Consider the following 45,365-nt stretch of genomic DNA (forward strand, 5'->3'; position numbering starts at 1 on the left):
AAGAAGTGCGGTGGGTTTTTTGTTTAGATTCGGAATAAACAAGGACAAGGGGCGTATGCAATACGCCCCTACAGCAAATATTTGTAACTCATTGAAATTTAATAGATATTTATTTTTCAGGTAGGGGCGTATTGCATACGCCCCAAAGCAATAATATCTTGTCTCGGAATTGGCTAAATCCAAAAGCGCTTTGGAAAGAAGTGCGGTGGGTTTTTGTTTAGATTCGGAATAAACAAGGATAAGGGGCGTATGCAATACGCCCCTACAGCAAATATTTTTAACTCATTGAAATTTAATAGATATTTATTTTTCAGGTAGGGGCGTATTGCATACGCCCCAAAGAAATAATATCTTGTCTCGGAATTGGCTAAATCCAAAACTGTTTTGGAAAATGAGTGGGTTTATTTTGATCATGGTGAACTAAATTAGTTGCGTTATGAATTTGAATTTATGTTTTAAACGTTGGCAATCTTTTGTTGGTGTTATTTATTGGCGGGAATTTTTGTTATGTAGCCCTGCTATTTTATTGGTCATTGTGGTCAGTTTAGATATTGATCCATTGGTGGCTGTGATTATGGTTGGTGCGGCGTTTACTGTGGGATTTGGGGCTTCTCGGACGTTGGGGCCCTATCGCTGGGGGGCGGTTGCTATTGCGACCGTCGGGATGTCTATTTCTGCGTTTTTGGGCTCATTAGTTGGTCATGAAGCGTGGCTGTTGTTGATATTGGTTGGGATTCTTGCAGCTTGTTGTGCGTATTTAACTAGCCGTAATAATGATTTGTGGTGGGTCAGCTTACAGGTTGTTGTGGCGTTTTTGGTGGCAAGTTATTATCCTCGAAGTATAGAGGATGCGTTGTTGCGAGGCGGTTTGATTTTGATGGCTGGGTTTCTTCAGTTATTGGGTATGGTATGTTTGGCTAGGCTGTTTCCGAGCGTTTCAGCGAGTTTGCCTCCGATACCGGTGACTGCGATTGATCGTGATTTGCAGTGGCGGTTTGTATGGGCGATGGTATTGAGTGTGATGGGTTCTTTTGTTGTTGCGCAACATTGGGGGCTGGCAAATGATTATTGGGCACCGATGACCGCTTTGATGATTATGCGACCTTCTGGGCAGTTAACGTGGTCTAGGAGTATTGCGCGCCTCGTCGGTACATTAGTTGGCTGTAGTGTGGCGACGTTAATTATTTATCTATTTCATGAACAGTTGTTGATACTGATTTTAGCTTTAGTGATCAGTAGCGGGCTGGCGTTTTCCTTGCAAAAAGCGAATTATGGTGTGTTAAGCTGTGTGATGTCAGCAACGGTCGTGTTTTTAATTGCTTTAGGATTTGGTGATCCTATTTCAACGACAGAACATCGTTTAGTGGCAACGTTATTGGGAGGAGGCGTGGCGTTGGGCATGACGAAAATTTTTCGTCTTTAAGGGCGTGGGAAAGGGCGTTATAATAAGGTTGGATATTGGTGAAATAAATAGGACAAAAGATGCATATTTTATTAAGTAATGATGATGGTATTCATGCAGAAGGGATTCGAGTATTGGCCCATGAGTTACGTAAAATAGCAGATGTGACAGTTGTTGCACCTGATCGTAACCGTAGTGCGGCCTCCAGTTCGCTGACGTTGATAGAGCCTTTGCGACCACATAAATTGGATAGTGGTGATTATTGTGTGAATGGCACACCGGCAGATTGTGTGCATTTGGCGTTAAATGGCTTTTTATCGGGGCGTGTAGATTTGGTTGTGTCAGGGATCAATGCAGGTGCGAATTTAGGTGATGATACGCTTTATTCTGGCACATTGGCGGCAGCATTAGAAGGACGCCATTTGGGTTTGCCTGCGGTGGCGGTATCATTAGATGGTCGTCAACATTATGAAACAGCGGCTCGTGTGGTATGTGATCTGATCCCGAAATTACATGAAAATTTGCTCAAGAGCCGTGAAATTATCAATATTAATGTGCCAGATATTCCTTATGCGCAGTTGAAAGGCATAAAAGTGTGTCACTTGGGATATCGTGAGTCAGCAGCAGAAATTATTAAGCAGAAAGATCCGCGTAATGAGGCAATTTATTGGGTCGGGCCAAGCGGATTACCTGAATATGCGAGTGAGGGGACAGATTTTCATGCGGTGGCTAATGGTTATGTATCAATTACGCCAATTCAAGCGGATATGACGGCACATCATTCTTTGCAAGCGTTGCAACATTGGCTAGATAAGATGTAAAAGAAATGTAATACCAAGTAGGATCTATTGCTTTATGTTGAGAGTTGGCGCAAAATGAACACTTTTTAGTGTGATACTGTGCGTAGAAAAGGAGCTATTTTGAATATTTTTGGTGCAATGTATGATAAGACGATGATGTGGTCTAAGCATCGTTTTGCGACATTTTGGCTATCTTTTGTCAGTTTTATTGAGGCCATCTTTTTTCCGATTCCACCAGATGTTATGTTGATTCCTATGTCAATGTCGGCACCGCAAAAAGCTATGCGACTTGCGCTATATACTGCTATCGCATCAGCGATTGGTGGGATAGTGGGCTATGGTTTAGGGTATTATGCCTTTGATTGGATTTATCAATATATCGTACAGTGGGGCTATGAGGTACGTTGGAACACTGCGGTATCTTGGTTTGAAAAATGGGGCGTACTGGTGGTGTTTGTCGCGGGTTTTTCGCCTATTCCTTATAAAGTATTTACTATCTGTGCGGGTGTTATGCAAATGGCATTTCTTCCATTTGCTATTACTGCTTTTATTTCGCGGGCGGCGCGTTTTATTTTAGTGGCAAAATTGGCTGCTTGGGGTGGACAGCGTTTTGCTGCCCAATTGCGCCGTTATATTGAGGTGATTGGTTGGGCAGTTGTTGTGCTAGCAGTCATCGCTTATTTTGTTTTGAGATAGAATGTAATGAGAAAAATAGTATATATCGGGTTATTTATGATGGGTCTTGTTGCTTGTCGTTCAGCGCCGGAAGTTGTTGATGAAAATACGTTGTCACCAGGTATTATGCAGCCTGTTGAAGGTACTGGTGCGGTAGAAGGAACAGGATTGATCCCTGATATTCAGCAAGGTGCGATGCCTGCGGATATGCGTTAATTAGTTATTTTTAGAAAGGATTATTCGATGAAAAAATCATTTTTTCTTGTGCCGTTGGCAGCAGTTGTTTTAGCGGCGTGTTCAAGTAGTCAGCCTGCTCCGGTCGAATCGGCTAGTGATGATACGACTCTTTCTCCAGGTATTATGCAGCCGGTCACATCTACAGGGGCAGCGAATGGGGCTTGGGAACCGGAAATTCAGCAGCAAAGTATGCCGAATACGATGAATGTGCCTTCTGCGCAAGTGCCAACGGTTCAACCGGCAGCGCCTCAGCCTATGCCTCAACCTGTGCAACAAGCACAGCAGACGGTAGCGAGTTCGACAGCAAAGGCAAAGCAAGTGTCGCAGGATTTTACGATCCCTCGTAATGCACAAACCAATGCGCCAGATTATAGCAAAATAGATAAAGGTTTTTATAAAGGTGACACTTATACTGTGCGCAAGGGCGATACTATGTTCTTGATTGCTTATATTTCAGGTATGGATGTCAAAGAACTTGCAGCCTTAAATAATATGAGTGAGCCATATAATTTAAGTATTGGGCAAACCTTGCGTGTGTCGAATAATACTGCACCGGCAGCAGCGACGACTGCAGCTGTTACACAAGCACCTGCGCCAGTGCCGGCAAAACCAGTTGAACCGTCAGTCACTTATACACCGGCTGCAAATGGGACACAATATGGTTCCGATGGGACTGTGACGGGGCCAATTAAAGCGGGTGTCGGCACAGCTGCGACTGTAGGTGCGGCAACGGTTCCAGCGGTACGTGCAACAGCTGGCACACCGCCTGCAACAACAAGTGCGCCAACTGTGACAGCCACTGCGCCAGCAGCAACACAAACTGTGACTCAAGCGCCAGCGGCCTCTAATATTGCTTGGCGTTGGCCGGCAAGTGGTAAGATTATTCAAGGCTTTTCGAATACAGATGGCGGTAATAAAGGGATTGATATTGGCGGTTCACGTGGACAAGCAGTAAATGCTGCGGCCGCAGGAACAGTGGTGTATGCCGGTAATGCGCTACGTGGCTATGGTAATTTAATTATTATTAAGCATAATGATGATTATCTCAGTGCTTATGCGCACAATGAAAGTATCTTAGTCAAAGAGCAGCAACAAGTGAAATCAGGGCAACAAATTGCGAAAATGGGTAGCTCTGGTACAAACGGGGTGAAACTGCATTTTGAAATTCGCTACAAAGGGAAATCTGTGGATCCTATTCGTTATTTGCCAAGACGTTAAGGGATATTGGATATAATAAAAAAGAAGAAAGTGCGGTGCATTTTCTTCTTTTTTTTGCTTAATAATGGTGATTATATGGCTTTGAGCATAGGGAAAGCATCATAAATACCGTTAATAAACATTTGTGTTCCGATGACGGCTAGGATTAATCCCATCATTCGGGTAAGTACTCGCATTGCACTTCTGCCTAATAACTGAATTAAGCGTTTACCGTATAAAAATAAAATATATGTGATTAAGCAAAGCAAGCCAAACGCAAGGACGGTTGCAATTACACCGGTCATATTGGCGTCCGCTGATAAGTTCATGGAGGTTGCAATCGTTCCGGGTCCAGCTAGCATGGGCATGGCCAATGGCGACACGGCAACCCCTAGAATATCTTCGCGATTACGCACGGCATTTTGGGGGTTAATCGGGTGGTTAACCGTAGAGTTTTGTCCCCCTTGTAACATTTGTAAACCAATCATAAACACAATAAATCCACCGGCTAAGCGCAGTGCAGGCATTGTCATACCAAAGGTTTCAAAAATAATTTTCCCTCCCAAAGAGAAAACCGCAATAATCAGAAAAGCCACAAACACGCCTTTTCGCGCGATGAGTTTTGCGGTGTCATTATCTTCTTGTTCCGTAATAGAAAGATAAACAGGGAGGCTTGATATGGGGTTGGTGATTGCAAAGAATGCCATAAATGCAATACCAAATTGATCAAACGCAAACATAAAGAACCTTAATAATAAATAAAAACCCAAAAGGGGAGGCTATTGTAGCAAATGTGGTCGCTAGGGACAAATGAGAGAAAAATAAGGAAGATATTTTCATTTCTTCCTTATTTTGCTTCGGTGAATAATTAATCAACCAATTTCGGCTTGATCGAGGCGTAAACAATGCCTGTGATAATAGAACCGATAGCTATGGCAGCTAAATACATTAATGGTTGAGAAACAAATGGGATAACGAATAATCCTCCGTGTGGCGCCTGTAATAAGATACCTAAGCTCATCGAAATCGCGCCAGCAGTAGCGCCACCCAGAATAGAACTTATAATCACTCGGATTGGGTCTGCCGCGACAAAGGGTAGCGCACCTTCAGAAATAAAACATAATCCCAATACAAATGAGGCTTTACCGGCATTGCGTTGGTTTTGGTTAAATTTATTACGGGCAATCCAAGTAGCGATTGCCATACCGATTGGTGGAACCATACCGGCAGCCATCGCAGCAGCAATAGGAGCATATACGCCTGAAGCTATCATACCGACTGAGAATGTGTAGGCTGCTTTATTAACTGGTCCACCCATATCGGTACACATCATTGCACCGAGTATAATGCCTAAAATAATGGCATTGACTTCACCCATCGATTTTAACCACTCGGTTAAGGCATTCATGATTCCTGCTACAGGTGGGTTAATGACATAAATCATTCCTAAGCCGATAATCAATGATCCCAGTAATGGTAAAATTAAAATCGGTTTTAGCGCCGCGAGGCTCGGTGAAAGCTGGATTTTTTCATTCAGCCATTTCACAACATAGCCGGCGAAGAAACCAGCAATAATTCCGCCTAAAATTCCAGCTCCGGCGTTAGTGGCAAGCATACCTCCGACAAGTCCCGGCGCTAAACCCGGTCTATCTGCAATCGAAAATGCTACATAGCCGGCAAAAATTGCAATCATTAAATGGAACGCAGCGCCACCGCCAATATCCATTAATGCTTTTGGTAAACCGAAAGCAATATCCCCATCTTTGAATGCCTCGATCCCAAACATGAAAGACATGGCAATGGCTAAACCACCGGCTACGACTAACGGTAGCATATGAGAAACGCCGGTCATCAAATGTTTATACACGCCTTTTTTCTCGTTTTCTTCTGGGCTAGCGCTGGTCGATTGGGCCGAATTACCGTTGTAGGTTTTGGCTTCCGCAAAGGCTTTTTCGAATTCCTGTGCCGTTTTTTTCAGCGCTAAACCTGTCGAAGTACGATACATTTTTACCCGTAAATTTGCTTAAATCCACATCAATATCTGCCGCCACAAAGACTAAATCTGCCGCCGCGACTTCTTCTGGTGAAATTGGATTACCGGCCCCCACTTGCCCACGGGTTTCTACTTTGATATTCCAACCTTGTTTTTTGGCATAAGTTTCAATCGCTTCCGCTGACATAAATGTATGTGCAACCCCTGTCGGACAGGCGGTAACGGCGACAATGTTTTTAATGGAATGTTGTGCAAGATTAGCCGAGCTTTGGGCAGGCTCAACATAATCCGTTGCGGCGGTTATTGCTTGTTGTAATAACTGCTCGGGTTGTGTTAATTCGCTATCTACCGAAACTAAGGCAACTTTTTTACCTTGAAGAGCGGTTAAATTTGGCAAAGTTTTTCCGATAACAATAGCGAGATCTGCTTCTGTAATATCACTGAGTTGATGGCCTTGTTGGGTGGCAACTTGGCTTAAAACTTGGTGTAATAAAAAGCTTTTTGCTTTTCCTATATCATGGTTTTGTACGAGAAAAATATTCATAATTTACCCTTCAATCACGTTAATTTTTACTTGTGCCAAAATTGGCGCTAATAAAGCTTTATCAGAAATGCCTACATTGCTTTGCGATACGGCAAAGGCTGAGATTGCTGAGGCAAAAGCGAGAGTATCTTGCTGAGAAAGGTCTTGGCTTAGACCGTAGATTAATCCTGCCACCATCGAGTCACCCGCTCCAACAGTGCTGACAACGTTTTCACATTTTGGCGGTTGTGCGGCAATGATACTTTCATCGCTGAGCCATAAGGAGCCGTTAGCACCCATTGAGATAATCACGTTTGCGATCCCTTGTGCTTTCAGCTTTTTCGCCGCTTGAATAATTTCTGCTTGGTTATTGAGCTTATGGCCAATCCAGCTTTCAAGTTCTCGATGATTCGGTTTAACAAGCCAAGGATTCGCTTGCAAGCCAGCAGTTAAAGCCGCGTTACTACTATCTAACACAACTTTAACACCGCTTTCTTTTAGCGCTTGCAGCCATCGCGTGAACATTTCCGGGCTCACGCCACGTGGTAAGCTGCCACATACTGCAATAATGTCAAAGGACTGTGCATAATCTAAAGAAGCTTGGACGAAGTCTTGCCAATCTTGTGCGGAAATTTCATAGCCTAAAAAATTCAAATCTGTCACATCCGCTTCGGTTTCGGTGATTTTGACATTAATCCGTGTTTTGCCTGCTACTCGTTGGAATTTGTCTTCTAAACCAAGATTTTGAAACATTTGCACAAAATCGCCTTGATTGTCGGTACCAAGAAACCCACCAACGGCAACAGATACCCCAAGATCATTAAGCACTTTTGCAACATTAATCCCTTTGCCAGCGGGAAAAAGGCCTAACGTTTCTACCGTGTTTACCTCGCCGAGTTCAATGCGTGTTAAGCGGCCAACTAAATCATAGGCCGTATTGAGTGTAATGGTTGCGATTTTAGCCATATTATTCCCCTAACCCAGCAGCAATAGCATTGCCTATACCATCAATGGCTTGTTGGGCTTGTTCACCTGTAGCCACAAAGCGTAAACGGTGTCCTTTGGTCGCACCGAGTGCCACAATTTTCATTAAACTTTTCGCGCTCACGGGTTGAGTGTCACGATCTAAGTTTTGCACGGTAACAGAGGCGGTATATTTTTTTACTTCGTTCACTAACACAGCACTTGGACGAGCGTGTAAGCCATGTTCATTTTGGATCACAAACTCCCCAATAATCGCGTCATTATTTTGTGAAAGGGAATTGGTATCGACTGCTGGTGGCGGATTTGCCGTTTTAGTGGTGACATGAGCTTGTTCTTCTATGCTGTCCGCGATAGCTGGAGGCAAGGAGGAAACCCCTTCTCCTAATCCGTCTTGAATGGCTTTTTCAATGGCTTGAATAGCCTGGAGTGCATCATCACCCTCAGCCACAAAACGTAGACGATGTCCGTTCACAACCCCTAAGGCTACGACTTTCATCAAGCTTTTTGCACTGACTGGCGCGCTTTCGCGGTTAAGATTTTCTATGGTAATTTTGGATTCAAACTGTTTAACCACATTGACTAAGACCGCACTAGGGCGAGCATGTAACCCGTGTTCATTGCGTATAGTAAATGTTCCAATAACGGTATTTGTGGCTGGCGTTTCGGCATTACTTGCCGTATTTTCTGTAAACTCAACGCCGTTTAATGCTGCAATGATTTGAGCATTTCCGCCGGTTAATAATGTTTGTTGTACATCTTTATCAAGTAAACGAGCAAGTGTGTCGTTTAGTTCATCATTCACAGCCGCAATGGTTAACACACCGTGTATGGTTTTGCCATGATGGTTAAATGGCGTAGCTGCGCGGCTAAATGCAATGGCGTTTTTCAAGTTTCCGTTTACGCTATCGGTTAACCATAACCCATCACATAATGGCAGTGCAGCGCTAGAAATGACCTCAGAAACAAATTCAGAATTGACCGCACTTTGTGCTTGTAAGATATCTGCATTAATAGCAGTTAATGCTAATAGGCTAGTGGTATTAATATCAAGAGACAGGTGATCGGCTTGTAGCGAAAAACCGGTATTTTCGCCCATTAAAATAGCACGAAATTGTGTGGCATCCGTTAAAGTCGCTAGTTTTGCCGCAGTATCCTCATCACCTAAAACATGCGTTAATTGACGTAATAAAGCCAAATGTTCATCAGAACGTGCAGCAATGCCAATAACCACATAGGCTACATTGCCTTCTCCCCATTCAATCCCTTGTGGAAATTGAAAGACTTGTACACCGGTATTTTTCACCATATGACGCGTATCAAGCGTTCCATGGGGAATTGCAATACCATTTCCTAAAAATGTTGATGTTTGTTGCTCACGGGCAAGCATACCGGCTAGATAACCAGCTTCGACATAACCAGCTTGCTCAAGCGCCATCGCGACTTGCTCAATAGCTTGTTGTTTATTGTCGGCCTGTGCCGCCAAATGAATGTTATTTTCGGGTAAATTAAACATTCTGGTTTTCCCTCCATAATTATTAGAAAAAACGTTTCAGTTGAAGTCAGAAAGTAAAAAGGACAACCCTTAGGCTATCCTTCAAAAAACTATTTACAGATGTTTAATAATTGCTCGCTACCTTTGACTAAGTATTCATCGTCATTATCACGAACATCGCCTTTCTGCAAACCACGCATAGCATCATAAATGCCTTGAGTGATACTCGGACGATCAATTTTTTGCCAACAATCGGCGCTTAATCGGCTGAAATTATTTTGTAACTCAGCTGCAAAGACAACACCGCTATAATAGGCATAGACATTTGAATCATGCATGCCTTGATATAAATTTCCTCTAATTTGTTCAATAGGAACTAAAATACGTCCTAAAAACCAATCATTCACACCGCTAGTGAATGAATTAACATCATAATCTTTATTTACGCGATCAGTATAAGTTTGAATTGTCGCCTCATAAGCCACCGCATAAGATTTTTGATCAATAGCGCTCTTATCTAAATCAATCACCGCATTTTCTTTGCTAACAAACGGAATGTAAGACGACATAGAGCAGGCGGATAAGCAAAGTGCGGTTAATATTAGAGAGACTTTTTTTAGCATGGATCGTGAACTCTTCATATGTTTCTTGTAAAAAATATGGGCTATTGTACCACTGAGAAAGGTTTATCGTAAACTGTCGGGACTAATAAATCATTCTTCATTTCTTTTTCTTTTGATTTCTTTCATTGTTTTGTGATCTATATCTTAAATTTCGATTGTTTTTGTTTTATTTTTTATTTTTGTGTGTATTATTGATTCGAAATATATCGAAAGTTTGTTTTTATTTAGTGAGGAAACATAAATGTACACCTTAAAACAACAAAAACTGCAAAAACTCTGTGATCAACAGGGCATTATCGGGGCTCTTGCCATTGATCAGCGTGGGGCGTTACGTCGTATGTTAGGTGATGATATTCCGGCAAGCCAAGCGGAATTATTTAAATCTTTAGTATCGCTAAACTTAACATCTTATGCTTCATCAATTCTGTTAGATCCTGAATACGGTTGGGCTGCCGCTAGTCAGAAAGATAGGCATTGCGGTTTGATTATGGCCTATGAAAAAACTGGCTATGATAAAAATGTGCCGGGTCGTTATCCAGATTTGATTGATGAGGTATCCGTATTACGTTTAAAAGAAAAAGGGGCAGATGCAGTGAAATTGTTGCTGTATGTGGATGTGGACGAAAGCGATGCCGTCAATGATGTGAAAAAAGCCTTTGTGGAACGGGTAGGCGCTGAATGTAATGCACAAGGGTTGCCTTTCTTTTTAGAAATTCTCACCTATGATGCGAAAGTTTCGAATAAGAAAGAGTTCGCAAGTTTGAAACCACATAAAGTGATTGAGGCAATGAAGCAATATTCCGCTCCACGTTTTTCCGTTGATGTGTTGAAAGTGGAAGTGCCGGTGGATATGAATTTTGTGGAAGGCTATGGTTCGGAAATAGTACATACTGGTCAACAGGCTGCAGAATATTTTAAACAACAAAGTGAAGCGACGGATTTACCATTTATCTTTTTAAGTGCAGGTGTCACGCCAACATTGTTTCAAGATACGTTACGATTTGCTAAGCAAGCCGGTTCTCGCTTTAACGGTGTGTTGTGTGGCCGTGCTACTTGGGCAGGCGCTGCCGAACAATTTAAGGCTCAGGGCGAACAAGCCGCAAGTCAATGGTTGCAAACTGAAGGGGTGAAAAATATCACTGAACTGAATGCGGTATTAAAAGCCACTGCAACCCCGATTAAATTCTAGGAGCGACGTAATGAAAAGCATCGTTAATTTACATAAATCAGGTAGTGATATCGGCATTTGTTCTGTGTGTTCCGCCCATCCTTTAGTGATTGAAGCCGCGTTGCGTTTTGATTTACATACTAATAATCGAGTATTAATTGAGGCCACTTCAAATCAGGTAAATCAATTCGGCGGTTATACCGGTATGCAGCCAGCTGATTTTAGTGATTTTGTGTTAAACATAGCCAAACGAGTCGGTTTTCCGGCGGAACGATTAATTTTAGGTGGGGATCACCTGGGCCCTAATTGTTGGCAAAATGAGTCGGCAGCCGAAGCAATGGAAAAATCCAAAGTGTTGGTGGCGGAATATGCAAAAGCCGGTTTTACCAAAATTCATTTAGATGCCTCAATGTCTTGTGCCGATGATCCCATTCCCCTCGCGCCCAAAACTGTGGCAGAACGTGCCGCACTTTTGTGTCAAGCAGTAGAAAATGTATTAACACCGGCACAGCGGGAAAAAGTGAGCTACATTGTCGGTACAGAAGTACCAGTACCGGGCGGTGAAATGCATACCATTCAAACTGTGAATGTCACTACTTTAGATAGTGTTAAAGAAACCATAGAGACACACCGTCAAGCCTTTGCGGATTTAGGATTGAACGAAGCGTTCAAGCGTGTCGTAGGGGTGGTGGTACAACCGGGTGTGGAATTTGATCATTCTAACGTGATTTTATATCAACCAGAATTAGCGAAAGATATTGTTAATTTCATCGAAAATACACCTTATATTTTTGAAGCGCATTCTACGGATTACCAAACTCGTGAATGCTATCGCAATTTGGTGAAAGATCACTTCGCTATTTTGAAAGTGGGGCCGGCGTTGACATTTGCTTTACGCGAAGCCTTGTTTGCTTTAGCAAATATTGAGGATGTGCTGATTGCACCGGAAAATCGTAGCTATTTACTCAATGTGATCGACCAAGTCATGCAAGATGAACCGAAATACTGGCAGAAATATTATTCACCGCAGCATTCCAAAGCTATGGTGGATTTACATTTTAGCCTGTCTGATCGTATTCGTTACTATTGGCCGCATCCGCGTATTCAAAGTGCGGTGGAAAAATTAACTGAAAATTTAGCCAAAGTAGATATTCCTCTCGGCTTGCTTAGTCAATACCTTCCGGAACAATGCCAAAAAGTGTTGCAAGGTACAATTAAGTCTTCAGCTAATGCATTGATTTTAGATAAGATTCAGCAAGTGTTGGCGGATTATGCATACGGTTGCAATGGAGGAAAAAATGCAAACTGAAATCTTAATTAAAACTGACATTCATTTCGATAGTTTTGAACAGGTGCTGAATTTTTTAGCGGATGAACTGACGGCCAAAGGCATTGTGAAAGAAGGCTATCGTCAGGCGGTGTTTGAACGGGAGGAAAATTTCCCCACCGGGATTGCTTTAGAGCATTATGCGGTGGCTATTCCTCATTGTGAGGCGGAATACGCAAACAAACCCGCAATTTATTTTATTCGGCCTACGGATAAAGTGCGTTTTAACCGTGCCGATGAAGATGGGCAAATTGCGGTAGATTTGGTTATCGCCTTAGTAGTGACTGATCCGCAACAACAACTCAACCTGTTGCGAACGCTGTTCGGAACATTACAAGATAATGAATTTATTGAAAATTTACTGGCCGTCGGTGAGGACGAACTGCCCGCATTAATTAACCAACATCTGAATTTCAACTAAACGGAGTGTGAATTATGAAAAAGAAAGTCATTGTAGCCTGTGGCGGTGCTGTTGCAACTTCTACTTTAGCAGCAGAAGAAATCAAAGAATTATGTGCTGAAAACAACATTTCGTTGGAATTGGTGCAATGTCGTATTAGTGAAATTGAAAGTTATATTGATGATGCAGACCTCATTTGTGCTACCGCCAAAATCAGCCAAACTTATGGTGAGATACCCATTGTGCATGGCATGCCGTTTGTGTCTGGCGTAGGTATTGATGAGTTGAAAGAAAAAATATTAACTATTTTAAGAGGGTAAGACTATGTTTGCACAAGTAATGCAATATATTTTAGATCTCGGCCCAGCAGTCATGTTGCCGATTATTATCATCATTTTCTCTTTATTGTTGGGAATGAAATTCGGTGAATCCTTCAAAGCGGGTTTGCAAATTGGGATTGGTTTTGTGGGTATTGGTTTAGTGATTGGGTTGATGTTGGATTCTATCGGACCTGCGGCTAAGGCGATGGCTCACACTTTTGATATTAATCTGCATGTAGTCGATCTCGGTTGGCCGGGAGCGGCTCCAATCACGTGGGCATCACAAATTGCGTTAATTGCCATTCCTATTGCCATTGCGGTTAACGTATTGATGTTAGTGTTAAAAATGACCCGTGTTGTGAACGTGGATATTTGGAACATCTGGCATATGACGTTTACCGGTGCTTTGGTGCATATTGCCACCGGTTCGTATTGGTTGGGTATTTTAGGTGTGGTGGTACATGCGGCCTTTGCTTATAAATTAGGTGATTGGTTTGCTAAAGATACTAAAAATTTCTTTGAATTAGATGGTATTGCTATTCCGCATGGTACTTCGGCTTATCTTGGCCCTGTTGCTGTGTTGGTCGATACGGTGATCGAAAAAATTCCCGGTTTAAATAAAATTCACTTTTCTGCCGATGACTTACAAAAACGCTTTGGTGCGTTGGGTGAGCCGGTAACAGTCGGTTTTGTTATGGGGATTATAATTGGTTTGTTGGCCGGTTATGAAGTAAAAGATGTCCTTCAACTAGGCGTGAAAACCGCAGCTGTCATGCTATTAATGCCGCGTGTGATTAAACCGATTATGGACGGCTTAACACCAATCGCCAAACAAGCCCGTAAAAAATTACAGGCGAAATTTGGCGGTCAGGATTTTTTAATCGGCTTGGATCCGGCGTTATTACTCGGTCAAACAGCAGTGGTTTCGGCAAGCCTGATCTTTATTCCGGTGACAATTTTAATTGCGGTAGTCTTGCCGACCAATCAGATTTTACCTTTCGGCGACCTTGCTACGATTGGCTTCTTTGTGGCAATGGCGGTAGCGGTTCATCAAGGTAATTTGTTCAGGACCTTAATTTCCGGCAGCATTATTATGTCCATCACCTTGTGGATTGCTACGCAAACTATTCCGCTCGTTACACAACTTGCTGCCAACGCTGGCACATTAAAAGCCGGTGAAATGGTTGGAGCGATGGATCAAGGTGGCGCACCGATTACCTATTTACTGGTACAGTTACTTACTTTGGAAAATGTAATGGGCTTATCTGTGATCGGCGCAGTGTATGCCTTAGGTGTCTATCTCACTTGGGCGAGAGCCAGAGCCTACGCCAAACAAGTGTCGGAAAATGCTTAAACATAAAAATAATCACCTAGGGCATTTGCCCTAGGTATGAAAATATTTGGAGAGATAAAATGAAAGCGGTTGTTATCGAATCAAACAATAATCCTGTTGTAAGAGAGGTGGAAACACCAGCAATTATAGAGAGTGAAGATGTATTGGTGAAAGTGTTATATTCCGGCGTCTGTGGCTCAGACATTCCGCGTATTTTCCACAACGGTGCGCATAATTATCCGATTATTCTTGGTCATGAATTTAGCGGTGTAATAGTTGGTAAAGGAAGTGCGGTGCAAAATTTAGAAATTAATGATCTTGTAGTCTGTGCGCCCTTATTGCCTTGTTTTCATTGTCCCGAATGCGAAAAGGGATTCTATTCGCTATGTAAAAATTACACCTTTGTGGGCTCAAGACGAGCCGGTGGTAATGCGGAATATATTTGTGTAAATCAAAAAAACTTGGTCAAAATTGACCGCACTTCCGATCCCTTGTACAGCGCGTTTATTGAACCCATCACGGTAGGCTTACACGCTATCTATCTTGCCAACGGTTGCGAAAATAAAAATGTGATCGTCATTGGTGCTGGTACTATCGGTTTATTGGCTGCTCAAGCGGCAAAAGGCTTAGGGGCAAAAACGGTTAGCGTGATTGACATTAATGAAGAGAAATTAGCCCTTGCCAAAACTTTGGGGGCAGATTTTGTATTCAATTCTGGTCGGCAGTCAGCTGCGGAAATTGCTGAGCAACTAAATGATCTGCGTTTCGAACAACTGGTATTGGAAACCGCAGGTGTACCGCAAACAGTTAGTTTGTCCATTGAAATTGCCGGGCCTCGCTCACAGGTGGCGTTAGTGGGGACATTGCATCACGACCTTACGCTTAATCAAACAGTGTTCGGACTAATTCTACGTAAAGAATTGGCCATTTTAGGCTCTTGGATGAATTATTCCAAACCTTGGCCGGGAGGTGAATGGACACTCGCAATGGAGTTGATTAATACCGGTAAAATTAATATTCCGCCATTAATTGCTTCAGTGGATGAATTTGATGGTTATGTCCAAGCTGTAAAAAAACTTGAAGGAAAATCAATGAATGGTAAGATTGTGCTAAAAGCACATTAACCGCAAGCAAATAAAATGATATGAAATAGGGCGGCGGTGATAAAAGGAATGAAAATGAACACCTTTGAAAGACGAAATCACATTATTGAACTATTAAAACAAAAGGGTACAGTATTGGTTGCTGATTTGGCAAAACGTTTTGACACTTCAGAAGTCACCATTCGCACGGATTTGCGGGTGTTAGAGGAGCAACGCCGCCTAACCCGCTTCCACGGTGGAGCGGGCACTTTCCAATCTTTACCTGAAATAGGCAAGGAAACGGAAGAGCAAACAGAAAAAGAGTTGGAAGAACGATATACTTTATCGGCAGATCCTAAACAGCGTATTGCGGAGAAAGCAGCGGCTATGATCAAAGAAGGGGATACCGTAATTTTAGACAGCGGTAGTACCACAATGATGATTGCTTATGAGTTGCTGAAAATCAAAAACATCACCGTGATCACCAATAACTTGCCGGCAGCTTATATTCTCTCTGATTCCCCAGACATTACTCTTGTCATTTGCGGTGGCTATGTGCGCCACAAGACCCGCTCAATGCACGGTTCCATTACCGAAAACACCTTGCAAGGCATTAAAGCGGATATCATGTTTGTGGGCGCTGATGGCGTGGATCTCAATGCTGGTATTACAACCTTTAATGAAGGGTATCATGTGAGTTCGGTGATGGCTGAAGCTTCTGCAAAAGTGGTGGCAGTGGTGGATTCTACTAAATTTAATCGCAATGGGTTTAATTTAGTTTTGGCAATGGAACAGATTGATTTATTTATTACGGATAAGAAAATTCCTACAGCAACTCAGCAAGTTTTATTAGATAGTAATATTCATGTTTTAACCGTTTAATTTTCTGATAATGCTGTATTTTGAACTTGGTTAATTTATATTCTATAGTTTTGTGGTGCGTTTTACTAAATGAGACTCTACAATGATGGTCTTTTGGATATCATTATTTTGAATTTTATCTAACATTAATTGAAATGCGTTTAAAGCAAGTTGGGAATCATTTTGTTTAATTGACCAAACATTATTTGGTAGAAAGTCTAGTGATAAGGACTCATCAAAAGTGCCTATATTAATATCTTGTGGGATTTTGCCATAATATTGATGTACCACACTTAAAAGTCCATCTAAAATAGGCAAAGAGGATGCGATAAAATTGTGGGGATAGTTTTTATGGTGCGCAATATATTTTTCCATCATCAATTTTCCATCCATAACGGTATTATGTGCAGAATAGTGGATATAGATATCTGTTTGATAATCTTGTATTGCATCACTATACCCTTGTAATCGTTCTTTTATGGTCGGTAATAAGCGGTCTCCAGCAAAAAAGTAAATAGGTTCAGAAATCATACTGCGCATTGTTGTTGTTAAATAATAGCTGGATTGATAGTTATTACTCACGACATAAGAGGCGTTATCTATAGCAAAATTTCTATCTAAAAATACAATTGGTTTAGAACAGTATTTGATAGCATGTCGCTGGCAATCTTCAGTTGCAGAGACAATAAAAATACCGTCAACACTGTGTTCTTCCAGTGATTTTATAAGTTTTTTCTCATGTTCGGTATTATTATAGGTGCAACAAATCATGAGTTGATAGCCGGATTGGTGACAACGAGATTCAAGCTGCTCAGCTAAATTAGAGAAAAAGAAGTTAGTTAAGCGTGGAATAACAAGCGCAAATTGGTGGGTTTTATTTATTTTTAGGCTTTGGGCTATTCTATTAACAGAGTAACCATGCACCTCCACATATTTGTGAATACGCTCTTGAGTTTTTGGACTAATACGGTATTTATCAGCTTTACCATTTAATACTAAACGGACTGTTGTAATGGATAAATTTAAATTTTTTGCAATTTGTTCCGCGCTGTGTGCCATTATGTTTCGAAGTTTAAGGCTCTTTGTCAGAGCCTTTATCATTTAATGCTTCGCTTTCTTCCACCATTTTTTTAATATTGGTCCAATAATTGGAAGCAGTAGTGTAATTAATGAGATAACTAAAAATACTACACTTATTGGTCTTGTCAAGAAAATTGTTGGGTCGCCTTCGGACATTGTTAGTGCTCTTCGGAAATTAGATTCAGCCATTGGTCCAAGTATCATGCCAATGATGATTGGAGACATAGAAAAATTAAGCTTAATCATTATATAAGCTAAAATACCAGCTATCATCATGATAAATACATCAATAAAGTTATGATTCACGGAATAAGAGCCGATTGAGCATAAAATGAGAATAATCGGTACTAGAATTTTTCTTGGAATATCCATAACCCGAACAAAAAATTTCATACAAATAAACCCTAAAATAGCTAGGCAGATATTTGCTGTCATTAATCCAAGAAATATACTGTTAACTTCGGTAGGATTGTTGGTAAATAATTGTGGTCCTAAGGCTAATCCTTGAACCATAAAGGCACCCATAATAATCGCAGTTGCGCCATCACCTGGAATTCCTAATGTCATTAAAGGGACCATCGTGCCACCAGTAACCGCATTAGCCCCTGCTTCTGGGGCTGAAACGCCTTCGGGTGAACCATGACCAAATTCTTCAGGATGCTTTGACCAGCGTTTTGCTTCGTTGTATGAAATAAAAGAGGCAATATCACCTCCTGTGCCTGGCACTGCTCCGATCAATGTACCAATACTGGAAGAACGCAGGTAGGTTGGTAATACTCGTTTAATATCTTTCCATGACGGGAGTACTTTTTGAATTTTAGCCGAAGGTGTTTTGGTGGCAAATTTAGCATGTCTTTCTCTGTAATCTTCTTCAAAGCTAATTAATCCTTGAGAAAAAGCAAAAAGCCCAACAAGGATAGGGATAAATGAAATTCCGCCCATTAGATAAATAGAGTCAAAGGTGAAGCGCATATTACTTGTCATTGGATCAAGTCCAATTGTTGCAATAAATAGTCCTAATGCTCCGCCTATTAAGCCTTTAATAATAGATTGAGAAGATACGCTAGTAATAATGCTGATACCAAATACTGCAAGGGCAAAATATTCAGGGGCAGAAAAACCAGTTGCGATTTTAGCGAGTTGAGGGGCAATAATGATAAGTGCAAATGTACTAAATATTCCGCCAAATGCTGAAGCTAATGTAGATAAACCTAGCGCGCGCCCGGCTTCTCCTTTTTTTGCCATAGGATAGCCATCTAATACGGTTGCGGCGGAGGCGGGCGTGCCTGGTGTGCTAATTAAAATAGCTGTAATGGAACCTCCGTATACTGCGCCACAATAAACGGCAAGTAATAATAAAATACCTTCTATACCTTGGAATGAATAAGTTAGAGGTAACAGTAGAGCAATGCCCATGTTAACAGTTAATCCAGGTAATGCACCGATGATAATACCTGCGAAAACACCAAGAGAAATAATTCCCAATGTTTTTAAGTTAAAAACGATTAATAATGAATCCAGAAAATCCATAATATTTTCCTCAACTATTCAAATAATAATGCTGATGGCAGTGGTGAATTAAAAATGACTTCAAAAAATAGATAAATACAGAAGACTATTCCGAAGGCTGCGAGAATAAATGTATATGGTTTTTTCTCTCCCATCATTTTCATAATAATGGGAATTAAGAGTAAGGAGGAAACAATGAAGCCAATATAGATTAAACCTATACCATAAAATATCATGATAAGAAATAGAACATAAGCTCGCTTGACTGCGGGAGAAGTGAGGTTAATACTATGTTTCTTATGGCGGTGAATAATAGTTTCAATCCATTGGCATATTCCTAAGAAAATAAAAAGTATAGCCAAACAAAATGGCCAAAATCTCTCTCCGGGAATATTGTATTCATCGAACATATTCATATTTTGGGAGAAGTAGAGTATGAGTATGCCAAATAGAACAGATAAAAAACCGATAAAAATATTATTTTTTACCATGTATAACCTCCGTAATTTATAAAAAATGACCAACTATATTGTGCTATAGCTGGTCTTTTGCTTTATTTTTTCATAATGTCTTTAATTAATTTGCTATACATCTCATCATCTTCTTTCATCATTTTATATGCTTCTTCTCCTGTAATGACGACAGGCATAATTCCTTGTTTCTTTAATGCAGCTTGATAGTCAGGGTTTTGAATAATATCTGAAAATGAACTGACAAGCTGAGATTTAATGTCATTAGGTACATTAGCAGTAGTGGCTAATACCGCCCAGGCTCTAATTTTAATATCTTCATTTAAATCAAGTGATTCTTTGAATGTTGGGACCGTTGGAAATAATTCGAAACGTTTTTCATCCATTACACCGAGTATTTTTAAAATACCGGCATCAACTTGTGATTTTACTGAACCTGGCGTTGTGAGAACCGCATCTAAGTGACCACCAACTAATGCAGCAATAGCAGGGCCAGTCCCTTCATTATACGGAATATGATTAAATTTAATGCCTAGTTGCTTTTCTAAGTGAACCGCAGCTAAATGATAAATTGCCCCCATTCCTGAATTGCCCATTTTTAATTTGCCCTGTTTGGCTTTCGCATCATCGACAAACTCTTGTAAAGTTTGATAAGGTGAATTGGCATTAACTACTAAAGATACAGGATCTGCAATAGTAGTTATAATCGGCGTAAAATCTTTGTAAGTAACGGGAGATTTGCCTTGATGTGGAAACATGGCTAATTCGACAGTAGTCATTACTAATTTGTAACCGTCAGGTTTGGCTTTAGCAACCTCTATTAGCCCAGTAATTCCATTACCAGCAGGTTTATTGACTGGGATAAAAATTTTGCCATCTGGCATTTTATTTTTTGCAAATTCAATAACTGTTCTTGCCGATGTGTCTGTGCCGCCACCCGGATTTTTAGGAATGATTACCTCAATATTTTTAGTTGGGTAAGTCAATTGAGGATTGGCTTGAGCATTATTTATGATTCCGACTGCAAAAATCGAGGTTAATGCAGTTAAAATATATTTTTTCATAAAGAAGTCTCCTTTAGTTTAGTGAATGGTTTTGGTAAATAATTTTTTGATAGACAATATTTTTTCTATTCCAAGTATAAGTGAGATGAATAGCGCCTTGTGCATAATTAATAGCTGGATAAGAAAATTCTCCTTGTTTTTCCTCAATTGCCAAAGGTTCTGACCATGTGATTCCATTATCCTTTGATACGGAAATAGCAATGGGATAACGGATTCCCCAATTGGCAGTTATTGGGTTGTATGCTAGAACTAAATGGCCATTAGGCAGTTTGACTACATCAATTCCACTGTTATTATTTGGTAAGTTGGTGGGATAGCTATGACACCAAGTTTTACCATTATCATGAGAGTCACTACGATAAATTTTTCCTCTAGTACTTCTCATCAAAGCATGAATATGATCTTTTTTAGACTCCCATAACGTTGGTTGAATAACGCCATCCCATTTTGCAATTTTTGAAATGTCATTTTCCCATAATGTATTTTCTTTTAATCCGCTCCATAGCTCAGTGTGTATAGATTCATTTGGGTCGATATGCGTTAATGGGATAGGGTATTTCATCCAGTGTTTTCCTTGATCATAAGAAATATCAACGAAAGCATCCCAATATAGCTCGTTTTCAATGGAACCTGGTGCGATCCAAGCGCCATCTTGGGTAACAATTAATTTATTTTTTACGGGGCCACGAGGAGTATTATCGGATTCCACCAGCGTTTGAGGGAGGCTCCATGTTTTCCCTTGATCTTTTGAAATCACAAATTTTGTTATCCAAGAATGGACATCTGTCCCTACTTTATAAAATAATAAAATATGGCCGGTCTGACTATCTTGATGTAAAACGGGATTCCAGTGTGGCATATCACTTTGTGCAATTATTCTACGTGGCATTTCCCAAACGCCGTTGTGTTGAGAAACAATCCAAATAGCAGTATCGCCAGCTCCTTCTTTTTCGCCAGCAAAGAACGCGACTAATAAATCAGAAGAATTGGGAATAGCCAGAATTGTTGAGGCATGACAGTGTTGAAACAAGTTATGCTGTTGGTCTAATACAAACTCTTTTTGATATATTGCAAATGTCATATGATTGTCCTATTAAATTTCTAACCATGATTGAATGTTTGCGCCTAATTCGATCATGTCATCAACCGCAGCTGGAAAAAAGGTATTGTGAAAGAGCTGACTATTTCTTGAACGGCAAAAAATAGAATTAAAATTACCTATTTTGTATTGAAAATATTTTGCGCAAACAGGGTAATCTAAATTTTCTATTAATGCAGAAATAGAGAGATATTGTGATAATAATTTCGCTTTTTCAGGTGAGTGCTGAATATTTTTATATAGCCAGACATAGAGTTCAGGATGAAAATTAGCCATTACTCCGCTATATGCTTTGCAGCCTAGCTTCAAAGAGTCAAAGAATGTTTGACTATTTGCGTTAGCAAGGTTTAGGCGAGAATTTTTTGTTAAATTTAACCGCTCTTTTATGATGTCTAAATTGCAACAAGTATCTTTAATAAATGTAAATTGGTTTGTTGTAATACAATATTGAATAATTTCCTTAGAAAGCAGACGTTTATATGGATATGGACATTCATAGATACCGAGATCGATTGCTGTCGGCATATTATCGACTATTGTATTTAATCGTTGTAAGAAGACTTCGTCGCTTTCGGATTCTGCAGCTAAGCGGTTGCTAATCAGAATTACAGCATCTACGCCTAAGTCTGCGACGGCTTGTAATTGCTCTATTTGATGGTTTAAGTCATCAGCCGTATGGCCAGAAGCAACAATAGGAATGCGTTTGTCTGTGACATCTAATACAAATTTGATGAGTGCCTGTTTTTCCTGATCAGTTAAGAAAAACATTTCGCTAGACTGGCAAGCTGCGAATAATCCATGTACTCCTGAGGCGATATACCAGTTTATGAGACGTTCTAGAGATAGCCAGTCGATTTTTCCATTATGATCAAACGGTGTAAGCATAACGGGCCAAATACCAATATATTTATCTTGTTCCATCTGTTATCCCTCATATTCATTTAATAAATCAATAGCATTGCCAGCTACTTTGACGTGGATACCTTGAGTGAGTGCTTGTGATACGAAAGCTTTCATCACATCAGATAATTTATCTTCATCAACGTAAGCTATACTGATGTGATTACTTTGATGACCGCTCATGAGATCATCACGATTAACACCATCTAAGGTGCAGTTTAGTAATGGCCATTCAATATTTGTTGCATTATGTCTACGCTCGAACTCTTCTTTAGGTAATTCAACTGCTTGACCGGTGCCGATATGCATAATCACCTCATTATTTTGGTAGTGCGCTCGGGCCCAAATAAATCTCCCGGCTTTTCCTTGCCCTGCAATAGTTGAACCTCCGTTAGGGAAATACATAGCTGGTTGTCTATAGCCCGTAGCACCCTTTATTCCGCCTTTTAAATGTTCAAATGGAACGGCTCCAGAAATTTCAAAATCCCAATAAAATGTTCCATTATATTCACTTCCCCAACGAACATCATGTAATGTAGTCTCAGCGGGTAATCCTAAGGCACTTAATAATCGATATAGCATAATTTGAGGAATGGCTGAGCCCATGTCGACTTCATTAATACATGGGATGGGTTGATCCGCACAAATAATATCACCATTCTCGTCCGGTATAGGAAAGCGTAATGTTGAACCTATAGCCCCTTCCGCGAAATCAGAAGCCGCACAACTATCTTTAAGGCCTTGTTGGTATTGGACGCCGACAGCTGTTAAGCCAAATCGTTTTACAAAACGTGCCATTGCTATCATCATTGCGCATTGTTCAAGCACTTGTTCTCGAGTTAAATGGATTTTGGCATCGTTGCCAAAATGAAATGTCATTCCTTGATGCTCATACCATGCTAGGCATTGTTCTCGTAATTGTTGAGGGACTTTGGCCATTTCAACAAGCAATGCAGATTGCGAAAGGGATTCAAGAGGAATACCAATGTTAGCGAGTGCGCGTAGAGGAAAGACACCATTAATCATTCCCATGCAAAAGGTGTCAAATAACCCCATGATTTCTTTATTTTTTAAAATGTAATTTCCTACTTGAACGCCGACTTTCCCTGCCTTAGTATGTAAAACAGCATGGTTTTGAGGGATATTATGTAAATAATCCAATGGATATTGAATTTCTCCTTCTTGTAGCCATGTTTTTAATTTTGACAGAAAAAATGCATCATCAAAATTTTCTGACCACAGACGAGAATATTTCACCCCTAAACTAGTTAAGGATCCCGCCATACATAGCATGCCAACTAAACCGGGCCAGGTTCCATCAAAATTGGCTAATAATAAAATAGGTCCTTTATGGTGAACTAATGAGGGAGCAATATGGTGAGAATATTGCCAAGCGGTTAATAAAACAATAATTGGAGCGTTAGAGGGAATTTTGGCAAAGAGATCACTTCCTTCACGTTGGCTACTTATAAAACCATGTTTTCTTGCTTCTGAAAAAGCGTGTGCTCGCGTTAATTTATATCCTAAAGCATGTAATACCTCTTGCAGTTTTTGTTCAAATTTTTCTTGGACAGGCCAGCAGGTGATATTTGCACTTTCCCGTAAATCAGCATTGGTAACTAATAGAATTTCATTGGTTTGCACGTCTATAACTGTTTTTGCTGGAGGTAAGTTTATTTTTAACATGATGACTCCTATTCCAATTGATTGTTTGTGAGATGATTTTTATATAAACCTCATTGATATTACTTGCTAACTCGAGGTAGCCTTTTATATTTAATGAGGGTGGGAAAATTATTTCAAGTCATTTATATCTAATTTGTGACTTTCATCACAAACTTTATTTTATTTAGTAGCCATGTCATAGAATGATTATTATGTGATCTCATTAGCAAATTTGTTCTTTTTCGCTCACAAAATGTTTTTTTTAAGGTAAAATATGCTTATTTATTTCGTAATCGAATTTTGTGGGGAAGCATTATGCGATTGGCAACTGACTTTCAGATGAATGGCAGAGTGGAAACAGATGTCATTATTATTGGTGGTGGTGCAACTGGGGCTGGTGTGGCTCGAGATTGTGCGCTACGTGGGTTGCGTTGTGTTTTGTTGGAGCGACGTGATATTGCTACGGGGGCTACAGGCCGTAATCATGGGTTATTGCACAGCGGGGCGCGTTATGCGGTGAATGATCGTGAGTCGGCGCGAGAATGTATTGAGGAAAATATGATTCTCAAGCGTATTGCTCGTCATTGTATTGAAGACTCTAAAGGTTTATTTATTACTTTGCCTGAAGATGATATTCAGTATCAGAAAACCTTTCTTGAAGCTTGCTCTGAATCGGGTATTGAGGCCGTTGCTATTGAGCCTGCGTTGGCTAAGCGTTTGGAACCTTCTGTTAATCCGAATTTAATTGGTGCGGTGGTTGTGCCGGATGGGACTGTTGATCCATTCCGTTTAACCTCTGCGAATATGCTTGATGCCAAAGAAAATGGTACACAAATTTTTACATATTGTGAGGTAGTTGGTCTTATTCGCGAAGGGGCGCGGGTGATTGGTGTAAAAGCCTATGATCATAAATACAAAATGCACCGAGAATTTTTTGCCCCAGTGGTTGTGAATGCTGGTGGGATTTGGGGGCAGGGGATTGCGGAGTACGGTGATTTAAGTATTAAGATGTTCCCTGCTAAAGGTGCGTTGTTGATTATGGGGCACCGTATTAATAATTTGGTGATTAACCGTTGTCGTAAACCAGCTGATGCGGATATTTTAGTGCCGGGTGATACTATTTGTGTAATCGGTACAACTTCAAGCCGTATTCCTTATGATCAAATTGATAATATGGAGGTCACGCCGGAAGAGGTGGATATTTTATTCCGTGAAGGGGAGAAATTAGCACCAAGTTTGCGTCAAACGCGAGTGTTACGCGCTTATGCCGGTGTGCGCCCGTTAGTGGCTGCGGATAATGATCCGTCGGGACGGAATGTGAGTCGCGGTATTGTATTGTTAGATCATGCTAAACGCGATGGCTTAGATGGTTTTATTACGATTACGGGTGGTAAGCTTATGACTTATCGTTTGATGGCTGAATGGGCGACAGATTTGGTCTGTGAAAAATTAAACCATAATAGTACTTGTTCTACGGCACATCGTCCGCTGCCAGGTTCTAATGAAAGTGTTGAAGATACGCATCGTAAAGTCGTTTCCTTGCCTGCTCCAATTCGAATTTCCGCCGTTTATCGGCATGGTTCACGTGCGAGTCGTTTGCTCGAAACCGAGCGTTTAGATCGTAGTTTAGTGTGCGAATGTGAAGCGGTGACTGCGGGGGAAGTCCGTTATGCGGTGGATGAGTTAAATGTGAATAATTTAGTGGATTTGCGCCGTCGTACTCGCGTGGGTATGGGGACTTGTCAGGCTGAGCTTTGTGCTTGTCGTGCGGCTGGTTTGATGTCTCGTTTTAAGGTGGCAACGCCACGTCAATCCACTACCCAGCTAGCGGCTTTTATGGAAGAGCGTTGGCGTGGTATTGAACCGATTGCTTGGGGAGATGCTATGCGTGAAGCGGAATTTACCAGTTGGATTTATTATAGTTTATTAGGTTTAAATGATGTGCAACCGCTTGGCAGCCAAGCGCAGCAGGGGACGGATAGCAATGAATTTTGATACGGTGATTATTGGTGGTGGTTTAGCGGGTTTAGTGTGCGGCATTAAATTACAGGAAAAAGGACAGCGTTGCGCCATTATTAATAATGGGCAAGCTGCGATTGATTTTTCATCAGGCTCGTTAGATCTATTGAGCCGTTTGCCTGATGGTAAAAATGTACAAAATATTGACCGCACTTTTGCTCAATTGGTCGAACAAGCGCCCCAACATCCTTATAGCGTGTTGGGTCAGGAGGTTGTGTTGGCAAAAGCGCGAGAATTTGAGCAATTAGCGCAGTCATTAAATTTAGACTTATTAGGGACCCTTGCTCAAAATCATTATCGTGTTACTCCTTTAGGCGGGCTGCGTGCCTCCTGGTTGTCACCGAATAGTGTACCGACAGTGTTGGAGGGTGAGGCGTTTGCGCATGATCGTATCGCAATATTAGGCATTGAAGGCTACCATGATTTTCAGCCACAAATGTTGGCGGATAATTTATTGCAACAGGCGCCGTTTGCCCATTGTGAGGTGAGTACAGGATATTTGAATATTCCGGAATTAGATCAATTACGTCAAGCCGCACGAGAGTTTCGTAGTGTGAATATTGCACAGCTGTTGGAGCATAAATTATCGTTTCATAATTTGGTCAATGAGATTAAGGAAGCGGCAAAAGGGGCAAGCGCCGTTTTTTTACCTGCTTGTTTTGGTTTAGATACGCAAGTTTTTTTCACTCAATTGCGCGAGGCGACAGGTTTGGCACTATTTGAATTACCGACTTTGCCTCCGTCGTTATTGGGGATTCGCCAGCATAAACAATTACGTTATCGTTTTGAGAAATCGGGTGGTTTAATGATGAACGGTGATCGTGCTTTGCGAGCAGAGTTAGATGGGAATAGAGTGGTAAAAATTTATACGGAAATTCATCAGGATATTGCAATTAGTGCTCAACATTTTGTTTTGGCCTCTGGGAGTTTTTTTAGTAATGGGTTAGTTGCTGAATTTGATCGCATTTATGAGCCTGTGTTTGGTGCAGATATTTTGGAAATGGCGGATTTTGCTGCGGATAAGCGTTTGAGTTGGACCCATGCTCGTTTTAGTCAACCACAACCTTATCAATCAGCGGGTGTGATTATCAATTCCCATTGTCAAGTGCAAAAGAGCGGTCAATTTTTACAAAATTTGTTTGCCGCAGGTAATGTCATTGGTGGCTATAATGGTATTGAGTTAGGTTGTGGATCGGGAGTGGCGGTTGTGACTGCATTGTGGGCGGCAGAACAAATCGGAGGTGGAGATGAATATTAATCAGCTCATTGAGCAAGCCAAACAAGGCGGTGGGCCAAATATCGCACATCAATATGTTGATGAAAGTTTTGAAAGTTGTATCAAATGTACGGCTTGTACAGCAGTTTGTCCGGTTTCTCGTCAAAATCCTTTTTACCCTGGACCAAAGCAGTCAGGACCAGATGGTGAACGTTTGCGTTTGAAAAGTGCTGATTTGTATGATGAGGCATTGAAGTATTGCACTAATTGTAAACGTTGTGAAGTCGCTTGCCCATCTGATGTAAAAATCGGTGATATTATTGTGAGAGCGCGTAATAAGCATTTAGATCGTCAAAATAAACCACTTATGCATAAATTACGTGATGCGGTATTGAGTAATACGGATATTATGGGCAAGATAAATAGCCCATTTGCACCAATTGTCAATAAAATCACTGGGTTGAAAGCGACACGTTTTCTATTGGAAAAAACCTTGAATGTGAGCCGGCATCGTACCTTGCCAAAATATTCTTTTGGTTCGTTTCGCCATTGGTATAAAAAACATCAGTTGGCACGTCAATCGCTCTATCATGAAAAAATTGCTTATTATCACGGTTGTTATGTGAATTATAACAATCCTCAATTAGGCAAGGAGTTAATTGATGTGTTTAATGCGATGGATATCGGTGTTATGTTGTTGGAGAAAGAGAAATGCTGTGGGCTGCCATTAACGGTTAATGGTTTTCCTGAGCGGGCGAAATCTCAAGCTGAATTTAATATTCGACAATTGGAATACACGATTCATCAACGTGAATTAGATGTTGTTGGGACATCATCAAGTTGTACGATGAATTTGCGTGATGAATATCATCATGTTTTAGGAATGGATAACAGTCAGATTCGTGATAATGTGAATATTGTGACCCGTTACTTGTATCAATTGTTCCAACAGGGACGTCGGTTGCCGTTGCGTGAAATGCCGTTACGGGTTGCCTATCATACGGCATGTCATGTGGATAAAGCCGGTTGGGCGCCGTATACCTTAGATGTATTACGCCATATTCCCGGTTTAGAAATTGTGATGTTGCCGTCCCAGTGTTGTGGCATTGCGGGGACATATGGCTTCAAAGCAGAAAATTATGATGTATCACAGGCAATTGGTAAAAATTTGTTCGATCACATTAACGAAGGTGGCTTTGATTATGTGGTATCGGAATGTGAGACTTGTAAATGGCAAATTGATATGTCCACCAATTTACAATGTCTGCATCCGATAACATTGTTGTCTATGGCGCTTAAATAAGCGCCTTAAAATAAGATGAAAAATGACCGCACTTTGTTTTTCGGAATACGGTAAGATGTTTCCCCTGCGTTTGGCAGGGGAAAGATTATGCGCCGATTAAACGATATAACTCAGTATCTTTGCGATCTAAATAGTGGGTGGATAGAATTCGACGAATTGTTCGAGAACGTCCACGAATCACGAGGGTCTCTGTCGTCGCGAGGTTGCCTTTGCGTTGAATACCTTTTAGCAAATCGCCTGTTGTGATACCTGTTGCAGAGAAGACGAGGTTATCATCACGGACTAAATCCTCTAATTTCAACACCGTATTTACTTCAACGCCTAATGCCTGACAGCGACGAATTTCTTCTTCGGCAATAGCACGATTTTCTTCGGTATCGCCTTTGACTTGATGGCGAGGAATAAGGCGCGCTTGCATTTCGCCACCTAATGCCCGAATTGCTGCAGCGGCAACAACCCCTTCCGGCGCTCCGCCAATGCCATATAATAAATCAATATCTCCTTCAGGGAGGCAGCATAATACAGAACCAGCAACATCACCATCTGGAATGGCAAACACGCGTACGCCTAATGCATGCATTTTGGCAATAACATCGTCGTGGCGCGGTTTGGAGAGTACCATTACGTTCAGTTGAGAAAGTAATTTACCCATTTTTGAGGCCACTCGGCGCAAGTTCTGCTCTAATGAGAGATTTAAATCAATCATGCCTTTTGCTTGTGGGCCAACAACTAATTTTTCCATATACATGTCAGGGGCACGTAAAAAAGTATCTTTCCCCCCAGCGGCTAAAACCGACAGTGCGTTAGATTGTCCCATTGCGGTCATGCGAGTACCATCAATAGGATCAACTGCGATGCTGACTTCTTCGCCCCCACCTTTACCCAGTTTTTCACCGAGATATAACATCGGAGCTTGATCAATTTCACCTTCACCAATGACAACTTCCCCTTTCATATCAATCAGGTTTAGCATTAATCGCATGGCACTGACAGCGGCTTCATCGGCTGCATTTTTATTACCTCGCCCTAACCAAGCAAAGCTAGCTAATGCAGCAGCTTCGGTCACTCTTGAAAATTCAATCGCTAATGATCTGTTCATGATGTTGTCCTTTGTTGAATGAAAATTTTGGTTATTCTACCATTAAGAAAACGCTTGCGTTACAATCAAGCTCAAGAAAAGTAAAATTTTTATTTTCCATGAATTTATCCTTTAAAACACGGGCGAAAGTGCGGTAGAATAGGGCTTATATTTACCGACATATAATGAGGAAGGGTTATGTCTTTAGAAATTTTAGATCAACTAGAAGAAAAAATTAAACAGGCAGTAGAAACTATTCAGTTACTTCAATTGGAAATTGAAGAAAAAAATGAAAGTATCCAACAATTAGAGCAACAAAAATCTGATATGCAACAAGCTAATGATGCGTTGCGTCATGAAAATGATCAGTTGAAACATGAACATGCCAATTGGCAAGAGCGTTTACGTTCTTTATTGGGTAAAATTGATAACGTTTAAACATATTCCCAAACAAAACCCCATTATTTATGAAGATAATGGGGTTTTTATTTAGCCAAAGCTTAACTAAGCGTTAGTTAATCCTGCTTTATGTAAAAAATTCGCAATACCATGTTCTGCTACGCTGTCTGTAACATAGTTGGCGACTTTTTTGAGTTCGTCATGGCCATTCCCCATTGCCACCCCAACGCCAACACTACTCAACATTTCTAGATCATTCAAACCATCACCAAATGCCATCGCTTGATCCATTGAAAGATTAAGGCGTTGTAAGACAGCTTGAATACCTCTTGCTTTTGATCCTTTTTCGTCAAAGATATCCACCGAGTTTTCATGCCAACGTACTGTGCGAACATGTTGAAAAATACCCGCATTTTGTACAAAACGTTCTTTTTCTTCATCATAAAACGCCAATATTTGAAAAATGTCATTGTGTAAAATGAAATCGGGATCTTGGATAGTCGTATAGTTTGTTGTAATAGGGTCGAGAGCAAAGCGCACATGTTCATTGACTTCGGAGACTAAGACTCTATCAGCAGTAATTAAGGCGTATTCAATATTGTTAGCCTCAAAAAATGTGATCATGCGCGTTAGGTCTTGCGGATTAAGTGGAAATTTTTTGAGTACTTCGTTTTGATAGGTAACATATTGGCCGTTCATTGTCACAATTACGTCGATATTTTCTTCACAAATTATTTTTTCAATTTTAGCGGGAAAGGCGCAGCGTGTTCGGCCTGTCGCGATGGCGGGTATAATGCCATTGGCTTTAAGTTGACGTAATGCGGGTTGTACGCTGTCAGGAATGGTATCTTGTTTTTTCAAATATAAGGTGTCATCAATATCAAAAAAGACAATTTTAATTTGATCACGATAATTCATATTGCTGCTTTCCTTCTTCAAAGTAGTGTTAAAAATATTCTAACAGTTTTTGGCAGTATATTTGTTATTTTTACGATCAAGATCGCAGTTTTAAAGGGAAAATATATGATCTTCCTTGTTGTCAGGATATGTTGGAACGAATAAAAATGGATATGTTTTAAAAGTGCGGTCAAAAAATGAATATTTTAAGAGCGTGTTGTGTACAATGCCAACAAGTTTTGGCTATTGCGGCTCATGGGTTGTGTTGTCGCTGTTATCGAAATATTCCTCGTTATTCTTATTGTGGGCGGTGTGGTTCTCGGTTGCAGGAGAATGCGCCGATATGTGGGCGATGTCTAAGACAGAAACCAAACTGGGATCAAATCGTTGTGGCCAGTGAATACCGGAAGCCATTATCTGATTTGATTCATCGTTTTAAATTTCAAAATCAGTTTTGGCTCGATCGTACTTTGGCACGTTTATTATACCTTGCCATTCGACAAGCAAAGCGGACTCATGGTATTGCATTACCAGAAGCGGTTTTTTCTGTTCCTTTGTATCATACTCGACAATGGCAACGAAATTATAATCAAGCTGATCTATTAGCGCGTTATCTCGCCACTTATCTGCGATTACCGTATCATGCCGATGTGTTATGGCGTGTTAAAAATACCCCTAGCCAACGAGGTCTCAGCGCTAAGGCGCGTCGGCTAAATATGGAAAATGCGTTTACTATTTCAAATAAAATAACGCAATTTTCGTATGGCTCTGTTGCTTTGGTGGATGATGTCATTACGACGGGATCAACATTAAATGAAATAGCTAAGCAATTGCGCCAGCAGGGGATCGCGCATATTCAAGTGTGGGGATTATGCAAAACCTAATGGGGAATTTATTGCATAAAAGCCTTTCTAGGAGTATGATTCCTGACAAGAACAGTCAAGTATTTCATTTAAGTTTATAGAGTAGGATAAATTTATTATGCAACAAATTAGTATTTCTGCGGCGGCGCAAGCCCATTTCCGCAAACTTCTTGATAGCCAAGAAGAGGGGACAAATATTCGTATTTTTGTGGTTAATCCAGGTACGCCAAATGCGGAATGTGGTGTATCGTATTGTCCCCCGAACGCAGTTGAAGCGACTGATACGGAAATGAAATATGATACATTTTCAGCGTTTATTGATGAAATAAGTTTACCGTTTTTAGATGAAGCGGAAATTGATTATGTGACAGAGGAATTAGGCGCACAACTCACGTTAAAAGCGCCAAATGCAAAAATGCGCAAGGTGGCAGATGATGCGCCGTTAATTGAGCGTGTAGATTATGTGATTCAAACACAAATTAACCCTCAGTTAGCAAGTCATGGCGGGCATATTACGTTAATTGAAATTACAGATGATGGCGTGGCGGTATTGCAATTCGGCGGCGGATGTAATGGCTGTTCTATGATTGATGTCACGTTAAAAGACGGGGTTGAGAAACAGCTTGTGAGTCAATTTGCGGGTGAGTTAACGGGTGTGCGTGATGTGACAGAGCATCAGCGTGGCGAGCATTCTTATTATTAGCCCTCACTGTCCCATTTGATCCCTGCTTGAGGTCTTTTTTAACACCAAGACCATTTGTATATAGCATTGCTAGATAGAATTGAGAATATGGATCGCCTTGTTCAGCTGCTAATCGTAGCCATTTTGCTGCTTTTTCATGCCATATTCTTGCCTGTGTGTAATCTTGTGTTATTCCCTTGCCTAAAAAATAGTTTGGGCATCTAAGTCACCCTGTTCGGCTTTTTGGGTAAGGGTTGTTAGATCTGAAGCCCAAATAGCAAGCGAAAAAAGGTAGGTAAAAAGTGCGGTAATACATTTATATATTTTCATCTTATTTAGCCTAATTAAGGTGTAATTGTTGGTATAGTTTAGCAATAAATTTCTGTTTTAGCTGTTCAAGTTTAACTTTGTGAGCAAAAAGTTGAGTTAGATAGAGAGGATTATTCGGTTCAGGTAAGGGTAAACAGCTACTTTTGTGAAGTTGAATGTCTTGCTTTAACTTTTGGTAAGTTTCTATAACTTGATTAAGTCAATTTGATAACTTTCGGCATTCTGTTTGGGTATGTGGAAAAACTAACCCTTCATTAACTATATTCTGATAGTGTTCAAGATGTGTTTTTATTAAGTCCTCTTGGTTGTCGTCTAATTTCGTTTTGAGCTCTTGTAAAAACATATTCGGTAAGCTGTTAAAGGGAGCAGAAGCTTGGGTATGGATTTCATTTAACCGATAAATATACCTAATGTAAGCCAACAAAAGTTTTTCATTTAATGGTCTAGTTCTTTTAATTTACGATATTGATCACAGGCATATTGATGTCCCCCATTACAAGCTTCGCCATACAATTCTATTGCCTTATATTTATCTAGTCGAACAGCCCGGCCATATTGGTATAAATTCCCTAATATAGTGAAGCCAATGCGATTATGATTCTCGTTTACTATCTTCACAGCCCAATATTTGGCTTTCTTATAATCTTGTTCCGTGCCATAGCCATTTAAATAAGCAATAGCTAAATTAAAACGGTGTTCTGCTTGATAAGCATTAGCTATTAGGCGTATGTTATTTTCATCCTGTCCTCTGTTGTATATTCGCGTTTTTTCATACGCAATATAATCATCAATAGACTTATAAGATAGCTGTTGCCATAATGGAAAGGCTAAGGAGAATTTTTTCTGCTTTATATAAAGATGAGCAAGGTTTGATATTGCCCCTATATGTCCTTGCTCTGCGGCTTTTTTACACCACTCAATAGCTTCGTGTTCATTTTTTGTTACATCTGCCTGTTTGCTATCTGGTTCATAAGCTATACAGATAAAGTATTGTTCCTCCACATCCCCTTGCTGGGCTTTTTTTAATGTTTGTTGGGTAAGACTAGAATCAAACTCTGTCGCTAGGGCAGTTTGAGGCAGAGAAAAAAATGTTGCAGTGGTTAAAAGTAAGGGCAAAAGTCTAATTAATTTCATTTTTAATTTCCTTGATATTCCGTCCAAGCAACGCTTTATTATGGCGTTATGAATTGCGTCTTGCTGATTTCGGTCTGAAACTTTCGCAAATTTCAGCACGGATGTCGATATAAATTTCGCTTAAGAGCTGTAAGCAATAAGGGATAGCACTGAAAATGCCTTTTACCATCACGTTGCCTTGTTCGTCTTTAACCCTTTCGAGGGTTTCTTTAATTGCTTTCGGTTGCCCTGGTAAATTGAGAATGAGCGATTGCCCACGAATTGCCCCAACTTGGCGAGAGAGAATAGCCGTTGGGACAAAGTGTAAGCTCACTTGACGCATCTTCTCCCCAAAACCCGGCATTTCTCGGTCGGCAATCGCTAAATATTACTCAGCGCTGGGTAAACCTTGTGCGCAATCCGCGATTCGTGCGACTTTGCCATTTTGAATAGCAACAAACCCATCTTTGATTTCACCAAATGCTAAGACTAAATGGCCACGTATAACAGTTTGATATTGTTCCATGCATTTTTCCTTATTTATTGTGATTATAAAAAAGGCATACTGAATAGACTTCAATATGCCCTCTCGTCCTTAGCAATCTAACTGATTTTTTAGTGAAAAGCGAGTTAAATTCAATCAGTTGTTAATAATTTGTTATTTAAATATAGGGATATTAGATTTTTCAGCTGTTTAGCTTGCTGTGGATTGCTCAATCCTATAACTAGGGGTATACTTAGGCTCTATTTTATTATCTTATTTTTATCATCTATTGAGAGCAAAATGAACGAAGCAGAATTTATGCCAATGGCGATTGAATTTGCCAAGAATCATACGTTAATGGTAACGGCTTGGGTTGCCGTATTTGTTATGGTTATTTATACCTTTGTAAAAAGTGCCACCAGTAAAGTCAAAGTTGTCACCAATCCAGAAATGACCGCGTTGATTAATAAAGAAGATGCGGTGATTGTGGATTTACGTAGTGTAGATGAATTTAAACGTGGCCATGTGATTGGCAGTGTACAATTAACGCCAAGTGATATTAAAAAGAAAAACATTGGGCAAATAGAACAGCATAAATCTTCACCTGTTGTAGTCGTTGACGCTAATGGTTTAGGTGCGGCAAATATCGGTGAAGAATTATTTAAGCAAGGCTTTAGCCGCGTTTATGCTCTGAAAGAAGGCATTGCGGGTTGGAGAAGTGCAAACTTACCTTTAGTGAAATAATTGATTAAAAAGGAAAATACCATGTCTGAAGAAAATCAAGTGGCAGCAGAAGAACAAGAAGTTCAAGCGGTGTTGCAGATTCAACGTATTTATATTAAAGATGTTTCATTTGAAGCACCCAATTTACCAACCATTTTTCAGCAAGAATGGAAGCCACAGCTTAAATTTGATTTAAGTACAGAAACTACAGCGTTAGCAGAAGATTTATATGAAATCTGTTTAAATGTTTCTGTTGAAACCACGTTGGAAGACTCGGGTGATTTGGCATTTATTTGTGAAGTAAAACAGGCTGGTGTGTTTACGATTAGCGGTTTAGATGATATGCAAATGACTCATTGCTTAACATCAAAATGCCCAGAGATGCTATTCCCTTATGCACGTGAATTGGTATCAAGTTTAGTGAATCGTGGTACATTCCCGGCATTAAATCTTTCCCCTGTTAATTTTGATGCTTTGTTTATGGAATATTTGCAACGTCAGCAAGAACAAGCAGCAGAAGCAGAAAGCAACAACGAAGTTCATTAATCTTTGTTGGGGCAAGAATAGCTTGCCCCATTTCTTTCATTGGTAACTTTGTCATATTTGTATATCGAGGTGAACCATGTCGCATACTCATATCACAACATCACCCATTACTGTTTTAGGTGCAGGTTCTTATGGTTCAGCGCTGGCGATTGCTTTTTCACGTAATGGTTATCCTACTTATTTATGGGGACATGATCCGTTACATTGTGAACGGTTAAGTACCGAACGTCAGAATCGTCAATTTTTGCCAGATATTGCTTTTCCTGAATCTCTGAATATTGAGCCTGATTTAGGTAAAGCGATCCAATCAGCTCGTGATTTATTGATTGTTGTACCTAGCCATGTATTTGGTGAAATTATTGCTAAAATTAAACCGCACTTACGGCCAGAACATCGCATTGTGTGGGCCACGAAAGGATTAGAGCGAGATACAGGGCGCTTATTGCAAGAAGTGGTAGAGGAGCAACTGGGTAATCGTTATCCACTCGCGGTACTTTCAGGACCAACATTTGCAAAAGAACTCGCAGCCGGATTGCCAACCGCGATAGCGTTAGCTTCGCATAATGAGCAATTTGCGTTGGAATTACAAGCGCGTATTCATTGTAGCAAGCATTTTCGAGTTTATATTAATAATGATATGTTAGGTGTACAGCTTGGTGGCGCGATTAAGAATGTCATCGCTATTGGCGCAGGGATTTCTGATGGAATGGGGTTTGGCGCAAATGCAAGAACGGCTTTGATTACTCGAGGAATTGCGGAGATAACTCGGTTGGGCGTTGCTTTAGGTGCCAATCCAAATACGTTTATGGGGATGTCAGGTCTGGGCGATTTAGTATTGACATGTACAGATAATCAATCGCGGAATCGTCGTTTTGGCATGATGTTAGGACAGGGGATTACGGCACAAACTGCGATGGACAATATTGGGCAGGTAGTTGAGGGCTATCACAATACTCGAGAAGCATATTTGTTGGCACAACGATACGGGATTGAAATGCCTATAACAGAACAAATATATCAAGTATTATTTTGTGGTAAGAATGCAAAAGAAGCCGCGGTTGCTTTATTGGGGCGAGAGAAAAAAGAGGAGTAAATATGCCAGCACAATTAGATGAAGTATGGCTGAATATTCGTGCAGAGGCGAAGCAATTGGTAGATAACGAGCCGATGTTGGCAAGTTTCTTTCATTCCACGATTCTGAAACACCAAGATTTAGGTGGCGCTTTGAGCTATATTTTGGCGAATAAACTCGCGAATGCCATTATGCCGGCTATAGCATTGAAAGAAATTATTGAAGAAGCTTATGCGGCTAATCCTCAGATTATTGATAGTGCAGCCTGTGATATTAGTGCAGTTCGTTTACGTGATCCTGCAGTGGATTTGTGGTCAACAGCATTACTTTATCTTAAAGGATTTCATGCCTTGCAAAGCTATCGGGTTACGCATTATTTATGGCATCAAGGGCGTAGAGCGTTAGCGATTTATCTACAAAATGAAATTTCAGTCGCGTTTGATGTCGATATTCACCCTGCGGCTAAAATTGGTTGTGGCATTATGTTTGATCATGCGACGGGGATTGTCGTGGGAGAAACCTCTGTGATTGAAAATGATGTTTCGATTTTACAAGGTGTTACCTTAGGGGGAACAGGGAAAGAAAGCGGTGATCGCCACCCGAAGATCCGTGAAGGGGTAATGATTGGCGCTGGCGCCAAAATTTTAGGGAATATTGAAGTTGGTAAGTATGCTAAGATCGGGGCGAATTCCGTAGTATTACAAGCCGTACCAGAATATGCGACAGCGGCAGGTGTGCCTGCGCGGATAATTGGACATGATAAAGCAGCAAAACCTGCTTTTGATATGAATCAGTATTTTATTGAAACAGATGAAGCATTAAACATTTAGGAATATCAATGACAAATCAGCTATACGAAGCCGATAACGACAAATTATATCGTTACCTTTTTAAAAACCGTGCAGTACGTGGTGAATGGGTACGCTTAAATCAGAGTTTTTGTGAGACCTTAAATACGCATCAATACCCAATAGCGGTGCGCAATTTATTGGGGGAAATGCTGGTTGCAACCAGTTTATTAACCGCAACGTTAAAATTTGAAGGTAATATAACTGTTCAGATTCAGGGAGATGGGCCATTAAAATTAGCGTTAGTTAATGGATCAGATACTCAGCAAATGCGCGCATTGGCTCGTTTGCAAGGTGATATTCCTGATGATATGACACTTGCCGAGATGGTGGGGAAAGGTGTATTGGTGATTTCCATTATTCCAACAGAAGGTGAGCGTTATCAAGGGGTTATCGGATTAGATAAACCGACAGTAACAGAATGTTTGGAAGATTATTTTGTTCGTTCAGAGCAGTTACAAACACAATTATTAATCCGCACTGGAGAATATGAAGGCAAGCCTGTTGCAGCAGGTATGCTAGTGCAGATTATGCCAGATGGTTCAGGTTCTGCTGAAGATTTTGAGCATTTAGCAACCTTAACTTCAACCGTTAAGGATGAAGAAATTTTTGGCCTTAGTGCGGAAGAGTTATTATTTCGTTTATATCATGAAGAAACAGTGGAGATTTTTAGCCCTCAAACGGTGACTTTTCACTGTGGTTGTTCGAAAGAGCGGTCCGGTTCGGCATTATTATTGCTCTCGGAGCAAGAAATAGATGATATCTTAGCTGAACATAAAGGCAGCATAGATATGCAATGTGAGTGTTGTGGGACCCATTATTTTTTTGATAAAACCGCAATTAATCAATTAAAAACTGAATATCAGTCATTAAAATAAAGAGATAAATTATGTCAAATAAAGCCTTGAGTGTTGTTATCCTTGCCGCAGGGAAAGGAACTCGTATGTATTCAGACTTGCCAAAAGTACTACATCAAGTCGCAGGTAAGCCGATGGTTAAACATGTTATTGATACAGCAAAAAATTTGAATGCTGAAAACATTCATTTGATTTATGGGCATGGTGGCGATGTCATGCAGGCGCATTTGAAAGATGAGCCGGTTAATTGGATATATCAAGCTGAGCAGCTAGGTACGGGGCATGCAATGCAACAAGCTTCACCATTTTTTAATGATGACGAAAATATTGTGATGTTATATGGTGATACGCCACTGATTACTCAGGAAACATTGGAACAATTGATAGCGGCTAAACCGGATAATGGTATCGCATTGTTAACTGTCGTGCTTGATAACCCAACAGGTTACGGTCGAATTATCCGCGAAAATGGCTCTGTGGTGGCTATCGTGGAGCAGAAAGATGCTAACCCTGAACAATTACAAATTAATGAAGTGAATACTGGTGTCATGGTGTCTGATGGCGCGAGTTTCAAAAAATGGCTCGCTCGTTTAGATAATAATAATGCACAAGGCGAGTATTATATGACTGATGTCGTTGGTTTCGCGAATCAAGATGGCTGCCAAGTTGTTGCCGTACAAGCTTCGGATAGAATGGAAGTTGAAGGTGCAAATAATAGACTGCAATTAGCTGGATTAGAACGGTATTATCAACGTAAGCAGGCGAAAAATTTGTTGTTAGCAGGTGTGATGTTGCGTGATCCAGAGCGATTTGATCTGCGCGGTGAACTTGAGCATGGCAAAGATGTTGAAATCGATGTAAATGTTGTCATTGAGGGGAAAGTTTGCTTAGGTAATCACGTCAGCATTGGGGCGGGTTGTGTGTTGAAAAACTGTCAAATTGCGGATAATGTGGAAATTAAACCTTATTCCGTAATTGAAAATGCCGTAATTGGAGAGAAGGCTATTATTGGTCCTTTCTCACGCTTACGTCCAGGCGCAGAACTTGCAGCAGAAACCCATGTCGGGAACTTTGTCGAAATCAAAAAAGCGGTTATTGGTAAAGGTTCAAAAGTGAATCATTTAACTTATATTGGTGATGCTGAAGTGGGCGCTAATTGTAATATTGGTGCAGGCGTGATCACCTGTAATTATGATGGGGCGAATAAGTTTAAAACTATTGTGGGGGATAATGTGTTTGTCGGGTCCGATACGCAATTGATTGCACCTATTACCGTTGCAGATGGCGCAACAATTGGTGCTGGTACCACCTTGACCAAAGATGTGGAGGCAAATGAATTAGTCATAAGTCGAGTACCACAACGCCATATTCAAGATTGGCAACGTCCAACTAAAAAAGCTTAGTCACAGCATATAGGCATAGCGAACTTTGCTATGCCTATTGCGTTTAATTATGTGATATCAATCCATTCCATTTGAGGCATAATCCCTCTCCAAAGTTCAAATGCATGTGCCGCTTGACCGACAAGCATACCGAAACCGTCACTTAAATTGTGACAACCTAATTGTTTACAATGTGCAATAAAGGGTGTATCGCTTTGCTTGGCATACTGCATATCATAAAGTGCGGTAGCATTTTGTAAAATTTTATTTTCGATATTGATGACTTCACCTTGTAAACCCGTCGAAGTCGCATTAATGATTAAGTCAAACGACTTGTTTGGGATCTGATCTAGCGCGACCGCTTGAACGTTGCCGAACTGAACAAATTTTTGAGCTAAATCTTGGGCTTTGCTGAGTGTGCGGTTGGCAATCCAAATATTTTGTTCGGCTTGTAATAGAGGCAATAGTACGCCTTTCGTTGCACCGCCTGCGCCCAATATTAAAATAGATTGATTCGGGTGTAGATAGTTTAGGCGTTGTAGATCAGAAGTTAATCCCAAACCATCAGTATTGTCAGCATAAAGGGAACCATCATCAAGGCGCTTTAAAGTATTACATGCTTCGGCTGTTAATGCTCTTTCACTATGATGGTGAGCGAGTTTAAAGGCGCGCTCTTTGAAAGGTGCTGTGATATTGCACCCTTTCCCACCTTGCGTAAAGAAATCTTGTATTTGTTGCTCGAAATGCTCTAAGCTGCCCAGTATCGCGGTGTACACCATATTCTGTTGGGTATGTTGAGCGAAAATAGTATGAATTTGTGGTGATTTACTTTGTGCAATAGGGTTGCCCCAAACAGCATATTTATCCATATTATCCATTCCTAATGATGTGATCTGTAAAAATATCGCGAATTTCTGAAGGTTTTTGTGCATTGCCGACAGGCGCATCCAAAACAGGGAAATCCTCACCGAATTGTGACCGCACTTCGGCAGCGGTTTTACAGGGGGTTAAACCTGTGAGGTTCGCACTGGTGGAAGTCAGAGCAAAACCAGTTTGATGACAAAGCTGTTGTACTGCTGGATGTGAGCAAAGACGTATAGCGATTCCTTCGAATTGCCCCGTGAGCCACTTTGGAGTATTCGGCGCGGCTGGCACAATCCATGTTATTGGGCGATCATAAAGTGCGGTCAGTTTTTGCCATATTTTTTCATCTAGTTTTGTTGAGCGAATAAAGGGTTGCAAAAACTGTATTTCAGGCGCAATGAGAATTAGCCCTTTTTCTATTGGACGTTGTTTTAAAAAAAGTAATTTATTGACCGCACTTTCGCTCATAGGATTGCAACCTAATCCGAAAACCGCTTCTGTTGGATAGGCAACAACCTGTTCTTGTTGTAGTCTGTTTGCAATTTGAGTGATATTCATAGGTGATTGAAAAGATGCTTACACTGTTTGTTAACGCATTGATATACTGCCGCTTTTTTCTCAACGCAAACCGGACACTTGCATTGTGGACAGGTAATCGAGAAAGGCTGGCTAGGGAGTGTGAATTTACATTTGGGATAGTGATCGCAACCATAAAAGATTTTGCCCTGCCGTCCTCTACGGGGAACAAGCAGACCTTGGCGACAATCAGGACAGGTAATTTCTTTTGGGATTGCTTGTTCAGTTGGGGTGTCATGTACAATAAAGTGGCAATGAGGATAGCCCGAGCAACCAATAAACATACCGAAATGACCTTGTCGTAGCACCAGTAACTGTCCACATTCAGGGCATAATTCAGTTAATGGTTTAATAATTTTGCTTTCATGTGGTGTTTGTAGCGGTTGTAAATAATTACACTTAGGATAAGCAGAACAGCCGAAAAATAATCCTTTTTTGCCCTGCTTTAATTGCAATATTTCACCACACTGTGGGCAGTGTTTTTCATGCTTGGTTGGGGTAAAAAGGGTTTGGCTCATGATTTCCTCGTTGGCTTATTTTTATCATATTAACATCTTTTATATTTTCCCTCTACATTCATGATGAGATCTTGTAGTTCTAATGCTAATAACTGAATAAGGAGTTGATCTACAGGTAAACCGGAAAGGGTACTGAGTTCATCAATGTTGAGCCCTTCATGTCCAATATGGGCGAATAATTCAGGATAATCCGGGGTGATATCGGGAGGTCGGTGAGATGGAGCGGGTTGTGACTGTGACAAGTGACTTGATTTTACTGGTTGATAAGCAATGGGACTAAACCAGTAAGATTGAACATTAGAAAGATTTTCGATGATATCTTGAATATTTTCGACTAGCATTGCCCCTTCTTTGATCAGTTTATGGCAGCCTTGACTGAACTGATTTTGAATATTGCCAGGTAGAGCGAAAATATCGCGGTTTTGCTCAAGGGCATAGCGTGCAGTGATGAGTGAACCACTTTTCTCAGTGGCTTCAATGACCAGTGTCGCGAGAGACAACCCACTGATAATACGATTACGACGAGGAAAATTTTCTGCCACAGGTGGTTGTTCGGGGAAGAATTCTGAAACCAACGCCCCTTGATTCTCCAGTATTTTTTGTGCCAGTTGACGATGTCTAGCTGGATAGATTTTTTCTAATCCATTCCCTAAAACACCAATGGTTTGTCCTTGTATCTCGACAGTTGCTTGATGGGCAAAACCATCAATCCCAAGAGCTAACCCACTAGTAATTACAAAACCGGCGCCAGATAATTCTGAGGCGAAATATTTTGCCCAATATTCTCCATAGCTAGAACAATAACGGCTGCCAACAATCGCAATTTGCGGTTGTGATAATACTTGTGGGCTGCCTTTTACAAAAAGTAGAGGTGGCGCTCCATCAATTTGTTTGAGTAAATAAGGATATTCTTTTTGAAAATAATGAATTAGATGATTTCCCTCTTTACTTGCCCAATCAATAGCCGGATCAATATATTGCCAGTTGGGTGTAAACCAGGCTTGAATCTGTACATGATTCCAGCCTAATTGCTGTAATGCTTCGGCATCATAGTCTAATAAAATTTCGGGGGAAACATGTGTCAATAAGCGTTGAATTCTCTGGGCTCCGAATTTTGGAATTTGTTGTAAGCGTAGTAAAACCTCTAAATTTTTATCCATAAAGTCACCGCACTTTGGTCAAAATAATATAAAGCCTAAATGCTGTGATAGAAAAAAGCGAATAGGATAGTGAAAAATGATCGTATTTTGGAAAGTGGATCGCAAAATTAGAAAAAATATTGATGATTTTTGCATTTTTTGTAGGTGCTAGAAAAGTTGTGGAGAGCGTTTTTAAAGTGTTGTTCTTTCTATTTTTTAGCTGATAACTCGGTAATTTTAATTTTATGTGAATGTTTATGCTTGTTTTTAGCTATTGGTGTAGATAAAAATATTGTTGCGAGAATGTATTTTCATTATTTGACAAGATTTTATATTCGTTTATATTTCGAGATCTTTATTCTTTATTTTAACAGGAGCGTAACATGTCAGGTAAATCTGTCCGTGAAACGTTTGCAGGGCGTAAAGCCTTTATTATTGCCGCAATTGGTTCTGCGGTAGGATTGGGAAATATTTGGCGTTTTCCTTATACCACCTATGAAAATGGTGGTGGTGCATTTATTATTCCTTATATTGTGGCACTATTAACGGCAGGTATTCCATTGTTGTTTTTAGATTATGCTATAGGCCATCGTCATCGTGGTGGTGCGCCATTGTCTTATCGCCGTTTTAATAAACACTTTGAAGTGTTTGGCTGGTGGCAGGTTATGGTTAATGTCATTATCGGTGTCTATTACGCGGTTGTATTAGGTTGGGCAGCGACATATACCTATTTTTCATTTTCAAATGCTTGGGGTGATAAACCAATTGACTTCTTTGTCGGCGAATTTTTAAAAATGGGTGATATTGCTAATGGCGTAAGTTTTGAATTCGTTGGTATGGTTGTTGGACCGTTGATCGCGGTATGGCTTGTTGCTTTAGGGGTTCTCGCGCTAGGAATTCAAAAAGGTATTTCTAAATCATCTAATATATTAATGCCTGTGTTGGTAATAATGTTTGTTGTTTTGGTCGTATTTTCTTTGTTTTTACCAGGCGCAGCCAAAGGTTTAGATGCATTATTTACGCCTAACTGGGAAAAACTGGCGGATCCAAGTGTATGGATTGCAGCCTATGGACAGATTTTCTTCTCCCTTTCCATTTGTTTTGGGATTATGATTACTTATTCCTCTTATTTGAAAAAGGATTCTGATCTGACGGGTTCTGGCTTAGTTGTTGGATTTGCTAATAGCTCTTTTGAAGTGTTGGCGGGTATTGGTGTATTTGCCGCTTTAGGGTTTATGGCTGCAGCGGCAGGACAGGAAGTAAGTGAAGTTGCGAAAGGTGGAATAGGTTTAGCATTTTTTGCATTCCCAACAATTATCAATGAGGCGCCATTTGGTAATGTACTTGGTGTATTATTCTTTGGCTCACTCACTTTTGCAGCACTGACATCATTTATTTCTGTCATTGAAGTTATTATCTCAGCAGTTCAAGATAAATTAAGCATGGGACGTGTTCAGTCCACGTTGGTTGTTGGCGTTCCAATGATGGTTATCTCAGTCTTTTTATTCGGAACAACAACAGGTTTACCAATGCTTGATGTCATGGATAAATTCGTCAATTATTTTGGTATTGTTGCTGTGGCATTTGCTTCTTTAATTGTGATTGTTGCAAACGAAAAATTAGGCTTATTGGGCGATCATATTAATAAAACGTCTTCATTTAAAGTCGGTTTTATCTGGCGTTTTTGTATTGTGGTGACAACAGGTATTCTTGCTTTCATGCTATTTAGTGAAGGAGCAAAAGTCTTTAAAGAAGGCTATGAAGGTTATCCAAGTTGGTTTGTGAATACTTTCGGATGGGGAATGGCCATTGGACTAATTGTTGTGTCTATATTACTTTCTCGTTTGAAGTGGAAAAATGAGCCAGCAGATAGTATCGCGGAGGAAAAATAAATGAGTACAGTCGCAATTGTTATGATGGTGATTGCCTTAGTTATCATTTGGGGCGGATTAATTTATTCTATAAAACGTTTACCAAAAGAGTAATCACGCTACCGCATTTTGTTATGTAGAGCAAAGTGCGGTATTTTTTTGAGGATTTCTGCTGGGTATTGCTGATTAAATAGACATTTAATCAAAAAGCGGAAAAAATTTCAAAAAAGGGGTTGCATTGATTTTGTATTTATCTATAATACGCCCCACACAACGACGCGCTGTTGTGAATGAGATTAGCGGTGCGTCGTTTTATTTTCGCTTAAATTCTAGGGTTGTTTTATTTTAGGGTTAAGCAATGGTTCTTTAACAATTTATCAG

Annotated in this window: 47 protein-coding genes and 2 pseudogenes; 26 read left to right on the top strand and 23 right to left on the bottom strand. The window is 40.4% G+C overall.

The window, feature by feature from the left end; translation table 11 throughout:
- Positions 1-436: 436 nt before the first annotated feature.
- The 5 genes from CVP05_RS11845 (at position 437) to nlpD (ending at position 4,332) form a co-directional block, all read left to right on the top strand.
- A complete protein-coding gene (locus tag CVP05_RS11845; protein ID WP_100289772.1) occupies positions 437-1,423 on the top strand; it encodes an FUSC family protein in 987 nt (328 codons plus the stop codon).
- Positions 1,424-1,482: 59 nt separating this feature from the next.
- On the top strand, positions 1,483-2,223 hold the full coding sequence (gene surE / locus CVP05_RS11850) for a 5'/3'-nucleotidase SurE (protein WP_100289773.1): 741 nt from the start codon (positions 1,483-1,485) through the stop codon (positions 2,221-2,223).
- Positions 2,224-2,322: 99 nt separating this feature from the next.
- Positions 2,323-2,898, top strand: coding sequence for a YqaA family protein (locus CVP05_RS11855; protein ID WP_100289774.1), 576 nt, complete (start codon positions 2,323-2,325; stop codon positions 2,896-2,898).
- Between the two features lie 36 nt (positions 2,899-2,934).
- Positions 2,935-3,093, top strand: a complete 159-nt coding sequence (locus CVP05_RS12685; protein ID WP_243389249.1) for a hypothetical protein — start codon at positions 2,935-2,937, stop codon at positions 3,091-3,093.
- Positions 3,094-3,120: 27 nt separating this feature from the next.
- A complete protein-coding gene (nlpD, locus tag CVP05_RS11860; RefSeq protein WP_100289775.1) occupies positions 3,121-4,332 on the top strand; it encodes a murein hydrolase activator NlpD in 1,212 nt (403 codons plus the stop codon).
- Positions 4,333-4,403: 71 nt separating this feature from the next.
- Here the strand turns inward: nlpD and CVP05_RS11865 are convergent, their stop codons facing one another.
- The 5 genes and pseudogenes from CVP05_RS11865 to CVP05_RS11885 form a co-directional block, all read right to left on the bottom strand.
- Positions 4,404-5,051 (bottom strand): MarC family protein, encoded by a 648-nt coding sequence (locus CVP05_RS11865; protein WP_100289776.1) that lies wholly within the window; start codon positions 5,049-5,051, stop codon positions 4,404-4,406.
- A 128-nt stretch (positions 5,052-5,179) separates the two neighbouring features.
- Positions 5,180-6,848: pseudogene (locus tag CVP05_RS11870) on the bottom strand (fructose-specific PTS transporter subunit EIIC).
- Positions 6,849-6,851: 3 nt separating this feature from the next.
- The gene (fruK, locus tag CVP05_RS11875) at positions 6,852-7,793 is read right to left on the bottom strand and encodes a 1-phosphofructokinase (RefSeq protein ID WP_100289777.1); all 942 of its coding nucleotides are present in this window, start codon (positions 7,791-7,793) and stop codon (positions 6,852-6,854) included.
- A 1-nt stretch (position 7,794) separates the two neighbouring features.
- Positions 7,795-9,324 carry a fused PTS fructose transporter subunit IIA/HPr protein gene (fruB, locus tag CVP05_RS11880; RefSeq protein WP_100289778.1) on the bottom strand — a complete coding sequence of 510 codons (1,530 nt, stop codon included), beginning with the start codon at positions 9,322-9,324 and terminating at the stop codon, positions 7,795-7,797.
- Positions 9,325-9,413: 89 nt separating this feature from the next.
- Positions 9,414-9,926: a hypothetical protein gene (locus tag CVP05_RS11885; RefSeq protein ID WP_100289779.1), complete on the bottom strand. Its 513-nt coding sequence runs from the start codon at positions 9,924-9,926 to the stop codon at positions 9,414-9,416.
- Between the two features lie 241 nt (positions 9,927-10,167).
- On the opposite strand from CVP05_RS11885, the gene CVP05_RS11890 reads away from it, so the two are divergent.
- Genes CVP05_RS11890 through CVP05_RS11920 form a run of 7 tightly spaced genes read left to right on the top strand, consistent with a single transcriptional unit; the run spans position 10,168 to position 16,438 of the window.
- Positions 10,168-11,115: a tagatose 1,6-diphosphate aldolase gene (locus tag CVP05_RS11890; protein ID WP_100289780.1), complete on the top strand. Its 948-nt coding sequence runs from the start codon at positions 10,168-10,170 to the stop codon at positions 11,113-11,115.
- Between the two features lie 10 nt (positions 11,116-11,125).
- Positions 11,126-12,403: a tagatose-bisphosphate aldolase subunit GatZ gene (gene gatZ, locus CVP05_RS11895; protein WP_100289781.1), complete on the top strand. Its 1,278-nt coding sequence runs from the start codon at positions 11,126-11,128 to the stop codon at positions 12,401-12,403.
- Positions 12,393-12,842, top strand: coding sequence for a PTS galactitol transporter subunit IIA (gene gatA / locus CVP05_RS11900; RefSeq protein WP_100289782.1), 450 nt, complete (start codon positions 12,393-12,395; stop codon positions 12,840-12,842). The genes gatZ and gatA overlap by 11 nt, the downstream gene beginning before the upstream one ends.
- A gap of 14 nt (positions 12,843-12,856) precedes the next feature.
- Entirely contained in the window at positions 12,857-13,141 is a 285-nt protein-coding gene (gatB, locus tag CVP05_RS11905; RefSeq protein WP_100289783.1) for a PTS galactitol transporter subunit IIB, read from the top strand.
- Positions 13,142-13,145: 4 nt separating this feature from the next.
- Positions 13,146-14,495, top strand: coding sequence for a PTS galactitol transporter subunit IIC (locus tag CVP05_RS11910; RefSeq protein ID WP_100289784.1), 1,350 nt, complete (start codon positions 13,146-13,148; stop codon positions 14,493-14,495).
- A gap of 59 nt (positions 14,496-14,554) precedes the next feature.
- A complete protein-coding gene (locus CVP05_RS11915) occupies positions 14,555-15,598 on the top strand; it encodes an alcohol dehydrogenase catalytic domain-containing protein (protein ID WP_100289785.1) in 1,044 nt (347 codons plus the stop codon).
- 54 nt (positions 15,599-15,652) lie between these two features.
- Positions 15,653-16,438, top strand: coding sequence for a DeoR/GlpR family DNA-binding transcription regulator (locus CVP05_RS11920; RefSeq protein ID WP_100289786.1), 786 nt, complete (start codon positions 15,653-15,655; stop codon positions 16,436-16,438).
- Positions 16,439-16,480: 42 nt separating this feature from the next.
- Here CVP05_RS11920 and CVP05_RS11925 read toward each other — a convergent pair whose 3' ends face one another.
- The 7 genes from CVP05_RS11925 to CVP05_RS11955 form a co-directional block, all read right to left on the bottom strand.
- Positions 16,481-17,518, bottom strand: a complete 1,038-nt coding sequence (locus CVP05_RS11925; RefSeq protein WP_207761372.1) for a substrate-binding domain-containing protein — start codon at positions 17,516-17,518, stop codon at positions 16,481-16,483.
- Positions 17,519-19,027: a tripartite tricarboxylate transporter permease gene (locus CVP05_RS11930; protein WP_100289788.1), complete on the bottom strand. Its 1,509-nt coding sequence runs from the start codon at positions 19,025-19,027 to the stop codon at positions 17,519-17,521.
- A 14-nt stretch (positions 19,028-19,041) separates the two neighbouring features.
- Positions 19,042-19,497 (bottom strand): tripartite tricarboxylate transporter TctB family protein, encoded by a 456-nt coding sequence (locus CVP05_RS11935; RefSeq protein WP_100289789.1) that lies wholly within the window; start codon positions 19,495-19,497, stop codon positions 19,042-19,044.
- A 62-nt stretch (positions 19,498-19,559) separates the two neighbouring features.
- Positions 19,560-20,540 carry a tripartite tricarboxylate transporter substrate binding protein gene (locus CVP05_RS11940; protein ID WP_100289790.1) on the bottom strand — a complete coding sequence of 327 codons (981 nt, stop codon included), beginning with the start codon at positions 20,538-20,540 and terminating at the stop codon, positions 19,560-19,562.
- 13 nt (positions 20,541-20,553) lie between these two features.
- Positions 20,554-21,621, bottom strand: coding sequence for a sialidase family protein (locus tag CVP05_RS11945; RefSeq protein WP_100289791.1), 1,068 nt, complete (start codon positions 21,619-21,621; stop codon positions 20,554-20,556).
- Positions 21,622-21,633: 12 nt separating this feature from the next.
- Positions 21,634-22,560, bottom strand: coding sequence for a dihydrodipicolinate synthase family protein (locus tag CVP05_RS11950; RefSeq protein WP_100289792.1), 927 nt, complete (start codon positions 22,558-22,560; stop codon positions 21,634-21,636).
- 3 nt (positions 22,561-22,563) lie between these two features.
- Positions 22,564-24,225: a signal transduction protein gene (locus CVP05_RS11955; RefSeq protein ID WP_100289793.1), complete on the bottom strand. Its 1,662-nt coding sequence runs from the start codon at positions 24,223-24,225 to the stop codon at positions 22,564-22,566.
- Positions 24,226-24,519: 294 nt separating this feature from the next.
- On the opposite strand from CVP05_RS11955, the gene glpA reads away from it, so the two are divergent.
- Genes glpA through glpC form a run of 3 tightly spaced genes read left to right on the top strand, consistent with a single transcriptional unit; the run spans position 24,520 to position 28,742 of the window.
- Positions 24,520-26,199 carry an anaerobic glycerol-3-phosphate dehydrogenase subunit A gene (gene glpA, locus CVP05_RS11960; RefSeq protein ID WP_100289794.1) on the top strand — a complete coding sequence of 560 codons (1,680 nt, stop codon included), beginning with the start codon at positions 24,520-24,522 and terminating at the stop codon, positions 26,197-26,199.
- Positions 26,189-27,481 (top strand): glycerol-3-phosphate dehydrogenase subunit GlpB, encoded by a 1,293-nt coding sequence (gene glpB, locus CVP05_RS11965; protein ID WP_100289795.1) that lies wholly within the window; start codon positions 26,189-26,191, stop codon positions 27,479-27,481. The genes glpA and glpB overlap by 11 nt, the downstream gene beginning before the upstream one ends.
- Positions 27,471-28,742, top strand: a complete 1,272-nt coding sequence (gene glpC, locus CVP05_RS11970; protein ID WP_100289796.1) for an anaerobic glycerol-3-phosphate dehydrogenase subunit GlpC — start codon at positions 27,471-27,473, stop codon at positions 28,740-28,742. The genes glpB and glpC overlap by 11 nt, the downstream gene beginning before the upstream one ends.
- Positions 28,743-28,827: 85 nt before the next feature.
- Here glpC and glpX read toward each other — a convergent pair whose 3' ends face one another.
- Positions 28,828-29,841: a class II fructose-bisphosphatase gene (gene glpX / locus CVP05_RS11975; RefSeq protein WP_100289797.1), complete on the bottom strand. Its 1,014-nt coding sequence runs from the start codon at positions 29,839-29,841 to the stop codon at positions 28,828-28,830.
- A 177-nt stretch (positions 29,842-30,018) separates the two neighbouring features.
- Here glpX and zapB point away from each other — a divergent pair, with 177 nt between their 5' ends.
- On the top strand, positions 30,019-30,258 hold the full coding sequence (gene zapB / locus CVP05_RS11980; RefSeq protein ID WP_100289798.1) for a cell division protein ZapB: 240 nt from the start codon (positions 30,019-30,021) through the stop codon (positions 30,256-30,258).
- 66 nt (positions 30,259-30,324) lie between these two features.
- Here zapB and CVP05_RS11985 read toward each other — a convergent pair whose 3' ends face one another.
- On the bottom strand, positions 30,325-31,137 hold the full coding sequence (locus tag CVP05_RS11985; protein ID WP_100289799.1) for a Cof-type HAD-IIB family hydrolase: 813 nt from the start codon (positions 31,135-31,137) through the stop codon (positions 30,325-30,327).
- Positions 31,138-31,313: 176 nt separating this feature from the next.
- Between CVP05_RS11985 and CVP05_RS11990 the strand changes: the two genes are divergently transcribed.
- Complete coding sequence (locus CVP05_RS11990; RefSeq protein WP_100289800.1) at positions 31,314-32,000, top strand: amidophosphoribosyltransferase; 687 nt, start codon at positions 31,314-31,316, stop codon at positions 31,998-32,000.
- Positions 32,001-32,097: 97 nt separating this feature from the next.
- The gene (gene nfuA / locus CVP05_RS11995) at positions 32,098-32,682 is read left to right on the top strand and encodes a Fe-S biogenesis protein NfuA (protein WP_100289801.1); all 585 of its coding nucleotides are present in this window, start codon (positions 32,098-32,100) and stop codon (positions 32,680-32,682) included.
- Here nfuA and CVP05_RS12870 read toward each other — a convergent pair.
- The 5 genes and pseudogenes from CVP05_RS12870 to CVP05_RS12690 form a co-directional block, all read right to left on the bottom strand.
- Complete coding sequence (locus CVP05_RS12870) at positions 32,573-32,854, bottom strand: SEL1-like repeat protein (protein WP_100289802.1); 282 nt, start codon at positions 32,852-32,854, stop codon at positions 32,573-32,575. The genes nfuA and CVP05_RS12870 overlap by 110 nt on opposite strands.
- A gap of 8 nt (positions 32,855-32,862) precedes the next feature.
- Entirely contained in the window at positions 32,863-32,991 is a 129-nt protein-coding gene (locus CVP05_RS12855) for a hypothetical protein (protein WP_279324790.1), read from the bottom strand.
- A gap of 435 nt (positions 32,992-33,426) precedes the next feature.
- On the bottom strand, positions 33,427-34,125 hold the full coding sequence (locus tag CVP05_RS12005; RefSeq protein WP_100289803.1) for a tetratricopeptide repeat protein: 699 nt from the start codon (positions 34,123-34,125) through the stop codon (positions 33,427-33,429).
- Between the two features lie 46 nt (positions 34,126-34,171).
- Positions 34,172-34,489, bottom strand: a pseudogene (gene mog / locus CVP05_RS12010) (molybdopterin adenylyltransferase); the annotation flags it as partial.
- 3 nt (positions 34,490-34,492) lie between these two features.
- A complete protein-coding gene (locus CVP05_RS12690; RefSeq protein WP_165773161.1) occupies positions 34,493-34,630 on the bottom strand; it encodes a hypothetical protein in 138 nt (45 codons plus the stop codon).
- Positions 34,631-34,888: 258 nt separating this feature from the next.
- Between CVP05_RS12690 and CVP05_RS12015 the strand changes: the two genes are divergently transcribed.
- The 6 genes from CVP05_RS12015 to glmU all read left to right on the top strand — a co-directional run bounded on the left by CVP05_RS12015 (position 34,889) and on the right by glmU (position 40,037).
- Entirely contained in the window at positions 34,889-35,332 is a 444-nt protein-coding gene (locus CVP05_RS12015) for a rhodanese-like domain-containing protein (RefSeq protein ID WP_100289804.1), read from the top strand.
- A gap of 21 nt (positions 35,333-35,353) precedes the next feature.
- On the top strand, positions 35,354-35,857 hold the full coding sequence (secB, locus tag CVP05_RS12020) for a protein-export chaperone SecB (RefSeq protein ID WP_100289805.1): 504 nt from the start codon (positions 35,354-35,356) through the stop codon (positions 35,855-35,857).
- A 76-nt stretch (positions 35,858-35,933) separates the two neighbouring features.
- Positions 35,934-36,950 carry an NAD(P)H-dependent glycerol-3-phosphate dehydrogenase gene (gene gpsA / locus CVP05_RS12025; RefSeq protein ID WP_100289806.1) on the top strand — a complete coding sequence of 339 codons (1,017 nt, stop codon included), beginning with the start codon at positions 35,934-35,936 and terminating at the stop codon, positions 36,948-36,950.
- 2 nt (positions 36,951-36,952) lie between these two features.
- Positions 36,953-37,759: a serine O-acetyltransferase gene (gene cysE, locus CVP05_RS12030; protein WP_100289807.1), complete on the top strand. Its 807-nt coding sequence runs from the start codon at positions 36,953-36,955 to the stop codon at positions 37,757-37,759.
- 8 nt (positions 37,760-37,767) lie between these two features.
- Positions 37,768-38,655 carry an Hsp33 family molecular chaperone HslO gene (hslO, locus tag CVP05_RS12035; RefSeq protein WP_100289808.1) on the top strand — a complete coding sequence of 296 codons (888 nt, stop codon included), beginning with the start codon at positions 37,768-37,770 and terminating at the stop codon, positions 38,653-38,655.
- Positions 38,656-38,666: 11 nt separating this feature from the next.
- Positions 38,667-40,037: a bifunctional UDP-N-acetylglucosamine diphosphorylase/glucosamine-1-phosphate N-acetyltransferase GlmU gene (glmU, locus tag CVP05_RS12040; protein ID WP_100289809.1), complete on the top strand. Its 1,371-nt coding sequence runs from the start codon at positions 38,667-38,669 to the stop codon at positions 40,035-40,037.
- 47 nt (positions 40,038-40,084) lie between these two features.
- Here the strand turns inward: glmU and aroE are convergent, their stop codons facing one another.
- The 4 genes from aroE to dprA are packed head-to-tail and all read right to left on the bottom strand — an operon-like array spanning position 40,085 to position 43,134.
- On the bottom strand, positions 40,085-40,885 hold the full coding sequence (gene aroE, locus CVP05_RS12045; RefSeq protein WP_100289810.1) for a shikimate dehydrogenase: 801 nt from the start codon (positions 40,883-40,885) through the stop codon (positions 40,085-40,087).
- Between the two features lies 1 nt (position 40,886).
- Complete coding sequence (gene tsaC / locus CVP05_RS12050) at positions 40,887-41,438, bottom strand: L-threonylcarbamoyladenylate synthase type 1 TsaC (protein ID WP_100289811.1); 552 nt, start codon at positions 41,436-41,438, stop codon at positions 40,887-40,889.
- On the bottom strand, positions 41,435-41,974 hold the full coding sequence (locus CVP05_RS12055; RefSeq protein WP_100289812.1) for a DNA topoisomerase family protein: 540 nt from the start codon (positions 41,972-41,974) through the stop codon (positions 41,435-41,437). Before CVP05_RS12055 ends, tsaC begins: the two co-directional genes overlap by 4 nt.
- A 29-nt stretch (positions 41,975-42,003) precedes the next feature.
- Positions 42,004-43,134: a DNA-processing protein DprA gene (gene dprA / locus CVP05_RS12060; RefSeq protein ID WP_100289813.1), complete on the bottom strand. Its 1,131-nt coding sequence runs from the start codon at positions 43,132-43,134 to the stop codon at positions 42,004-42,006.
- 362 nt (positions 43,135-43,496) lie between these two features.
- On the opposite strand from dprA, the gene CVP05_RS12065 reads away from it, so the two are divergent.
- Together CVP05_RS12065 and CVP05_RS12070 are read left to right on the top strand one after the other, a co-directional pair.
- Entirely contained in the window at positions 43,497-45,005 is a 1,509-nt protein-coding gene (locus CVP05_RS12065) for a sodium-dependent transporter (RefSeq protein ID WP_100289814.1), read from the top strand.
- Positions 45,006-45,098, top strand: a complete 93-nt coding sequence (locus CVP05_RS12070; protein ID WP_100289815.1) for a methionine/alanine import family NSS transporter small subunit — start codon at positions 45,006-45,008, stop codon at positions 45,096-45,098.
- Positions 45,099-45,365: the final 267 nt, after the last annotated feature.

Source organism: Conservatibacter flavescens (assembly GCF_002795425.1).
Classification (GTDB): Bacteria; Pseudomonadota; Gammaproteobacteria; order Enterobacterales; family Pasteurellaceae; genus Conservatibacter; species Conservatibacter flavescens.

Bases quoted from the DNA above. Each gene is read 5' to 3' on its own strand.
- CVP05_RS11910 (WP_100289784.1), top strand. From the start codon at position 13,146: ATGTTTGCACAAGTAATGCAATATATTTTAGATCTCGGCCCAGCAGTC.
- CVP05_RS11915 (WP_100289785.1), top strand. From the start codon at position 14,555: ATGAAAGCGGTTGTTATCGAATCAAACAATAATCCTGTTGTAAGAGAG.
- CVP05_RS12070 (WP_100289815.1), top strand. From the start codon at position 45,006: ATGAGTACAGTCGCAATTGTTATGATGGTGATTGCCTTAGTTATCATT.
- hslO (WP_100289808.1), top strand. From the start codon at position 37,768: ATGACAAATCAGCTATACGAAGCCGATAACGACAAATTATATCGTTAC.
- secB (WP_100289805.1), top strand. From the start codon at position 35,354: ATGTCTGAAGAAAATCAAGTGGCAGCAGAAGAACAAGAAGTTCAAGCG.
- CVP05_RS11935 (WP_100289789.1), bottom strand. From the start codon at position 19,497: ATGGTAAAAAATAATATTTTTATCGGTTTTTTATCTGTTCTATTTGGC.
- CVP05_RS11845 (WP_100289772.1), top strand. From the start codon at position 437: ATGAATTTGAATTTATGTTTTAAACGTTGGCAATCTTTTGTTGGTGTT.
- CVP05_RS11890 (WP_100289780.1), top strand. From the start codon at position 10,168: ATGTACACCTTAAAACAACAAAAACTGCAAAAACTCTGTGATCAACAG.
- tsaC (WP_100289811.1), bottom strand. From the start codon at position 41,438: ATGAATATCACTCAAATTGCAAACAGACTACAACAAGAACAGGTTGTT.
- glmU (WP_100289809.1), top strand. From the start codon at position 38,667: ATGTCAAATAAAGCCTTGAGTGTTGTTATCCTTGCCGCAGGGAAAGGA.
- glpC (WP_100289796.1), top strand. From the start codon at position 27,471: ATGAATATTAATCAGCTCATTGAGCAAGCCAAACAAGGCGGTGGGCCA.
- CVP05_RS11940 (WP_100289790.1), bottom strand. From the start codon at position 20,540: ATGAAAAAATATATTTTAACTGCATTAACCTCGATTTTTGCAGTCGGA.
- CVP05_RS11885 (WP_100289779.1), bottom strand. From the start codon at position 9,926: ATGCTAAAAAAAGTCTCTCTAATATTAACCGCACTTTGCTTATCCGCC.
- CVP05_RS11920 (WP_100289786.1), top strand. From the start codon at position 15,653: ATGAACACCTTTGAAAGACGAAATCACATTATTGAACTATTAAAACAA.
- CVP05_RS12055 (WP_100289812.1), bottom strand. From the start codon at position 41,974: ATGAGCCAAACCCTTTTTACCCCAACCAAGCATGAAAAACACTGCCCA.
- CVP05_RS11925 (WP_207761372.1), bottom strand. From the start codon at position 17,518: ATGATAAAGGCTCTGACAAAGAGCCTTAAACTTCGAAACATAATGGCA.
- CVP05_RS12690 (WP_165773161.1), bottom strand. From the start codon at position 34,630: ATGGAACAATATCAAACTGTTATACGTGGCCATTTAGTCTTAGCATTT.
- CVP05_RS12065 (WP_100289814.1), top strand. From the start codon at position 43,497: ATGTCAGGTAAATCTGTCCGTGAAACGTTTGCAGGGCGTAAAGCCTTT.
- fruB (WP_100289778.1), bottom strand. From the start codon at position 9,324: ATGTTTAATTTACCCGAAAATAACATTCATTTGGCGGCACAGGCCGAC.
- CVP05_RS11865 (WP_100289776.1), bottom strand. From the start codon at position 5,051: ATGTTTGCGTTTGATCAATTTGGTATTGCATTTATGGCATTCTTTGCA.
- glpA (WP_100289794.1), top strand. From the start codon at position 24,520: ATGCGATTGGCAACTGACTTTCAGATGAATGGCAGAGTGGAAACAGAT.
- dprA (WP_100289813.1), bottom strand. From the start codon at position 43,134: ATGGATAAAAATTTAGAGGTTTTACTACGCTTACAACAAATTCCAAAA.
- glpB (WP_100289795.1), top strand. From the start codon at position 26,189: ATGAATTTTGATACGGTGATTATTGGTGGTGGTTTAGCGGGTTTAGTG.
- glpX (WP_100289797.1), bottom strand. From the start codon at position 29,841: ATGAACAGATCATTAGCGATTGAATTTTCAAGAGTGACCGAAGCTGCT.
- cysE (WP_100289807.1), top strand. From the start codon at position 36,953: ATGCCAGCACAATTAGATGAAGTATGGCTGAATATTCGTGCAGAGGCG.
- CVP05_RS11950 (WP_100289792.1), bottom strand. From the start codon at position 22,560: ATGGAACAAGATAAATATATTGGTATTTGGCCCGTTATGCTTACACCG.
- CVP05_RS12005 (WP_100289803.1), bottom strand. From the start codon at position 34,125: ATGAAATTAATTAGACTTTTGCCCTTACTTTTAACCACTGCAACATTT.
- CVP05_RS12685 (WP_243389249.1), top strand. From the start codon at position 2,935: ATGATGGGTCTTGTTGCTTGTCGTTCAGCGCCGGAAGTTGTTGATGAA.
- CVP05_RS11945 (WP_100289791.1), bottom strand. From the start codon at position 21,621: ATGACATTTGCAATATATCAAAAAGAGTTTGTATTAGACCAACAGCAT.
- fruK (WP_100289777.1), bottom strand. From the start codon at position 7,793: ATGGCTAAAATCGCAACCATTACACTCAATACGGCCTATGATTTAGTT.
- CVP05_RS11955 (WP_100289793.1), bottom strand. From the start codon at position 24,225: ATGTTAAAAATAAACTTACCTCCAGCAAAAACAGTTATAGACGTGCAA.
- gatA (WP_100289782.1), top strand. From the start codon at position 12,393: ATGCAAACTGAAATCTTAATTAAAACTGACATTCATTTCGATAGTTTT.
- CVP05_RS11985 (WP_100289799.1), bottom strand. From the start codon at position 31,137: ATGAATTATCGTGATCAAATTAAAATTGTCTTTTTTGATATTGATGAC.
- nlpD (WP_100289775.1), top strand. From the start codon at position 3,121: ATGAAAAAATCATTTTTTCTTGTGCCGTTGGCAGCAGTTGTTTTAGCG.
- nfuA (WP_100289801.1), top strand. From the start codon at position 32,098: ATGCAACAAATTAGTATTTCTGCGGCGGCGCAAGCCCATTTCCGCAAA.
- gatZ (WP_100289781.1), top strand. From the start codon at position 11,126: ATGAAAAGCATCGTTAATTTACATAAATCAGGTAGTGATATCGGCATT.
- CVP05_RS12015 (WP_100289804.1), top strand. From the start codon at position 34,889: ATGAACGAAGCAGAATTTATGCCAATGGCGATTGAATTTGCCAAGAAT.
- CVP05_RS11930 (WP_100289788.1), bottom strand. From the start codon at position 19,027: ATGGATTTTCTGGATTCATTATTAATCGTTTTTAACTTAAAAACATTG.
- CVP05_RS11990 (WP_100289800.1), top strand. From the start codon at position 31,314: ATGAATATTTTAAGAGCGTGTTGTGTACAATGCCAACAAGTTTTGGCT.
- zapB (WP_100289798.1), top strand. From the start codon at position 30,019: ATGTCTTTAGAAATTTTAGATCAACTAGAAGAAAAAATTAAACAGGCA.
- surE (WP_100289773.1), top strand. From the start codon at position 1,483: ATGCATATTTTATTAAGTAATGATGATGGTATTCATGCAGAAGGGATT.
- CVP05_RS12855 (WP_279324790.1), bottom strand. From the start codon at position 32,991: ATGAAAATATATAAATGTATTACCGCACTTTTTACCTACCTTTTTTCG.
- aroE (WP_100289810.1), bottom strand. From the start codon at position 40,885: ATGGATAAATATGCTGTTTGGGGCAACCCTATTGCACAAAGTAAATCA.
- gpsA (WP_100289806.1), top strand. From the start codon at position 35,934: ATGTCGCATACTCATATCACAACATCACCCATTACTGTTTTAGGTGCA.
- gatB (WP_100289783.1), top strand. From the start codon at position 12,857: ATGAAAAAGAAAGTCATTGTAGCCTGTGGCGGTGCTGTTGCAACTTCT.